This window comes from Nostocoides veronense, assembly GCF_039531185.1.
In the GTDB taxonomy this organism is placed as follows: domain Bacteria; phylum Actinomycetota; class Actinomycetes; order Actinomycetales; family Dermatophilaceae; genus Nostocoides_A; species Nostocoides_A veronense.
In genome coordinates this window covers 113454-160654 of record NZ_BAAAPO010000021.1, presented here as the reverse complement: position 1 = coordinate 160654, position 47201 = coordinate 113454, and the positions used below count along the sequence as shown (strand labels likewise).

The 47201-nt window shown below is 68.6% G+C and carries 47 protein-coding genes and 2 pseudogenes (1 of these 49 only partly in view); 22 read left to right on the top strand and 27 right to left on the bottom strand.

Annotation, left to right across the window (positions count from 1 at the left end):
- Positions 1-60 precede the first annotated feature (60 nt).
- From ABD225_RS06650 to ABD225_RS06630, 5 genes are read right to left on the bottom strand one after another with little or no spacing between them, the layout of a single operon-like run.
- Positions 61-984, bottom strand: coding sequence for a DNA-3-methyladenine glycosylase family protein (locus tag ABD225_RS06650; protein WP_344082729.1), 924 nt, complete (start codon positions 982-984; stop codon positions 61-63).
- Complete coding sequence (locus ABD225_RS06645) at positions 981-1829, bottom strand: class I SAM-dependent methyltransferase (RefSeq protein WP_344082727.1); 849 nt, start codon at positions 1827-1829, stop codon at positions 981-983. The genes ABD225_RS06650 and ABD225_RS06645 overlap by 4 nt, the downstream gene beginning before the upstream one ends.
- Before the next feature lie 11 nt (positions 1830-1840).
- Positions 1841-2824, bottom strand: coding sequence for a lysylphosphatidylglycerol synthase domain-containing protein (locus ABD225_RS06640; protein ID WP_344082725.1), 984 nt, complete (start codon positions 2822-2824; stop codon positions 1841-1843).
- Positions 2821-4647, bottom strand: coding sequence for a glycosyltransferase (locus ABD225_RS06635; protein WP_344082723.1), 1827 nt, complete (start codon positions 4645-4647; stop codon positions 2821-2823). The genes ABD225_RS06640 and ABD225_RS06635 overlap by 4 nt, the downstream gene beginning before the upstream one ends.
- Positions 4644-5624: a glycosyltransferase family 2 protein gene (locus ABD225_RS06630; protein ID WP_344082721.1), complete on the bottom strand. Its 981-nt coding sequence runs from the start codon at positions 5622-5624 to the stop codon at positions 4644-4646. The genes ABD225_RS06635 and ABD225_RS06630 overlap by 4 nt, the downstream gene beginning before the upstream one ends.
- A 212-nt stretch (positions 5625-5836) precedes the next feature.
- Here ABD225_RS06630 and ABD225_RS18685 point away from each other — a divergent pair.
- Positions 5837-6130, top strand: a pseudogene (locus tag ABD225_RS18685) (cholesterol oxidase substrate-binding domain-containing protein); the annotation flags it as partial.
- A 90-nt stretch (positions 6131-6220) separates the two neighbouring features.
- Here the strand turns inward: ABD225_RS18685 and ABD225_RS06625 are convergent.
- Positions 6221-8368, bottom strand: a complete 2148-nt coding sequence (locus ABD225_RS06625) for a hypothetical protein (protein WP_344082719.1) — start codon at positions 8366-8368, stop codon at positions 6221-6223.
- Between the two features lie 50 nt (positions 8369-8418).
- On the opposite strand from ABD225_RS06625, the gene ABD225_RS06620 reads away from it, so the two are divergent.
- The gene (locus ABD225_RS06620; RefSeq protein ID WP_344082717.1) at positions 8419-9123 is read left to right on the top strand and encodes a TIGR03089 family protein; all 705 of its coding nucleotides are present in this window, start codon (positions 8419-8421) and stop codon (positions 9121-9123) included.
- Between the two features lie 9 nt (positions 9124-9132).
- Here the strand turns inward: ABD225_RS06620 and ABD225_RS06615 are convergent, their stop codons facing one another.
- On the bottom strand, positions 9133-10254 hold the full coding sequence (locus tag ABD225_RS06615; protein WP_344082715.1) for a peptidoglycan-binding domain-containing protein: 1122 nt from the start codon (positions 10252-10254) through the stop codon (positions 9133-9135).
- Positions 10255-10587: 333 nt separating this feature from the next.
- Between ABD225_RS06615 and ABD225_RS06610 the strand changes: the two genes are divergently transcribed.
- Positions 10588-11385, top strand: a complete 798-nt coding sequence (locus ABD225_RS06610) for a CoA transferase subunit A (protein WP_344082713.1) — start codon at positions 10588-10590, stop codon at positions 11383-11385.
- A gap of 3 nt (positions 11386-11388) precedes the next feature.
- Positions 11389-12027, top strand: coding sequence for a CoA transferase subunit B (locus ABD225_RS06605; RefSeq protein WP_344082711.1), 639 nt, complete (start codon positions 11389-11391; stop codon positions 12025-12027).
- A gap of 51 nt (positions 12028-12078) precedes the next feature.
- On the opposite strand, the gene ABD225_RS06600 is transcribed toward ABD225_RS06605, so the two are convergent.
- Together ABD225_RS06600 and ABD225_RS06595 are read right to left on the bottom strand one after the other, a co-directional pair.
- Entirely contained in the window at positions 12079-14361 is a 2283-nt protein-coding gene (locus ABD225_RS06600; RefSeq protein ID WP_344082709.1) for a SpoIID/LytB domain-containing protein, read from the bottom strand.
- A complete protein-coding gene (locus tag ABD225_RS06595) occupies positions 14358-15389 on the bottom strand; it encodes a glycosyltransferase family 2 protein (protein ID WP_344082707.1) in 1032 nt (343 codons plus the stop codon). The genes ABD225_RS06600 and ABD225_RS06595 overlap by 4 nt, the downstream gene beginning before the upstream one ends.
- A gap of 50 nt (positions 15390-15439) precedes the next feature.
- On the opposite strand from ABD225_RS06595, the gene ABD225_RS06590 reads away from it, so the two are divergent.
- Positions 15440-16813, top strand: coding sequence for an LCP family protein (locus tag ABD225_RS06590; protein ID WP_344082705.1), 1374 nt, complete (start codon positions 15440-15442; stop codon positions 16811-16813).
- Between the two features lie 142 nt (positions 16814-16955).
- Here ABD225_RS06590 and ABD225_RS06585 read toward each other — a convergent pair whose 3' ends face one another.
- On the bottom strand, positions 16956-18116 hold the full coding sequence (locus tag ABD225_RS06585; RefSeq protein WP_344082703.1) for an acyl-CoA dehydrogenase family protein: 1161 nt from the start codon (positions 18114-18116) through the stop codon (positions 16956-16958).
- A gap of 323 nt (positions 18117-18439) precedes the next feature.
- Between ABD225_RS06585 and ABD225_RS06580 the strand changes: the two genes are divergently transcribed.
- Entirely contained in the window at positions 18440-18619 is a 180-nt protein-coding gene (locus ABD225_RS06580; protein WP_344082701.1) for a hypothetical protein, read from the top strand.
- Between the two features lie 15 nt (positions 18620-18634).
- Here the strand turns inward: ABD225_RS06580 and ABD225_RS06575 are convergent, their stop codons facing one another.
- Complete coding sequence (locus ABD225_RS06575; protein ID WP_344082699.1) at positions 18635-19705, bottom strand: LLM class F420-dependent oxidoreductase; 1071 nt, start codon at positions 19703-19705, stop codon at positions 18635-18637.
- 82 nt (positions 19706-19787) lie between these two features.
- Here ABD225_RS06575 and ABD225_RS06570 point away from each other — a divergent pair, with 82 nt between their 5' ends.
- Complete coding sequence (locus ABD225_RS06570) at positions 19788-20969, top strand: nucleotide sugar dehydrogenase (RefSeq protein WP_344082697.1); 1182 nt, start codon at positions 19788-19790, stop codon at positions 20967-20969.
- 90 nt (positions 20970-21059) lie between these two features.
- On the opposite strand, the gene ABD225_RS06565 is transcribed toward ABD225_RS06570, so the two are convergent.
- Both ABD225_RS06565 and ABD225_RS06560 read right to left on the bottom strand, forming a co-directional pair.
- Positions 21060-21524 carry a VOC family protein gene (locus ABD225_RS06565; protein WP_344082695.1) on the bottom strand — a complete coding sequence of 155 codons (465 nt, stop codon included), beginning with the start codon at positions 21522-21524 and terminating at the stop codon, positions 21060-21062.
- A 63-nt stretch (positions 21525-21587) separates the two neighbouring features.
- Positions 21588-21977 (bottom strand): helix-turn-helix transcriptional regulator, encoded by a 390-nt coding sequence (locus tag ABD225_RS06560; RefSeq protein ID WP_344082693.1) that lies wholly within the window; start codon positions 21975-21977, stop codon positions 21588-21590.
- Positions 21978-22049: 72 nt separating this feature from the next.
- On the opposite strand from ABD225_RS06560, the gene ABD225_RS06555 reads away from it, so the two are divergent.
- Positions 22050-22493, top strand: a complete 444-nt coding sequence (locus ABD225_RS06555; RefSeq protein ID WP_344082783.1) for a CoA-binding protein — start codon at positions 22050-22052, stop codon at positions 22491-22493.
- A 20-nt stretch (positions 22494-22513) separates the two neighbouring features.
- Here the strand turns inward: ABD225_RS06555 and purE are convergent, their stop codons facing one another.
- Complete coding sequence (gene purE, locus ABD225_RS06550) at positions 22514-23026, bottom strand: 5-(carboxyamino)imidazole ribonucleotide mutase (protein WP_344082691.1); 513 nt, start codon at positions 23024-23026, stop codon at positions 22514-22516.
- On the bottom strand, positions 23023-24183 hold the full coding sequence (locus ABD225_RS06545) for a 5-(carboxyamino)imidazole ribonucleotide synthase (protein ID WP_344082781.1): 1161 nt from the start codon (positions 24181-24183) through the stop codon (positions 23023-23025). The genes purE and ABD225_RS06545 overlap by 4 nt, the downstream gene beginning before the upstream one ends.
- A gap of 99 nt (positions 24184-24282) precedes the next feature.
- On the opposite strand from ABD225_RS06545, the gene ABD225_RS06540 reads away from it, so the two are divergent.
- Positions 24283-24774 carry a GtrA family protein gene (locus tag ABD225_RS06540; RefSeq protein WP_344082689.1) on the top strand — a complete coding sequence of 164 codons (492 nt, stop codon included), beginning with the start codon at positions 24283-24285 and terminating at the stop codon, positions 24772-24774.
- Here the strand turns inward: ABD225_RS06540 and ABD225_RS06535 are convergent.
- From ABD225_RS06535 to ABD225_RS06520, 4 genes are read right to left on the bottom strand one after another with little or no spacing between them, the layout of a single operon-like run.
- Positions 24702-25742, bottom strand: coding sequence for a sensor histidine kinase (locus ABD225_RS06535; RefSeq protein ID WP_344082687.1), 1041 nt, complete (start codon positions 25740-25742; stop codon positions 24702-24704). The genes ABD225_RS06540 and ABD225_RS06535 overlap by 73 nt on opposite strands.
- 1 nt (position 25743) lies before the next feature.
- Complete coding sequence (locus tag ABD225_RS06530) at positions 25744-26412, bottom strand: response regulator transcription factor (protein WP_344082685.1); 669 nt, start codon at positions 26410-26412, stop codon at positions 25744-25746.
- Positions 26409-27461, bottom strand: coding sequence for an adenylate/guanylate cyclase domain-containing protein (locus ABD225_RS06525; RefSeq protein WP_344082683.1), 1053 nt, complete (start codon positions 27459-27461; stop codon positions 26409-26411). Before ABD225_RS06525 ends, ABD225_RS06530 begins: the two co-directional genes overlap by 4 nt.
- A 28-nt stretch (positions 27462-27489) precedes the next feature.
- Complete coding sequence (locus tag ABD225_RS06520; RefSeq protein ID WP_344082681.1) at positions 27490-28266, bottom strand: biotin--[acetyl-CoA-carboxylase] ligase; 777 nt, start codon at positions 28264-28266, stop codon at positions 27490-27492.
- 24 nt (positions 28267-28290) lie between these two features.
- Here ABD225_RS06520 and ABD225_RS06515 point away from each other — a divergent pair, with 24 nt between their 5' ends.
- The gene (locus tag ABD225_RS06515) at positions 28291-29895 is read left to right on the top strand and encodes an acyl-CoA carboxylase subunit beta (protein WP_344082679.1); all 1605 of its coding nucleotides are present in this window, start codon (positions 28291-28293) and stop codon (positions 29893-29895) included.
- Complete coding sequence (locus tag ABD225_RS06510) at positions 29895-30122, top strand: acyl-CoA carboxylase epsilon subunit (protein ID WP_344082678.1); 228 nt, start codon at positions 29895-29897, stop codon at positions 30120-30122. Before ABD225_RS06515 ends, ABD225_RS06510 begins: the two co-directional genes overlap by 1 nt.
- Before the next feature lie 4 nt (positions 30123-30126).
- On the opposite strand, the gene ABD225_RS06505 is transcribed toward ABD225_RS06510, so the two are convergent.
- Both ABD225_RS06505 and ABD225_RS06500 read right to left on the bottom strand, forming a co-directional pair.
- Entirely contained in the window at positions 30127-30774 is a 648-nt protein-coding gene (locus ABD225_RS06505; RefSeq protein ID WP_344082676.1) for an MOSC domain-containing protein, read from the bottom strand.
- A gap of 26 nt (positions 30775-30800) precedes the next feature.
- The gene (locus tag ABD225_RS06500) at positions 30801-31259 is read right to left on the bottom strand and encodes a hypothetical protein (protein WP_344082675.1); all 459 of its coding nucleotides are present in this window, start codon (positions 31257-31259) and stop codon (positions 30801-30803) included.
- Positions 31260-31323: 64 nt separating this feature from the next.
- Between ABD225_RS06500 and ABD225_RS06495 the strand changes: the two genes are divergently transcribed.
- On the top strand, positions 31324-32997 hold the full coding sequence (locus ABD225_RS06495; RefSeq protein ID WP_344082673.1) for a DUF885 domain-containing protein: 1674 nt from the start codon (positions 31324-31326) through the stop codon (positions 32995-32997).
- A gap of 153 nt (positions 32998-33150) precedes the next feature.
- On the opposite strand, the gene ABD225_RS06490 is transcribed toward ABD225_RS06495, so the two are convergent.
- On the bottom strand, positions 33151-34371 hold the full coding sequence (locus tag ABD225_RS06490; protein ID WP_344082671.1) for a lipase family protein: 1221 nt from the start codon (positions 34369-34371) through the stop codon (positions 33151-33153).
- 88 nt (positions 34372-34459) lie between these two features.
- On the opposite strand from ABD225_RS06490, the gene ABD225_RS06485 reads away from it, so the two are divergent.
- The 4 genes and pseudogenes from ABD225_RS06485 to ABD225_RS06470 all read left to right on the top strand — a co-directional run bounded on the left by ABD225_RS06485 (position 34460) and on the right by ABD225_RS06470 (position 37037).
- A complete protein-coding gene (locus ABD225_RS06485) occupies positions 34460-35041 on the top strand; it encodes a cation:proton antiporter domain-containing protein (RefSeq protein ID WP_344082779.1) in 582 nt (193 codons plus the stop codon).
- Positions 34933-35649, top strand: a pseudogene (locus ABD225_RS06480) (cation:proton antiporter domain-containing protein); the annotation flags it as partial. The gene ABD225_RS06485 and the pseudogene ABD225_RS06480, both read left to right, overlap by 109 nt.
- 297 nt (positions 35650-35946) lie before the next feature.
- Positions 35947-36381: a ubiquitin carboxyl-terminal hydrolase 14 gene (locus ABD225_RS06475; protein ID WP_344082777.1), complete on the top strand. Its 435-nt coding sequence runs from the start codon at positions 35947-35949 to the stop codon at positions 36379-36381.
- Positions 36382-36416: 35 nt separating this feature from the next.
- Positions 36417-37037: a Maf family protein gene (locus ABD225_RS06470; RefSeq protein ID WP_344082669.1), complete on the top strand. Its 621-nt coding sequence runs from the start codon at positions 36417-36419 to the stop codon at positions 37035-37037.
- Between the two features lie 105 nt (positions 37038-37142).
- On the opposite strand, the gene ABD225_RS06465 is transcribed toward ABD225_RS06470, so the two are convergent.
- Together ABD225_RS06465 and ABD225_RS06460 are read right to left on the bottom strand one after the other, a co-directional pair.
- Positions 37143-38678, bottom strand: a complete 1536-nt coding sequence (locus ABD225_RS06465; protein ID WP_344082667.1) for an acyl-CoA carboxylase subunit beta — start codon at positions 38676-38678, stop codon at positions 37143-37145.
- On the bottom strand, positions 38675-39859 hold the full coding sequence (locus ABD225_RS06460) for an acyl-CoA dehydrogenase family protein (RefSeq protein ID WP_344082665.1): 1185 nt from the start codon (positions 39857-39859) through the stop codon (positions 38675-38677). Before ABD225_RS06460 ends, ABD225_RS06465 begins: the two co-directional genes overlap by 4 nt.
- A gap of 74 nt (positions 39860-39933) precedes the next feature.
- Here ABD225_RS06460 and ABD225_RS06455 point away from each other — a divergent pair, with 74 nt between their 5' ends.
- Positions 39934-40329 carry a MerR family transcriptional regulator gene (locus tag ABD225_RS06455; RefSeq protein WP_344082663.1) on the top strand — a complete coding sequence of 132 codons (396 nt, stop codon included), beginning with the start codon at positions 39934-39936 and terminating at the stop codon, positions 40327-40329.
- A gap of 85 nt (positions 40330-40414) precedes the next feature.
- On the opposite strand, the gene ABD225_RS06450 is transcribed toward ABD225_RS06455, so the two are convergent.
- Positions 40415-41803: a mycothione reductase gene (locus ABD225_RS06450; protein ID WP_344082661.1), complete on the bottom strand. Its 1389-nt coding sequence runs from the start codon at positions 41801-41803 to the stop codon at positions 40415-40417.
- 85 nt (positions 41804-41888) lie between these two features.
- On the opposite strand from ABD225_RS06450, the gene ABD225_RS06445 reads away from it, so the two are divergent.
- The 4 genes from ABD225_RS06445 (at position 41889) to ABD225_RS06430 (ending at position 46030) form a co-directional block, all read left to right on the top strand.
- Positions 41889-42155 (top strand): hypothetical protein, encoded by a 267-nt coding sequence (locus ABD225_RS06445; RefSeq protein WP_344082659.1) that lies wholly within the window; start codon positions 41889-41891, stop codon positions 42153-42155.
- 95 nt (positions 42156-42250) lie between these two features.
- A complete protein-coding gene (locus tag ABD225_RS06440; protein WP_425564353.1) occupies positions 42251-43648 on the top strand; it encodes a glucose-6-phosphate dehydrogenase in 1398 nt (465 codons plus the stop codon).
- Positions 43645-44502: an AAA family ATPase gene (locus ABD225_RS06435; protein WP_344082655.1), complete on the top strand. Its 858-nt coding sequence runs from the start codon at positions 43645-43647 to the stop codon at positions 44500-44502. Before ABD225_RS06440 ends, ABD225_RS06435 begins: the two co-directional genes overlap by 4 nt.
- Positions 44503-44527: 25 nt before the next feature.
- Positions 44528-46030, top strand: coding sequence for a VWA domain-containing protein (locus ABD225_RS06430; protein WP_344082653.1), 1503 nt, complete (start codon positions 44528-44530; stop codon positions 46028-46030).
- Positions 46031-46055: 25 nt separating this feature from the next.
- Here ABD225_RS06430 and ABD225_RS06425 read toward each other — a convergent pair whose 3' ends face one another.
- Together ABD225_RS06425 and ABD225_RS06420 are read right to left on the bottom strand one after the other, a co-directional pair.
- The gene (locus ABD225_RS06425) at positions 46056-46208 is read right to left on the bottom strand and encodes a hypothetical protein (protein WP_344082651.1); all 153 of its coding nucleotides are present in this window, start codon (positions 46206-46208) and stop codon (positions 46056-46058) included.
- On the bottom strand, positions 46201-47049 hold the full coding sequence (locus tag ABD225_RS06420; RefSeq protein WP_344082649.1) for an aldo/keto reductase: 849 nt from the start codon (positions 47047-47049) through the stop codon (positions 46201-46203). Before ABD225_RS06420 ends, ABD225_RS06425 begins: the two co-directional genes overlap by 8 nt.
- Positions 47050-47166: 117 nt before the next feature.
- Here ABD225_RS06420 and ABD225_RS06415 point away from each other — a divergent pair, with 117 nt between their 5' ends.
- Positions 47167-47201, top strand: partial view of an acetyl/propionyl/methylcrotonyl-CoA carboxylase subunit alpha gene (locus ABD225_RS06415; protein WP_344082647.1) — the 5' end (the start) only. 1732 nt of this gene lie beyond the right edge of the window; the window shows 35 of its 1767 coding nt (coding positions 1-35); the start codon lies at positions 47167-47169; the stop codon falls past the right edge of the window.

The following is a 47201-nucleotide window of genomic DNA, read 5'->3' as shown; positions in this document are numbered from 1 at the left end:
ATCCGGTGTCGCCGCCGGCGTGTTTCCCGAACTCGACCTCTGAGGTGCGGGCTGAAATGCTCAGAAGGAGCGGGTCGGCAGGTGCGTGGGGAGGGTGAAGCGTGGGCCGCGGCGGGGTCGGCCAGGGCCGCCGCCGAGCGCGAGCAGCGCCTGGACGCGGAAGCGGTGGCCGACATATGGCTCCAGCAGCTCCTCCAGGCCGTCGTCGTCGATGTCGTGCCCGAGCAATTGCCAGCCGATTTCCTTGGCTACGTGATAGTCCCCGAAGCTCGGGCTGTCGGGATCGCCCAGCGCGCGCTGCCCGACCTCCGCCATCGTCCACCGGCCGACACCGGGGATCGCCTGGAGGCGGGCGCGAGCGGCCGGCAGCGGCATACGAGCGCACTCCTCGAGCCGTCCGGCGCGTTGCACGCAGCGCATCACGGTGTCGGCGCGTTGCGAGGTGACGCCCGCGCGCAGGAACTCCCAGGACGGGATGGCCGCCCATTGCGCCGCCGTGGGCGCCAGTCGCAGCCCGGGGTTCGGGCCGGGTGCGGAGGCACCAAAGCGCCACACCAAGGTGCGATAGGCCGCGAAGGCCTCCTTGCCCGTGACCTTCTGCTCGATCACCGCGGGCACGAGCGAATCGATGACGAGGCGCGAGCGCGGCACCCGCCAGCCGGGATTGGCCGCCCACGCCGCCGCGACTTGGGGATGGTGGGCGACGAACCCGGACCAGTCATCGGAGGCGCCGAGCAGGTCCGGGAGTCCGTCGAGGAGCCAGTCGCCGCCGCTCCCCCACGCCCTCGCGATGACCGCACCGTCGGCGGCCGACGAGCACACCACCATCGTGCCGGGCCCCTCAGGAGTATGCCGACCCAGCCAGATCCCCGCCTCGTCGCGCCGAAAGGTCGGGTCGCCCCCGCCGTGCCGATAGCAGCCGAGGATCGCCCCGACGGCGAGCGGATGCCCGGGCCGATAGGTCCGGGTTGCCTCGCTGGTCACCGCCGCCGGAAGCTCAAAAGAATAAAGGTGTAGTCGAGGTCGACCCGGTCCCAGTGGCACGGACGCTCGGGATGACGCAGCACCTCATCGGTCAACTCGCCCACCAGATCTAGCCCGACCGCGTCGGCATCGGCGACCAGGGCACGGATCTCTCGCGGGCTGAAAATGTGCACGGGCACGCCATATGCCGTCTTGCCCGCCGTGTCCGGTGGCTCGTGGTCGTAGTCGGTAGAGATCACGAGGATGCCACCGGGGCGCAGGATGCGCGCGCACTCGGCCAAGAAGGGCTGCAGGGGGACTCCGTGCTCGATGACCGACATGCACGTCACGGCGTCCAGGTGTCCATCGGGTAGCCCCGTCGCCGTGACATCGCCATACCGGAAGAGCACGCCATCTCGGCGCACCGGCGCATCGAACTCCAGGTTGATCCCGATGAGGGAGTCAGCGGCATCGCCGAGACCATAAAGCCGCAGCCAGGGCAGGATCGGCGAGTAACGCGCGCTGCCAGCATCCATGACCCGCTCCGGCAAACCGCCCTCACGGCCCGCGAGCGAGAGCACCGCCCCGAGCGCCCCGAGCGCATCCCAGTTCTTGACCTTGTCGCGGTGCAAAGGCAGCCGCAGCGCTCGAGCCTCCCGCATGGCGGCCTGGGCCTCGGCGCGGGACTGCAGCACGCCGGTCGGTGCGACTGCGCGCGGCAGCGGACGCGACACGCCCCGTCGCGCCTCGAGCCGGCGCTGCCCGGCGACGCGCGCCCACAGAGCATGCTCGGCAGCACGCTTGGCCAAGGCCAGCGCCCGCCCCCCGGGCGGGGCGGCGACCTGAGGTTGCGCGGAGGAGGTCATGAGACGCAAGCCTACGGCGCGCTCGGCGACGGCAGGAGGTGGTGCGCACGCGCCCAGAGCCAGCCGGCCCCCGCCCAGACGACATCGGCGACGACCGTGACGAACCGCGTCAGGACCACCACTGCGGTCGCCGCGCTCGCCGGCATCACTGTCACAAGCAGCAGGATGAGAACGCCCTCACGCACTCCGACACCGGCGGGAAGCAGCACGCTCGCCATCCCGGCCGCTGCCGCCAGGCAGAAGCCGCTGACGCAGATCAGCGCCAGCTCCCCCGCGCCCTTGCCTGGGTTGGCGAAGTCCGCGGCGAACGCCCAGGCAATCGCGCCGGTCGCCGCCCACGCGGTCAAGGTCCACAGTCCGGCGGCAAGGATCGCCCGCCCACCGAGTTGGTGCTCCAAGGGCTCGCGGCGCAGCAGGCGCAGACCCAGGGCCACGCCCCGATTGAGCAGCGGCGGATAAAGCGCCAGCAGCAAGAGCACCCCAGCGACGCCGGCGAGCGCCACGGTCAAGCCCGCGCCACGGCGCAGCAGGACCGGCACCGCTGGCAGACCGATGAGCACGCCAGTCACCAGCGCCAGCACCATTGCCACGAGCCCCACCACACCCGTACGTCGACGGGGTATGCCGAGCCGCGCGGCCATTTCCGCCTGGGCGACCACACTCCATACGGATCCGGGGAGGTATTTGCCGAGTTGGCCGACGAGGAAGACGCCGCTTGCGGGCGCGAGATGCAGCGGCGAACCGAGGTCCGCGAGCAGCGCCCGCCACCCGAGCGCGGTCAGCAGCGGCGCCGCGAGTCCGGCGAGGCTGGCGAGCACCCAGGCCGTGGGCGATACTTCGGTCAGGTGGGTGGAGACCTGCGACCAATTTTTCGCCAGCGCCGCCGCGACGAAGACCAAAACGAGCGCAGCCAAGACGATCCGGGCGATGGCGAAGGCGCTGCGCCGAGTGGGCGCCGCAGCCGACACCGCGCAGCTGTCGTCGGGCTCGCTCACCGTCGGCGCCAGGTCAGCCGGGCCAGGCCGTATGCCGCGTCCGGGTCCCGGGCGCCGCGCGCGGCCCGTCGCATCCGGGCCGTCAGTTCCCCGTCGAGGTCCCCCACGAGCCGCAAGCCAGCATTGTCGGCATGGGCCAGGACACCGCGCACGTCGGCCGGGCCGAGAGTGCCCTTGGCACTTGCCGGGCCGAGCGCGATGGTGGTGATGAGCAGCCCGCCGGGCTTGAGCGCCCAGGTCGCCTGGCCGAACAGATCGCCGAGTTCGGCGGCATCGCAGTCGCGCGGATGCAGCCGGGTCAGCACATCAATTGACCCGGGGTCGACATCGAGTTCCTCATCGGCATCGATCTCGACGGGCGCGAAACCAATCGCCGTCGCCCAGGTCGCGAAGGGTGAGCGTGGCCCGGACCGATCGACGATTATCGCGCTGCGGTGGCCGTCATCCTTGACGCGCAGCACCGCGGCCAGCCCACCGAGGGCCGCCCAGCCACTCTCGCGATCGCCTCGCCGGGGCAGCCCGAGGTCGCGCACCACATCGCGCGCGTCCTGCGCCTGCGAGGTGATGCCGAGGATGTCGGTGGGCGTGACCCATTCCGGAAGGTCGGCCGCGCTCAGGTCGAGCCGGGGACGCAAGCCAGCCAACATGCCCCGTGCCCGATCACGCAGCGTCACCGACGAGCGCTCCTTCGGCGGCAGGTCCATCGCGGCCAGGGTCTCGATCGCCGCGAGGTAGTTGGCCCACGGCCCACTCAAGTCCGGCTCCTCGACACCGGCGCGCAGCCGAGCGAGCTGATCCGGGTCAGCCAGCGCGCGCAAGGCGGCCACGAGCGCCTCGTGGTCACGCGGCGGCACCAAACTTCCGTCGACGCCATCGCGGATATCGCCGGGGAAACTCCCGACCGCCGTCGCCAAGACCGGCAGGCCGTGCTTGTGCGCCAGCAGCGCATTCTGCGAGGCCGTGGCCGTGCGATAGGTCAGCGCCAGGACATCGTGATCGGCCAGCAGGGTGGCGAGTTCCTCGGCCGGGACGTAGCCGGGCCGGATCGTGACGCGGCCAGCCACCCCGGGCGCTCGCGCCGCCGCCGCAACCTGCTCCCCCGCCTCACCCCACGCCTCCCCGGCGACGGTCAGCGTCGGCCCGGGCACCTCGGCCAGCGCCGCGATCAAGTCGGTGATGCCCTTGTATGGCCGCACCAAGCCGAGGGCGAGGAGGCGGGCCGGACCGGCATACGCATCCCGGTGCACGGGATCGCCGCCGGGCAGGTGCGGGGGCAGGGCCGCCTGCCGCACCAGGCCCGCTCCCAGCGAGCGCGCGAGCGAGGCCTGCTGGGGGGTATGCACGAGCACCGCGTCAGCGGCCGCGAACAGCCGACGCACCAGCGCCTCGTCGCCGGGCTTGGGCTCGTGCGGCAGCACATTGTGGGCGAGAACGACGACTTTGGGCCGACGCTCGTCGCGTGGCAGGGCGGCGATCATCGCGAGATTGGCGGGGATGATCTGCGGCACGACGTGCACGAGGATCAGTAGGTCCTGTCCGGCCACCGAGCGCCCGACGCGCAGCCACGAATCGGGCCGGTTCCAGGCCAGCGGCCGCCGGGTGCCGGGGAAGGGCGGCGTTTCGGGCCGCGCCGGATCGACCTGCTGCTCGCCTGGATACAGCAGGGAGGGGTACATCCGGGTCCACGAGATCAGGTCGACGCGATGGCCGGTGGCGGTCAGTTGGTGCGCGAGCTCAGTCGTATGCACGGCGACCCCGCCCTTGAAGGGGTGCGCCGGGCCGACGATCGCCACGGCGAGCGCGGCGGGGTCCCCGGGCGTCATACCCCGTCTCGGGATCGCACGACCAGGTCGGCCAGCAGGGCCACCGCCCCAATCAACAGCCCGCTGACCAGCAACAACAGAGTGTTCGCCGGGAAGTAGAAGGGGTGGCGAACCATATCGACGATGCCCTTGACGAAGCCGATGCCGACCAGCCACAGAGCGAGCGGCATGAGCACCTTCAGCGGATCGAAGTACATCACCATGCGCAGCACCTGGAGGATGTAGCGGTAGGCGTCGTTGACGAAGTGAAACTTGCTCGTGCCGGCGCGCTTGGCATAGGACGTCGGGACGTACAGGATGTCGTGCTGGTTGGACAAGAAGGCGATGGTGATCGTCGTGACGCACGAGAAGCCGGCCGGCAACAGTCGCAGATAGGGCAGCGCGACGCTGCGCCGGAAGGCCCGCAGCCCCGAGTTCAGGTCCGGGATTTTCTGGTTGGTCAGGCGCTCGGCGACTTTGCGGATCAACCACTTGGCGGGCACCCGGGCCCACTTGTGGGTGCCCTCTTCCGTCGTGCGGGCACCGACGACCTGGTCGTATGACGGGTCGTCCAGCAGGTAGCGCACGAGCTCGGGGATGCGCTCGTTCTCGTAGGTCATGTCGGCGTCGGTCCAGACGACGATCTCGCCAGATGCCTGCTGGGTGCCGATCCGGCGCGCGGTGCCGGAGCCGCCATTGCGGCGGAAGGGCAGCAGCCGGATGTTCGGGTAGTCCCGCTGGGCCGCTTTCAGGACTTCGAGCGTGTTGTCGGTCGAGGCATCGTCGATGCACAGCAGTTCGTAGGTGAGGGCGCTCCCGAGCATCGCCTCCGTGATGCGCTCGATCTCGAGCAGGACGTGTTCGCCCTCGTTGTAACAGGGCAGCACGATGGTGACGAGCGGCTTGGCCGGGGCGTCGGGGACGGGTGCCGGGTCGGGCTGGCCGGCCGGAAGGGCGACGGTTGCGCTGGGCGAGGGCGGGGCGACGAGCTCGGTCATTGTGCTCTCGAGGGTACCTGGCGCAGCCCGCCCCACCTATCCACGCGGCGCCCGTGGCGGAGGTCGGTTGCCGAGCCGATCTGGCCAACTGGGCGGCCGCGGCCGGCTGGCGGCTGCGGGCCAGCGGCTACTCCCACAACTGGAGCCCCCTGGCCATCGATCCGGTCCGCAGCGACCCGGCGCGAGTCCTCCTGGTGGACCTGCGCGCGGGGATGTCGTCGGTCCAGGTCGACGCCGCGTCCCGGCAGGTGAGCGCTGGCGCGGCCGCGACCGCGCCGGTGCCCGGGCGCCCGGAACTCGACACGGTCGTCTGGCTCTCGATCCTCACCAAGCCGGGCACGCCCGGGGCCCGGACCTTCTTCGACGAAACCGAGCAGTGGTTCTTCGGCAACTACTCCGCCTATGCCGTCCCGCGGGTGGAGTGGTCGAAGGGCTGGGCGTATACCGGATCGGGCCCGTACACCGATGCCGCGATGCTCGGCTCGACCCTGCCCAGCGCGTATGGGTCGGGTTTCGCCCAGCCCGCGCGACGCTCAATGCCCTCGACCCGCGCCGGATCTATTCGTCACCGTTGCTGGACCACTTGCGGCCGTAGGTCACTCCCCCGCCGGTCTCGGGTATGCCGCGAGCCACACGTCCAGGGTCAGTGGCACCAGGGTGTCGGGTCGCCGGACCAGGAGCCGGTCATCCTCCTGCACCGTGACGGCCGACGCCTGCGGTGGGTTCGTGATGCCGAGCGCCGTGATGGCGGCCGGAGAGTCAGCGGCGAGGAGGACCAGGCGAGCGCCGGACTCTTTCGCCACCCCGGTGGCGATGGCATCCAGTGCGGAGCGCAGGGCCACGGGATCGCCCCGCAAGCCGCCGGTCGTGGACAGCGCGGGGTGCCCGCACATACCTCGCACAACTTGCGGCCATTCGTTGGCAGCCCGCGAGTCAATCGCGATCACGACATCGCCCGGCGAGAGCGCATGACAGACGGCCCCCGTCGCGGACAACGAGCCGCGCTCGACCCGCTCGGACCGGTGCGGCCAGGTGGCAAGGGTCGCCGGCACGACCAAGGCCCCGACGCACATCAGCGCCGCGATCCGGCCGAGGGCCGTGGGTGTGCCACCTTGTCGAGCCTCGGCCAAGCCCGCTTGCTGGCGGGCAGCATCTTCGGTCCGCGTCACCGCACGGAAGCCGCGCGCCCACAATCGGGCCGCCGCGACGACGACGAGCACTGCCACGAAAGGCAGCGCGATGATCAGCCGCCGATCCGCCCATGGATGATCCGGAGTGATCCCCGGACGCCACAGCGTCAGCGCGGTCGAGCCGGCCGCCACGACAAAGGGGCCGGTCCACGCGGGCAGCGCGTCCCCGCTCGTCCATCGCCGTCCAAGATGCGCAAGCCCAAGCCCCAACGCGAACAGCGCGACCACCAGGGCGACCGGCCCGACATACCAGGACAGCCACGCGACGGACTGCTCGGCATACGTCCGGCCACCATCTATCGGCAGGCCTTGGCGCTGCTGCAGACCGGCCACCACCCGCGACCCAGGATCCGCGGGATCCTGGCGCACCGTCATGAAGAGCGGACGTGCCGCGAGCGACAAGCCGACGAGCAGGGTCCCGAGCCCCAAAACTCCAGGCAGCAGCCGCCCCAGACCGCCCGGCATCCGCATACCCCGCCGGTGGGCAACGACGAGAGCCAGCGCGAGCAGGCCAAAGAGCACGCCGAGCGCCCCCAACGGGATCAGGCTCGGGCCGATCTGGCCCACATACTGATTAGACAGAGCCAGCGCCGCCCCGAAGGACAGCACCACCCCAAGGCCGGTGCCGAGCAGCAGCGGGCGCGGCCAGGCCCGACCCTGCATGATCCCGAGCGCGGCCACCGGCAGCAGCAGGATGGCCTCGCGCAGCCCATCGATCCGGACCAGGCAGGTCGCGCCAATCAACAGGCCGGCGAGCAAGCCCGCCCGGCGATCCTCAAAGCGCGCCGCCAGCAGCCACGCCAGGAAGCCGGCTCCGAGGGTCAGCAGCGCCAGGGGCTCGGAATAGGTCGCCCGGGAGGTATGCAGCACCGGGAAGATCAGCGCGCAACTGCCCGCCGCCGCCGGACCCCACCACCCGCCCGCCATGAGGGAGACGAGCAGCCCGATCGCGAGGATGCCGAGGGCGGCGAACCAGGGCGGCATCACCAGGGCCCCGCCGACCCCCTCGATCCAGTGGCCCAGTGAATAGAGCGCCGCCGGACCGATGACGAATTGCGGTTGGATCGCTGGCGCAGCGCTCGAACCCACCTCGAAGAAGGCCGGGCTGGCCAATGTCACCCCGGGAATCTCAAGGATGGAAGGACCGCCGATGCTCACCGCGGGAACCGACACCAGGCGATGCCCTGTCTCGGCGAGGGCGATGGCCGCCTGCAGATTGCTGCCGGCATCCCGGCGCGGCAGCACCTGAGAACTATGCGTCGACGCAGCCCACCAGCCGGCCGCCAGCCCGACCCCGACGAGTGCCAGCGACGGTCCCCTCGCCATCCGCCCGGCGGGCACCCGCGCGACGACGACGCCGATCCCGACACCTGCCAACACCACCAGCGGCCAGACGAGCGTTGGACGCCACCACCCCAGGCCACCTAGCGGCACGGCCAGCAGCGCAACCGCCAGGACCCACAGCCCCGCGCCGATGACACCGCGCTGCAACCAGGCTCCAAGGCCGGTGCCGCGGTCGATGCCGTCAGCCGGCTGCTCGATCCTTGCGTTCACGAGCACCAAACCTAATCGGGAGGTCCGACAGCCCCCGTAAGGTGACCGGCATGCGTGTCGATGACCTCCTGCCCGCCCTCCTGCGCAGCGACCAGGCCCGCCCGCGGATCACCTGCTACGACGATGTCACCGGCGAGCGCATCGAGCTCTCGGGCAAGGTCTTGGCCAATTGGGTCGCCAAGGCGGCCAACCTGCTCATTGAGGAGTATGACGCCGGCCCCGGGACCGTCATACGGCTGGACCTGCCCCCGCACTGGCGGACGGCATACTGGCTGCTCGCGGCCCTCGCGGTCGGGGCTACTGTCGACCAAACGACGGGCGCACCAGACGTCCTCGTGACGACGGATCCGAACACCGGCCCAGCGCCCGCGACGATCGTCGTCACCCTCGCCGCCCTGGCTCGATCCGCGAGCACCCCGCTCCTGCCGGGCGCGATCGATGAAGCCAAGGAACTGGCCGGCTATGGCGATCGCTTCGAGCCCTGGGAGCGCGCGGACGACGACGCTGCAGCCCTGATCACCGATCCAGGCCCCACCGGCGCACCCGACCAGCTCACCTACGCCGGCCTCCCAGACGCCCCCGGCGACCTCCCGGGCGGGACGCGCGTGCATACGACCGACACCGCCCCCGGAGACTTCCTGCACCTGCTCCTGTCGGCCTATGCCGCGGACGGTTCCCTGGTCCTCAGCCGCAACGCGGACCCGCAGAAGCTTCCGGATCGCCTCGCGGCTGAAGGAGTCACCGAACAGCGATAGGCGCGCGAGTCAGCGTCCGGCGCTGGCCGCCACCGCGATCGCGTCTACCTCGGCCGAGAACTGCGCGAACCGCATCCGCGAGCGCAACTCCTCATCCAGAGCCGCCCAGGTCAGGTCGCGGATGACGCCGGTCTGGGCGAGGCGGTATTTGCCCTGAACTCGCTTGACCGCCGTTTCGGTCCCAGAGCCGAAGACGCCATCCTGCGTCAGCCGCAGCGCGCGCTGGGCGTCCTTGACCGCCTGACCGCTCATGCCTTTGCGCAGCACAGTCGTCGAGCGGTACTTGATCAGCGGATATTGCAACCGTTCCATCTGGTTCCACACACCCCGGTTGACTCGGCCCGTGACGTCGAGCTTCCACTTCTTCTGGAAGGCCAGGACCGCATTGCGCGTGATCGGGCCGAACTCCCCGTCGGCGCCCACCCCGAGATTCTGCTGGGCGAGCACGACCGCGTCGCCGGCCGAGCCGAGCTTGAGCAGCGTGTCTTTGTATTGCGTGAACTCGGTCTCCACGCTGACCAGCGGACCATTGCTCGTCCCGCATTTGGTGGTGCTCGTCGCCGTCAGCGCCTTGCCGGTCCACCAACTCGTGCGCTTGCACGCACCATCCCAGCCGAAGCTGAAGTGGATGTGGTCGGTATGCGGTACGGCGCCGGTGTAGGTCGTCCACGTCTCGGGATTGCGATAGGACTTCCAGGACTTGCCATTCCAGATGATGTACATCAGCCCGAGCCGGCGGGCGTTCGCCCCGTAGACGCCGTTGACCGGCATCGTCAGCCATTTCGTGACGGCGTCAGCAATCTCCTTGTCGGCGGGGTCGTATGCCGACAGCATCCAGTCCAGCGCGCGCCCGTCATAGTGTTCGGAGACATCGCCGAGGCAGGTCCGGACCGTGTGGTAGTCGGTGCGGTTGTAGTGGGTGGAGACCAGTTTCGCGAAGTCCGCGACCCCGGGCCGGGTCACAAGTTCGCAGAAGCTCTGTCCGACATACGGCTGCGACGCATCGACGGCACTCGGCAGGGTCACCGGCGGCTTCGGCGGCGCGGGCACGGTGGCCTCGGCGGCCGTGGGGATCGCGACAGCTGCCGCCGCGAGCGCGGCGAGGACGAGGGAGGGACGGGGGTGGGTCATGCGTGAACTCCTGCGGTGCGGCCGGGCCGGGGCTCCGGGACGTATGCCGTGTGGGCGGGCACCCGTGTCGGTGCCGACCGCGCTACCGGGCGCCTCATTTGTCCCACGAGTCACAGCACCTGTGCAAGCACCCCGGCGCGTCGCCGCCGGTGTCGCGCCCGGTGTCTGGCGCGGTGTGGCGCCGGTGGGTCACCGCAACTCAGCACAGGTTGGTCGAATCTGCACACCGTGCAAGCTCTGCGGATTTGACTACCTTCTGTTAGCCGAAGTTGCACGAGGGGGCCCGCGGGCACACGCGCCGAGGCACGCGGGCGGGGGTCCTATGGTGGACGCATGGACAAAGTCGTCTCCTCAGCCGCCGAAGCGGTGGCCGACATCCGCAGCGGCGCCACCCTGGCCGTCGGCGGGTTCGGGCTCTGCGGCATTCCCTCGGTCCTCATCGCCGCCCTGCACGACGCGGGTGTCGATGGCCTGACCGCCGTCTCCAATAACTGCGGGGTCGACGACTGGGGCCTCGGGGTCCTGTTGCGCGACAAGCGAATTGCCACGATGGTGGGGTCTTATGTCGGGGAGAACAAGGAGTTCGAGCGCCAGTTCCTCTCGGGAGAACTTGAGGTCCGTTTGACCCCCCAGGGCACCCTGGCCGAGAAGCTGCGCGCCGGCGGCGCGGGCATCCCGGCCTTCTATACCGCCACCGGCGTCGGCACCCAGATCGCCGATGGCGGCCTGCCCTGGAGGTATGCCGACGACGGCTCGGTCGCGCTCGCCTCGCCGCCGAAAGAGACCAAGCAGTTCACCGTCGGCGGCGTCGAGCGCACCTTCGTCCTTGAGGAGTCGATCGTCACCGACTACGCGCTGGTGCGGGCCTGGAAGGGCGACCGGCACGGCAACCTGATCTTCCGGGCCTCAGCACGCAACTTCAATCCGCTGGCGGCCATGGCGGGCCGCGTCACCATCGCCGAGGTCGAAGAACTCTACGAACCGGGCGAACTCGATCCCAACCAGATCCACCTGCCCGGCATCTATGTTCAACGGGTCGTGCCCCTGAGCGCCGAGCAGGCCGCCACCAAGCGCATCGAGCGCCGCACCACCCGTCCCCGACCGCAGACCGACACACCCCAGGAGGCGTGAGTCATGGCCCTGACCCGTGAGCAGATGGCGGCCCGCGCCGCGGCGGAACTGGGGGATGGCGACTACGTCAACCTCGGCATCGGCCTGCCGACCCTGGTCCCCAACTATGTCGCCGACGACATCGAGATCGTCTTGCAGTCCGAGAACGGCATCCTCGGCGTCGGCGCCTATCCGATCGAGGGCGAAGAGGACGCTGACCTGATCAACGCCGGCAAGGAGACCGTCACGCTGCGCAAAGGTGCCAGCATCTTCGACTCAGCAACCAGTTTCGGGATGATCCGCGGCGGCAAGGTCGATGCCGCGATCCTCGGCGCCATGCAGGTCTCGACTGTCGGCGATATCGCCAACTGGATGATCCCCGGCAAGATGGTCAAGGGCATGGGCGGCGCGATGGACCTGGTCCATGGCGCCAAGAAGGTCATCGTCCTCATGGAGCATGTCGCCAAGGACGGCAGCCACAAGATCGTCGACGAATGCACCCTCCCGTTGACCGGTCAGCGCGTCGTCCAGCGCATCATCACCGACCTGTGCGTCATGGACGTAACCGACGCCGGGCTGGTCTTGCGCGAACTCGCCCCCGGCGTCACGCAGGAGCAGGTCCGCGCCGCCACCGGCCCGGACTTCACCACCGACCTCGCCTGAGCGGGAGCGGGCTGGCGCCAGAACGTCCCCGCCCGCCGGCCCCCCAGCGCCTCAGGACTCCAGGACGGCAGTCCAGGTGGCGTCGTTGATGTGCGCCGGGCCGCCGATGCCGGTCACGGTGCCGATCCACCCGAGGCTTTGCAGATAGGCCGCCGAGTTCCCAGGCAACCGGTCGGTGTCGATGAGCAAGGTCGGGCGAGCGAAGGCCGCGCCCAGCACGCCATCCTGCAGCATCGCGTTGTCACCCGATGCCACGACCAGCCGCGTCCCGGGGATCCGCGGAACGAAGTAGGCGGACACGGCGACGGACACGCCATACCGATCGGCGCCAGAAAGCCGGACGGTCGTGATCTTGCGTGCCTGAAGCTGCGACACGACGGCGCCGGACACCGATGCGGACCCGCCGACAACCTGCGCGGTCTTCGGCTTGGCCGCCTGCAGGAAGCCCGCTGCCGGAGCACTCAGCGACGCCGGCGCCGTGAAGAGGATCGCCGAGCCCGTGCCCGCCGCCGGGCCACCGACGGTGATGGCGTCCGGAAGCGCATTGCCCCCCACGACGATGACATTCCTCACCGGCTTGAGCTGGTGGAGGCGGGTCGCGATATTGGCCGAGACCTCGAAGCGGTCCGCGCCGGCGATGCGCACCACCGTCATGCCGCGGGCCTTGAGCTGGTCGACGACCCGCTCGCTGATCGTGGCCTCCCCGCCGATCACGTATGCCGTCTTCAGGGCCGAAACGCGCCGATTGAGTTCGCCGACGGTGGGCAGGGGTATGGCGTACTGATCGGTCAGCAGGACCGGCGCCCCGAGCGCCTTGGCCAGCGGGGGGACGGCCACCGCGTCGGCGAGTTTGTTCGGATCTGCGCTGGTCAGGACCACCGTCGACGCGGTAGCGGGCACTGAGCGCGCGATGCTCACCGCCAAGCTCGCTTGATCAGGGGCGCTCAGGCGTTCGCCGCGGTGCCGGACCCACGGCGAGTTCAGCCCGAGCCGGCCAGCGAACAGCGCGCCGGGAGTCAGCGTCGCGGCGCCCGCGCGGTCATAAGCCTTGACGGTGCCCAGCGCGTGGCTGGGCGCGCGGGTCGCGAGGTTCAGCCGGGCCACCTCGCGGCTGCCGGTGGCCGCCTGAAGGTCCGCCGCGGAGACTGTCTTGGACCAGAAGAGGTAGGGATTGCCCGGCTTGCTGGACCACGGGTCGGCCTTCGCCACGAGATAGGGCAGCGCCGTCCCCCACGCATCCGCCGAGGCTTGGGTGTAGCCACCATTGCTTGCAGAGTAGTAGGCGCGCACAACCGCCCCGGCATACCTCGGCACGACCCCGGCCGTCGCGGTTCCGCCGGCGCGCACAGCGTTCTTCCACGCCGTCCAGTACGGCAGGTTGCCCGTCGCGGGATAGCCATAAAAGACCTGGTCATAGGTGCTGTCATAGACATGGCATGAGCAGTCCGGCCGCAAGCCGTCCTTGACCTTGGAGAGGGCGTATGCCCGCGCCGCCGCCGCCTGCGCCTGCAGAGCCGCTGACGGCCACCCCCAGGGCATCTCCGCGATCCGGTCGAGGTACTCATCGTGCAGACGCACCCGGAGCCCCACCTCCAAGGTCCCCGTGTTGTCGCGTGAGGGGACGATCGTGAGGATGCCCACGTCATAGCGCCCGCCGCCGACATTGGCGAGTGTCTTGCCATCCGCAAAGCGCATTGTGACCTGGCTGCTGCTCAGGCTAGCGCCGCCCGTGCACGACGGGCACGAGACAGTCACGCCCGCCGACGTGCGGCTCAACGTCACCGTATTGCCCGCGACGCCTTTGATCGTCTTCCCGCCGGCGCTGAGGCTGAACGCGCCGCCACCGCTGGCCAGCGCACTCGTTGTGACGACGGAGGAGGAGACATCCGATTGCAGATTGACCACCAGCGTCATGGCATCGGCAGCAGGGCTCACGGTCGTGCCCGAGTAGTAGAACTTCAAGATCTGCGCCGCGCTCCACCCGGCCTGCGCCTGGGCGAGAGCGCCGTACTGGCTCATCCCGACCCCGTGCCCCGCGCCCGCACCCTGCAGCGTCCACGTCGCCGGCACTCCCGCGCTCAGCGCGGCACCACGAGCGCCCCCCGCCTCCGGAGTATGCGGACCGCTTGGGTCCTGGTCCATCGTCCCGCTTTCGAGACCCACCCCCCAGCCGCCCGCGCGCAGGGCCGCCGCATCACTGATGACCCGCGCCGTGTCCGCCCCTGGCGCCGAGGCGGCGGCCGCGGCGGCCGTGGCGTTGGCCGTGGGAGTCGTTATACCCAGGCAGGCCACCGCCAGGCCCAGGGCAAGGTGGCGGGTACGGCGCGCGGTCATAGGGATCCTCCCGTTCGCGGGTCGGCCATCCGACCCTCGGCGAGGGAGGGGGGCGAGGTGAGGTAGCCCAGACCCCACGACCAGTGCATGACGGCGAGTGCCGCCGGAGTCAGGGCACGAACCGCTGGCGGTTCGCCCTTGCCGGCCAAGATCCCTCCCAGGGTGACGGCCCCGGCATAGGCCGCCGGAATCATCAAGGCCGGACGCCACACTAACCCCAACAACCCCATCGCGGTAGTCCCGAGAACCATCGCCGGCGGCGCGAGATAGCGCAGGTTGATCGAGCCCTCGTGATGGCGCGCAATGACATGCCGCCACCGGCCGTACTGGAAGTATTGCCTGGCCAGCGCCTTGGGCGTGCTCCGGGGCCGGTAGGTCACGACCAGGTCGGGCGTGAACCAGATCCGCCCGCCGCGAGCGCGGATGCGGTGGTTCATCTCCCAGTCCTGGGCGCGCGCATAGTGCTCATCGAAGCCGCCGACCGCCTGGAGCATCTCGCGCCGGAAGACTCCGAGATAGACCGTTTCGGCCTCCCCCGCGGCCCCCCCGACGTGGAAGGCGGCATTGCCGACACCGATCTTGCTGCGCATGGCGGTCGCGACGGCGCGCTCGAACGCGGTCCGACCCGTCGCCAGCATGACGCCGCCGACATTGTCGGCGTCCTGCTCTTGCAGAACCCGGACGGCCGTGCGCAGATAGTCGACGGGAATCTCCGCGTGCCCGTCGACCCGCGCAATGATTTCGCCGCGCGAGGCACCGATCGCGGCATTCAAGCCGTTTGGGGTCCGGCCTGTCGGGTTCGGGACCAGCCGCACCCGTTCGTCCGCCGCGGCGAGGCCTGCTGCGACCTCGTCGGTCCGATCGCTGGATGGCCCCAGGGCGAGCACAATCTCGAACTCCCCCGGATAGTCCTGAGCCCCGATCATCGCCACGGCATCGGCGAGATGTCGCTCCTCATTCAGCACCGGCACGATGACCGAGACAAAGGGCCACGAGGGTGCGGACGCGGTCGAGTCATCTGCTGGCACGCCCCAAGTATCACCGCCGCCCTCGGATTCGGCGTCTACCCTTGCTCCCCATGACCACTCCTCCGGGCGGGCGCGACACCTCGGGTGACGCCCAGGCGATCCCTCAGCGCCGCCGCCCCCGCCCGGCGCAGAACCCGCGTCCGGGAGCCTCGCCCGCCGAGCCCACCCGCGTCATACCCTCGCGCACCAGCGACCCGTTCCACGGCTGGCATGAGGAGCATGAGGTCCACGAGCGCGAGCAGTGGACGCGTCCGATCAGCACTTCCGACCAGCGTCCGCAGGCGTATGCCGATCGCACCGCCCCCCTCCCCGTCGCCGAACCGGCCCCGCGCCGGGTCTCCCCCGCCCCGCGCCCGCAGCGCGTCGCCGCCGACCCCTATGCCGAGGATCCGTATGCCGCCCCCGCCGGCCCTCCGCCTCGTGGCCCGCGTATGCCCCCAGCCCCGCGGCCCGGGCGACGGCGCCACCCCGTGCGCCGGGCGGTCTCGCTCCTCGTGCTGGTTGCCTTGATGTGGACGATCGGCACGGCCTGGGCGCTTCGCTCGACCTGGTCTGCCGTCGGGCGGGTCGCCTCGACTCCAGCGGGCGGGCATATCGCCGACACGGCGGGGAGCAACTACCTCATGGTGGGCTCCGACGGGCGCACCGACCTGAGCCCGGCAGAGCGCAAGCGGCTCGGCACCGGCTGGGCGGAGGGTGCGCGCACCGACTCGATCATGTTGCTGCACACGGGCACTGGCGAGCCGACGCTGCTCTCGATTCCCCGCGACTCCTATGTCGAGATCCCGGGGCACGGCATGAACAAGATCAACGCCGCCTTCGCGATCGGCGGGCCGCCGCTGCTCTCGGCGACGGTCGAGAAGGCGACGGGCCTGCGAATCGACGGCTATGTCGAGATCGGCTTCGGCGGCTTCGCCAAGGTCGTCGATTCGGTCGGCGGGGTGCGCATGTGCCTACCCAACGCGATCAATGACGAGAAGGCCCACATCAACCTGCCGGCCGGCTGCCAGGTGCTCGATGGCAAGAATGCGCTCGGCTATGTGCGGATGCGTTATTCAGACCCGGAGGGCGATCTCGGTCGGGTGAAGCGCCAGCGCGCCTTCCTCGGCGCGCTCATGGGCAAGCTCGCGACGCCGACCAATGTCCTGTTGCCCTGGAAGTTGCACTCCGTCGGCACCTCCGGCGCCTCGGCGGTGACCGTTGGCAAGGATGACGGCCTGATGTCCACGGCTGGCGCCTTCCGCGGCCTGCGCGCCGTGGCCGGCGGCTCGGGCTACTCGGTGACGGTCCCGATCTCCAATCCCGGCCTGCAAACTCCGGCCGGCGAGGCCGTCGAGTGGGACGCCACCAAGTCCGCCGCCCTCTTCGCCGCCCTCCGCGACGGCCACGACCTGCCCGCCGACCTCCTCCCCGCGACCAAGTGAGTGCCCGCCTGGGATTCCTAACCTCTGCTAGCACGGGTTAGTCGACTGTGGACACGTTGCAACCTGTGCACAGTCGACTAACTCGTGCTAGCAGAGGTTGCACACCCCCGACCCGGCCTAACCCTGAGGTGGAGGTTCAGGCTCAGCGCAGGAGCTGGCGGGCCATGACGACGCGCTGGATCTGGTTGGTGCCTTCATAGATCTGGGTGATCTTGGCGTCGCGCATCATCCGCTCAGCCGGGAAGTCCTTGACATAGCCCGCGCCGCCCAGCAGTTGCACGGCATCGGTCGTGACCTGCATCGCCACATCGGAGGCATAGCACTTGGCCGCCGCGCCAAAGAAGCTCAAATCGCCTTCGTGGCGCTCGGACTTCGCCGCCGCGACATACACCAACTGCCGGGCCGCCTCGAGGTGCATGGCCATATCGGCGAGCATGAACTGCACGCCCTGGAACTGCGCGATCGCCTGCCCGAACTGCTTGCGCTCCTTGACATATGCCGTGGCGAGGTCGAGCGCCCCCTGCGCGATCCCAACGGCCTGGGCGCCGATCGTCACACGCGTGTGGTCCAGGGTCCGCAGCGCAATCTTCAAACCCTCGCCGCGCGCTCCGACCATCCGGTCTTCGGGGATGACGCAGTTCTCGAAGATCAACTCGCGCGTCGGCGAGCCCTTGATCCCGAGTTTGCGCTCCGGCTCACCAAAAGTGAACCCGGCATCCGACTTCTCCACGACAAAGGCCGTCACATTGCCGCCTCGCGGGCCGTCGGGGTCGGTGACCGCCATGACCGTATAGAACTGCGAGACACCGGCATTGGTGATCCACGCCTTCTGCCCGTTGAGGGTGAAGGTGCCATCGCCATTGTCGGTCGCGCGACATTTCATCGACGCCGTGTCGGAGCCCGCCTCCCGCTCCGACAGGCCATAGGAGAAGGTGGACTCCCCGGCCGCGAGCGGGGTCAGATAGCGCTTCTTCACCGCCTCGCCGCCGCCGAGGATGATCGGCATACTCCCGAGCTTGTTCACCGCGGGGATCAGCGAGGCCGAGGCGCAGCCGCGCGCGACCTCCTCGATGACGATGCAGGTCGCGAGCGCGTCGGCGCCCACGCCGCCATACTCCTCCGGCACGTGCGGGGCGAAGAAGTCGCTCGCCACGAGAGCGTCGTGCGCCTCCTGCGGGTAGCGCGCCTCCTCATCCACGGCGGCGGCGTATGGCGTGATGCGGGCCGCCGTGATCTCGCGCACCGCCTCCCGGATGGCCTCGTGGTCCTCGGACAGGCGGTAGGTGTCGAAGTCGGAATTCACCGTCCCAGCCTAGGCCGCAGGCGCGGCAGTCCACGCAGGGAGGTGACCGCCACCACGCAGGCGGCGACAAGCCGCGTGGACCTGTACGGATTCCCCGGCGAGGACTACCGCCGAGAGCGGGAGGCCGGTCTGAGTCGCCCAGCCAAGGAGGACGGCGGACATGCGTCTGCGCGAAGCACTCGTCATCACCATCTGTGCCGCACTGAGTGCGATCGGCGTCGCCTCCGCCGGCGCCGGACCGAACCCCGCCAGCAGTCCGGGAATCGACGCCGGCCCCGACGACGGTGATCTCCTCGAGCGGCGTCAGCGCCTCGAGCCAACAGGTGGACTACCCGACGGCTCCGACGGGCGACACCTTCGTCATGCCGGGCTGGCGCCGCTCGCTCTCGACCACGGGCGCCGGCCGATTGGGCTGGGTCGACCTCGGATCGGCGAGCGTGGCCGTCCGCGGCGGTCTGAGCACCCTCGCCTGGCACACCGAGGACTGCACCTTCTTGTGCTGAGCGCCCCGCCCGGGATCAGCCGCGGCCGGGCAGATGCCAACGGTGGCCGTGATGCGCCTCGCGAGGTGTGTCGAGCAGGGCGGGGATGACCTCGCGCTCGAAGAGCTCGATGCCGGACAGGTCGTAGGCCGCTTCGGCGAAGTAGGTGATCGCATAGGTCATGCCGAGCCCCTCGAGTTCCTGCAGTCGCTCGACGATCTGCTCGGGGGTGCCGACCGCCGGCTGGGTGCGGGCGCTCGCGACCTGCTCCTCGACCTTGGCCGGGGCGACGCCCGCGCGGGTGAGCTGGTCGGCATACCACCGCAGCCGGTCCTCGACCTCGCGCTCGTCCCGCCCGATCACGACGTTGTAGTTGGAGCTGCGCACGATGGATCCGAAGTCGCGGCCGACCTCGGTGCAGTGGTCGCGCAGGATCGCCGACTTCGCGGCGAAGCCCTCAGGGGAGCCGTCGAAGTTGGTGTAGTCGGCGTACTCGGCCGCAATCCGCAGCGTCACCTTCTCGCCGCCGCCGGCGATCCACATGGGTATGCCGTTGCTCGCCGACCCGGGGGCCGAGGTCCCTTGCAGGGGTCGGGGATGGCACAGGGCACCGTCGACCTGGTAGTGCTCGCCGTCGAGGGTGGCGCTGCCGGTGGTCCACAGCCGCCGGAAGATGTCGACGCCCTCGCGGAGGCGAGCCAGCCGCTCCCCCGCCCGCGGAAAGCCGAAACCGTATGCGCGCCACTCGTGTTCATACCACCCGGCACCGATGCCCATCTCGAGCCGGCCCTCGGACACGATGTCGACGGTGGCGGCGACCTTGGCCAGGTAGGCAGGGTTGCGATAGCTCATGCACGTGCACATCTGCCCCAGCCGGACCCGGCCGGTGACGGCGGCGAACGCCGACATCAGCGTCCACGCCTCGTGCGTCGCCTCCTCGCTCGGCATCGGCACGGTGTGGAAGTGGTCGTAGACCCAGATCGACTCCCACTCGGGGTTGGCGTCCGCCCGCCGCGCGAGCCCGGCCATCACCCCCCAATGCTGCGAGGGGTCGATGCCGACCAGGTCGAGACGCCAGCCTTGCGGGACGAAAATGCCGAATCTCATGGCACGAACCTACTTCCCCATCGGCGGCCGCACCGCCCGGGCGCACCGTCCCACCCCAGCCGCGGACATAGACTCAGCCCTCGTGTCCACCAGCGCACCCGCCACCATCGCCGTCGTCGGCACGTCATATGTCGGCCTCTCCCTCGCGATGTTGCTGGCGCGCCACAATCCGGTGCGCGCCCATGACATCGATGCCCACAAGATCGGGATGCTCCGCGAGGGCCGCAGCCCCATCTCCGATCCCGATATCGAACGCTTCCTGCGCGATGAGAAGCTCGACATCGCCTACACCACCTCCCCCGAGGAGGCGTATGCCGGCGCCGAGTTCGTCATCATCGCCACCCCGACCAACTACGACGAGGTGACGAACTACTTCGACACCCGCTCCGTCGAGTCGGTGATCCGTGATGTGGCCCGGATCAACCCGGACGCCGTCATGGTCATCAAGTCGACCATCCCTGTCGGCTTCACGAACTCCGTGCGCGCGCGCCTCGGCACCGAGAATGTCCTCTTCTCGCCGGAGTTCCTGCGCGAGGGCCGGGCCCTGCACGACAACCTGCATCCGAGCCGGATCGTCGTCGGCGAGGTGAGCGAGCGCGGCCAGCGCTTCGCCGACCTGCTGCGCGACGCGTGCGAAGACCCCGGCGTGCCGGTCCTGTTGACCGGCAGCACCGAGGCCGAGGCGATCAAGCTCTTCGCCAACACCTATCTCGCGATGCGTGTGGCCTATTTCAACGAACTCGACACCTTCGCCTCGACGCACGGCCTGGACTCCCGGCAGATCATCGACGGCGTCGGCCTCGATCCGCGGATCGGGACGCACTACAACAACCCGAGCTTTGGTTATGGCGGGTACTGCCTGCCTAAGGACACCAAGCAATTGCTCGCGAACTATCGCGATGTCCCGCAGACGCTGATCAGCGCGATCGTCGAGGCCAACACCACGCGCAAGGACTTCGTCGCGATGGATATCGTCGCGCGTCGCCCGCGCGTCGTCGGGATCTACCGGCTCATCATGAAGGCCGGCTCCGACAACTTCCGCTCCTCCTCGGTGCAGGGGATCATGAAGCGGATCAAGGCCAAGGGCATCGAGGTCGTCGTCTACGAGCCGGAGTATGCCGAGGACCACTTCTATGGTTCACGCGTGGTCTCCCTTGAGGAGTTGAAGGAGATCTCCGACCTCATCGTCGCCAATCGGCATACCGATGATCTGGCCGATGTGGCCGACAAGGTCTATACCCGCGACCTCTTCGGCAGCGACTGAGCCGCGAGTCCCTGCCCCGCCGGGTGGGTCAGGAGCGGGCAGGGGTATGCCGTCCCAGCCGGGCGGCCAGCCCGGACGGCACATCGTGGGTCAGGCCTGCTGAGCCAGTGGCTGGTTGAAGCGCACCATATTGCCGACCGGGTCGCGGAAGGCGCAGTCGCGCACGCCATAGAACTGATCCTGCGGCTCCTGCAGCACCTCCGCGCCGGAGGCGACGACATGCTCAAAGAGTGCATCGACATTGTCGACCCGCAGGATCAGCGCCGAGAGCAGGCCCTTGGCGAGCAGATCGTGCAGCGCGTCGGCATCGGAAGAGCTCATCGGCATACCCCCGCCGGTGTAGTTGTGCAGGACGATCTCCAGCTCCGGCTGGCTCGGCGGGGTCAGGGTGACCCAACGGAAGTCGCCATTGGTGACATCGGTGGCCGTGGTGCAGCCGAGGACGTCGCGGTAAAAGGCGAGGGAGGCGTCGGTGTCATTGGTGAAGACGAAGACGTTGACGATGGCCAGGCTGGCCGTTGCGGGATGGGGCGTGGTGGGTGCTGTGGTGTTCATGTCTCGACCGTATGGCGCCCGCCCACCCCCGCGCTTCTTCGATCCTGATCGATGCGGGCGCCGTCAGCGCCGGGGCCGGGTGACCTGTTTGGCGATGCAGCCCGGCACGCCGCGCAACTCCTCATGCGGCCGGGCGCGGTAGGCGCTCGGGGTCTCACCAACCAACTCCGTGAAGCGCGAACTGAACGATCCGAGCGAGGTGCAGCCAACCGCCATACACACCTGCGTCACGGACATCGATCCATTGCGCAGCAGCGACATGGCGCGCTCGACCCGGCGAGTCATCAACCAGTAGTAGGGCGTTTCGCCGAAGGCCTCTTTGAAGGATCGCTGGAAGTGGCCCACCGACATCAGCGCTTCGCGGGCCAGCAGTGGGACATCCAGCGGTTCGGCATAGTCGCGGTCGATCCGGTCGCGGGCCTGCCGCAGCCGGATCAGGTCATCGCGTTCCACGCGGCTCAGTCTGCCGCAGCGGCCGCTCCTGCGCCCCCGCGCGGCTGCTCGTGTCACACTGGCCAGGTGGCAATGACGCACCAGAACGATCCCGATCTGATTCGTGACCTGCTCGTCGATCCGGGCATTTGGGTGATCGTCGGCCTGTCCGACAATCGCAACCGTGATGCGTGGAAGATCAGCCGCTATCTGAAGATGGAACAGGGCAAGGGGATCATCCCCGTGCACCCCTCGGCGGCCACCGTCCACGGTGAAAAGGGCTATGCCTCCCTGTCCGATATCCCGGATGGCACCGACGTCAAGGTTGTCGACTGCTTCGTCAACTCCGATCTCGTCGGGGCCGTCGTCGATGAGGCCATCGCCAACAAACACCGACTACAGATCGACGCCATCTGGATGCAGCGTGGCGTCGCGGATGTCGCTGCCGCCGAGCGCGCCCGCAAGGCCGGTCTCGGCGTCGTCATGGACACCTGCCCCAAGATCGAGTACCCCAAGCTGCGCCCCCACAGCATCTGACGGCGCAGCGCGTCGCACCCTTAGGCCTCGCGGACTCGCTCGCGTAGCGCCGCGCCCTTGTCGTATGCCGTCTGCCGCAGCTGGGTCTGGAAGCTCGCCATCGCGTCCCGCAGGCGCTCGGCCTCGGCGCCCTCGCCGCTGGCCAGGATGCGGGCCGCGAGCAGGCCGGCATTGCGAGCGCCGCCGATCGAGACCGTCGCCACCGGCACGCCGGCGGGCATTTGGACGATCGAGAGCAGCGAGTCCATGCCATCGAGGTATGTCAGCGGCACGGGCACCCCGATGACCGGCAGGGTCGTCACGGAGGCGAGCATGCCCGGCAGGTGGGCCGCTCCCCCGGCCCCGGCGATGATCACGCGCAGCCCGCGGCCGGCGGCGGCACGGCCATACGCGATCATGTCCTCCGGCATCCGATGCGCGGACACAACATCGGCTTCGTAGCCAATCCCGAACTCCTGCAAGGCAATCGCAGCCGCCTCTAGCACCGGCCAATCACTGTCACTGCCCATGACGACGCCGACGACCGGTTTCATTCGGTGATCACTCCCTGGAGATAGTCGGCCGCATGCCGAGCCCGCTCGTGCGCCTCGGCATAGGTCGACGCGCAGATATTGACGTGCCCAATCTTGCGGCCGGGACGCACGCCCTTGCCATAGAGGTGGACTTTCAGGCCAGGATCGCGGGCCATCAGGTGCCGGTATGCCGGATAAAGCTCGGCATAGTCCCCCCCGAGAACATTCGCCATGACGGTCACCGCGGAGCGGGCTCGCGGATCACCAAGCGGCAGGTCGAGCACAGCGCGCAGGTGCTGCTCGAACTGGCCCGTCACCGACCCGTCCATGCTCCAGTGCCCGCTGTTGTGCGGACGCATCGCCAACTCGTTGACGACGAAGCCATCAGCGGTCTGGAAAATCTCGACAGCCAGCACCCCCGTGACCCCCAACTCCCCGGCGATCCGCAGACCCGCTGCGGTCGCCTCCGCGGCCAGGCCCGGGTCGAGATGAGCCGCAGGCGCGTGCACCTCGACGCAGATCCCGTCCTCCTGAACGGTCTCGACCACCGGCCACGCGGCGGCTTGCCCGGACGGTGAGCGGGCAACGAGCACGGCCAGTTCGCGCTCGAAGTCGACCCGCTCTTCGAGCAGCACCGGGCCGCGCGCGAGCCAGTCCGCCACCTCGTGCACCGAACGCGCGAGCAAGACGCCCTTGCCGTCATACCCCCCGACGGGGACCTTGGCGATGAGCGGCCAGCCGACCTCGGCGCCGAAGTCTTCGACCTGTGCTACGGAGGTCGCGGCCCGCCAGCGCGGACACGGAATGCCCATGTCGGACAAGCGTTCTCGCATAGAGAGCTTGTTCTGGGCGTATGCCAGCGCGGCCGGGCTGGGGTGCATCGGCACCCCCAACTCTTCGAGGGCAGCCAGCACCGGAGCAGGCACGTGTTCGTGGTCGAAGGTGATGACATCACAGTGCTGAGCGAACGCCACGACGGTCGCCGGATCGGTGTAATCCCCGACCGGTGCGGACCGGAAAACCTGCGCGGCGGCACCATCGGCTTCCTCGGCGAGGACGGTCACGGTGATGCCCAATTCGGCGGCCGGGCCGGCGCACATCCGCGCCAATTGGCCGCCACCGATGATGCCGACGACCGGGAATCCACCCGGCGCACGAAGGGGTACTGGTGCGCTCAGGTCCACCCCGGGAGGATAGCCGTCGCAGCCTCCACGCCACGACCGGCGCCGAGCTGAGAATGGACTGCCGCGCCCCGTTGACTCAGTTAGGGTTTTCCGGTGACCCCGCCGCATACGAGCCTCCTCGGATGGGCTCGCGGCACGCTCAGTTCGCTGTGGCGCGAAGTCGTGAAGTTCGGCATCATCGGGGCGCTCGCCTTCGTCGTCGATGTCGGCGTAATGAATCTGCTGCGTCACACGATCTTGGACGACAAGCCGACGACCGCGAAGATCATCTCCGCCTCCCTCGCCACTGTCTTTTCGTGGATCGGAAACCGGCAGTGGACCTTCCGGCACCGGCGCAATCGCGCAGCCGCCCATGAGTTCTCGCTCTTCGTCATCACCAATCTCGTCGCACTCGTCATCGGTGTGGCCGCCATCGCGTTCTCGCACTATGGCCTGCAGTTCACGAGCCTGTTCGCCGACAATGTCGCCAATATCGTCGGGATCGGCCTCGGAACCCTCTTCCGGTTCTGGGCCTATCGCAAGTTCGTCTTCGCCAAGGAACTCGACGAGGCGTCGGACAAGAAGAGCGCAAAGACCGCGGGCTGAGCCCGCAACAACTCCAGCCGACCGAAGTTCTTCTCCGCCAGATCCCGCGCCAACGCCAAGCCCAGCCCGGAGCCGGTGGAAGATACCGAACGCTCGAAGATGTGCCGCGCCAGCCCTGGGGGCACGCCGTCGCCGTCATCGCTCACTTCCAAGACGACGGTCGGGCCGCTATGCCGCACAAGCACCGAGACGGTCCCTCGCCCGTGCGCGAGCGCATTCTCGATGAGCGTGGAGACGATCTGCGACAGGGCCGAGCGCACGATGAAGACTTCGAGATCCCGCTCGCCGTGGATGCGCATCGAGCGTCGCGCGGCCGCAAAAGCGGGCTGCCACTCCCGCTGCAGCGCCGCGAGCACCGAGTCCACCGAAACAGCACCCGCCTCCGCCGGACGCCGCTTGGCTCGGTTCATCAGATCGTCGACAACGCCGGTCAAACGCGCTACCTGGTCGATGGCCACCCCGGCCTCGGCGCGCGCCACCTCAGGGTCGGCGGTCGCCTCGATCTCTTCCAGGCGCAGCAGGAGCGCCGCCAGCGGCGTGCGCAACTGGTGACTCGCGTCGGCGGCAAAATCCCGCTCGGCCGCAAGGGCTTTCGCCATGTCCTGGGAGTTGGCAGCCAGCACCTCGCTGACCCGGTCAACCTCGGGTATGCCGGTCGCCAGCGGCGCGACGCTCGCGTCGCCCGCGCCGAGCCGCTCCGCCTGCACGGCGAGCGCCGAGAGCGGGGCTCCCAGGTGACGCGCTTGCCGACGCGCGACGACGAGACTCATCGTGAGGCCGACCAGGGCGACCGTGAGGCAGGCGCTGAACGCGATGAGAAAGAAGGCCGGAATCCCGACGCGATTGATGATCCGCTCATCGGGACTACGTGTCGCGGCAAAGGTCAGCATGCCGAGCAAGGGCACGAATGTCGCGAGGAGACCCGCCCCCACGACGAGCATCGTCGACCGCAGGAACAGTCGGTGCATCTCAGTCGTCCAGGTCGAGACGGAACCCGACACCGCGCACGGTGGCGATCATCTTTCCCGCGTCCGCGGACTCATCGAGCTTGCGGCGCAGCACCGAGATGTGGACATCGAGGGTCTTGGTCGAGCCGTACCACTCGGTGTCCCAGATTTCGTGCATCAATTGTTCGCGCGAGACGACCTTCCCACGCTCGCGGTACAGCACGCCGAGCAGGGCATATTCCTTGCCGGTCAAGGCCAGTTCCTGGCCGCGCAAGAAAACCCGGCGAGACTCCTGGTCGATGAGCAGCGAGGACGTGACCTCCGGCTCCATCAGGCCGCGCCGCAGCAAGGCCCGGGCGCGCGCGAGCAGTTCGGCCAGCCGGAAGGGCTTGCGCACATAGTCATCGGCCCCGGCGTCCAGCCCGACAACCGTGTCAACTTCGTCGGTGCGCGCGGTCAAGATCAGCACCGGGACGGCGGACCCAGCGGCCCGGAGCCGGCGGCATACATCGAGCCCGTCCATCGTCGGCAGACCCAGGTCGAGCACCACGAGGTCGACGCCTTGGAGTGCGACTTCCAGCGCCTCCTGCCCGTCGCCGCGGACCTCGACGTCATAGCCCTCCCGGCGCAGCGCGCGCGCCAAGGGATCGGCGATCGCCTCGTCGTCCTCGGCGAGCAGAACCCGGGTCATGGCGTCATCGTATGCGGGCCCGAACCCGCCGACCCGCGATCCCCGGCGCTGCGGCGCACCTCCGACGGCGTGACCGGGCCGATCCCGCGAAGTTGCCTGCGGCGTGTCGAGCGCAGGCTGAAGCCCGAATGCTGGGCGAGCCGCGTCGAGAGGGCTTCGTCGGCGAGCACGCGTCCCTCGCCCGCCACCGCTGTCAGCCGCGAGGCACGGTTGACCGTGGTCCCGAAAACATCGCCCAGCCGGCTCAGGACGGGGCCGAAGGCCAACCCGACTCGCACCTGCGGCAGCATCTCCTCCTCGGCCATGGCATCGATCAGGTCGAGCGCGGTGGCTGTCCCGGCCAAGGCATCCCGGTTGACGAAGAGCGCCTCATCCCCGACGGTCTTGATGACCCGGCCGCCATGGGCGGTCACGACATCGGAGGCCAGTCGCTCGAAGCGTTGGACCATGATGGCCAGATCGCGTTCGGACGCCCGCCGCACGATCGAGGTGAAGTTCACGAGATCGGCGAACCCCACCAGCCGCAATTGGCCGGCCTCGGCCTCCTGCGGATCGGCATCGCTGACCATCCTGGTCAGTGCGCCGAAGAGGTGGCGGCGCCAGGCATACGTCATCAGCGGCTCAAAGACATCGGCAGCCGCTGTGAGTTGCCGCGCCACCTCCATCGCCGTTTCCAGGTCAACGCCAGCATCGAGGGTGGAGGAGGGATCGGCGAGCGTTTCGGCAACGAGCTGCGTCTGCCAGACGGTGAGCCGATCGGCCGTGCGAGCAACCGCGCGAGTCATGCCGAGGAGCAGCTGCTCATCAAGCCGTCCGGCCTCGATCAGGTCCAAAATCTGACGCAACGCATCCAGATCTGCCTGCGCGAAGGACCCCGAATCCGGTTGCGAGACCGGGAATCCCAGAGCGTGCCAGAAGTTCGTGACCATGGGGAGGGACAGATCGGCGCGGCGCGACATTTCCTGACGGCCGGTGGCGATGTGGTCGCCGAGCAATCGCACCCGGATGTCCTCCAGGAACGCTTGGACGTCCGCTTCCTCGTGCGTCAACGCCTTCTCCCACGTGCCGGTCGAAGGCCTACTCTGCCACGCGCACGTGATGCACGTCACCTGCGGTGACGTGCTCCGGCCGCCCGCTGGCATCGCGCACCACCAGCCGCCCGTCGTCGTCGACGGCCTCAACCTCGACCCGGCGGGCGCGCCCGGTGCCGTCGGACAGTTCCACTCTCGCCCCGATCGTCGTGCAGGCCCGGCGGTATGCCGCCCGCTCCCCCGCCGCGTCGGCTCCCCCCGCGTGCTGGGCGTTGAGGACGGCGCTGAGCGCACCGGCATACGCGATGACCAGGTCGGTGCGGTCCGGCGCCGCGCCGGGGCCGAGCTCAAGGGCCAGCGAGGTGGCGGTCGGGACCGGCAGCTCATCTCGGCTGTGCAGCACGTTCAGGCCGGCCCCGATGACGATCCCGGCTGGCGTCAGTTCGCAGAGAATCCCCGCGAGCTTCGCGCCGGATTGAGCCAGCAGATCGTTCGGCCACTTGATCGCCGTGTCCAGACCCGTGACGGCTCGCACCGCCTGGTGCAGGGCCAGTCCCGTCAGCAGCGGCACCCACCCGAGGGCGCCCGGCGGAGTCGGGACCAGCACGGACATCGCCAGCCCGGCGCGGGGCGCCTCGCTCCACCGGCGCCCGAGCCGGCCCTTCCCACCCACCTGATGCTCGGCGAGGACCAGGGCCCACGGCATACCCAGGCGGGCGGCTTCGGTGTTCGTCGAGGCGAGTTGTTCGTGCAGGTGGACCTGCGTGACGGAACTCTCCTTCACACCGGCCCGGATGCGGTCGAGATCGAGTGGGGGACGCACGGGCACAAGGCTAGGCTCGGATCTATGACCGCCGATGCCATGCCGCAGGAGATCGACCTCCACACGACCGCGGGCAAACTGGCCGATTTGAAGCGCCGCGTCGCCGAGGTCGCCAATGCCGGTTCTGCCCGCGCGGTGGAAAAGCAGCACGCCAAGGGCAAGATGACCGCCCGTGAACGGATCGAGATGCTCCTCGACGAGGGCACCTTCATCGAGATGGACAAGTACGCCCGGCACCGCAGCAATGCCTTTGGCCAGGAGAAGCACCGGCCGTATGGCGATGGCGTCGTCACCGGCTATGGCCAGGTCGATGGGCGCACGGTGGCCGTCTTCGCGCAGGACTTCACGGTCTTTGGCGGATCGCTCGGCGAGGTCTTCGGCGAAAAGATCGTCAAGGTCATGGACTTCGCGATGAAGATCGGCTGCCCCGTCGTCGGCCTCAACGACTCCGGCGGGGCCCGCATCCAAGAGGGTGTGGTCTCGCTCGGGCTGTATGGCGAGATCTTCCTGCGCAATGTCCACGCCTCCGGGGTGATCCCGCAGATCTCGTTGATCATGGGCCCCTGCGCTGGCGGCGCGGTCTATTCACCGGCCATCACCGACTTCACCGTCATGGTCGACCAGACCTCGCACATGTTCATCACCGGCCCGGACGTCATCAAGACCGTCACCGGCGAAGAGGTCGGCTTCGAAGAGCTCGGCGGCGCGCGGACCCACAACACCAAGTCGGGCAATGCGCACTATCTCGGGGCGGACGAGGCCGACGCCATCGAGTACGTCAAGGCGCTGCTGTCCTATTTGCCGTCGAACAATCTGGACGAGCCGCCCTCCTACGACATCGAGAACGATCTGAGCGTCACCGATCTCGACCTCGAACTCGACACGATCATCCCCGACTCAGCCAATCAGCCCTATGACATGAAGACCGTCATCGAGCACCTGGTCGACGATGGCGAATTCCTTGAGGTGCAAGCGCTTTTCGCGCCGAACATCCTCATTGGGTATGCCCGGATCGACGGCCGCAGTGTCGGTATCGTCGCCAACCAGCCGATGCAATTCGCCGGCACCTTGGATATCGATGCCTCCGAGAAGGCCGCGCGCTTCGTCCGGACCTGCGATGCCTTCAACATCCCGATCCTCACCCTTGTCGACGTGCCCGGCTTCCTGCCCGGCACCTCGCAGGAGTGGAATGGCATCATCCGCCGCGGCGCGAAGCTGATCTATGCGTATGCCGAGGCGACCGTCCCCAAGGTCACCGTCATCACCCGCAAGGCCTATGGCGGGGCGTATGACGTCATGGGCTCGAAGCACCTCGGCGCCGACATCAACCTGTCCTGGCCGACCGGTCAGATCGCGGTCATGGGCGCGCAGGGTGCGGTGAACATCCTCTACCGCAAGGAGCTTGGCGCCGCCCAGGAGGCCGGAGAGGATGTCACGGCGCTGCGGGCGCAGTTCGTGACGGACTATGAGGACACGCTGGCGAATCCGTATATCGCCGCCGAACGCGGCTATATCGACACCGTCATCTCACCGTCCAACACCCGGATGAATGTCAGCCGGGCGCTGCGGGCGCTGCGCAACAAGCGCGAGAGCCTGCCGCCGAAGAAGCACGGAAATATCCCGCTGTGATGTCGTCGCCTGACTCAGCAGCAGCCGCGCCCGTGCTGCGGATCGTGCGCGGCAATCCGAGCGCCGAGGAGATTGCCGCGCTCGTCGCGGTCCTCAGCGCCGCCGGAGGGGAGGTCGAGGGCGGGACCACTCCGCATACCCCCGGCTGGGTGGACCATGCCGCCGCGGTGCACGCACCCACCCACAACGGCCCCGGCGGCTGGCGCACCTCCGTCCGCCGCGCCTGACGCCCTAGCTCCGCGCGAGCATCTCGGCCAGTTCTTCGCGCAGCAGCGCCGAGCCGGCGCCGAGGTCGAGGATGCGGCGAGCTTCATCGCGGTCGCCCATCCACGCCCGGAAGGTCATCGGCACGGTGATTCCGTGATCTGGCACATCACGCACGGTGATCGCGTCACCCCGGCTGATCGTGCCTGGCGCCACCACCGCGAAATAGGCCCCGGTGCGGCCGCGCTCGGCGAAGCGTTTGACCCAGCGCGGCTGTTGCATATGGGTCGAGAAGGTGCTGCACGGGATGCGCGGACCGGTGACAGCCAGGATCGCCGACCCCACCTGCCAGGTCGACCCGATGATCGCGGCATCGACATCGATCCCGGTGGTCGTGAGGTTCTCCCCGAAGTGCCCGTTAGGCAGCTCGAGCCCCAATTCCGTTGCCCACCAGTCAAGTTCCTCCCGCGCCACGGCATACACAGCCTGGTCGTCGCCGCCATGATGACGGCCGTTGCCGATGAAATCACCGGCCACGCCGCTCGGACCCTTGCGCCGCCCTGGCGCGGCGACGTCGAGGGCGTCCACGGGCAACTTCTGGATTCCCGTCGGGGTGGCCTTGCTGCCATTGGGTCTCGGGGAGCCGACATTGGTCGACAGAATCGCGGCGGGCATGGGCCAACGGTATGTCGGTTCGCTCGTCACCGATGTCCCTTCGCCCGCGAGTGGCGGGCGCGCCACAGCACCAGGCCCTGGGTGTGCGCGGACAGCCGCAGGCAGGCGACCGCAACGGGCAACTCAATGAGCACGGCCATCGCCACCGCGAGCCACCGATCGCTCGGTCCCGACGTGACCACATCGAACCAGGCGTCCACGATCAACATCGTCGCTGTCGCGGCAGCAAGAGCCGGCAGCCACCGGTTGGCGCGGAAGGCGGCCCACGCACCTGCCGCCAGCAGCAGGATCAGGCCCACATCGAAGCCACCCCACGCCAAGTCGTAGTTCACGGCGACGGCGTGTTCCGGCAACTCCCACGCCAGGTAGGCCGTCCACGGAATGAGGACGGCGGCCCCCGCACCGAGAACCCAGCCCGCGCGCCGCACCCGGCGGGCCGTCAGCGCCGCGTCGGCGGGCGACTCGGGCTGGCCGGGCGCTGGCATACCGAGAAGGGTAGGCGAGGAATCCCTGCGGTGCGGCCGCACTTCTCGGGTAACGTCGCACACCGTGACCGACCGCCTCCCGACCTCTGTCGACGCCATCGCCGAGGAGCACTTCGCCGCCGAAGTCGCCCTCTCCCCCATCACCGCCACCCACCTGGGGATCCCCGGGTATGACGACCGGCTCGACGACTTCTCACCGGCGGGCTATGCCGCCGCGTCCGCGCTTCGCCAGCAGACCTTGGCCCGGCTTGCCGAGGCCGAGCCAGCGGACGATATCGACAAGGTCACCATCGCCGCGATGCAGGAGCGGTTGGGGCTGGCCGAGGAGATCTACGCGGCCGGGCTGGAGGACAGCGCGGTCAATGTCATCGCGTCGCCGCTGCAGAGCATCCGCGGCGTCTTCGATCTCATGCCGACCAATACGGATCAGGAGTGGGCGACCTTCGGTCGCCGGCTCGCCGCTGTGGGCTCCGCGCTCGATCAGTGGGCGCAGTCCCTGGCTGGGGCGCGCGATCGCGGCCAGGTCGCACCGAAGCGCCAGGTCGAAGCGTGCGCCCAGCAGTGCGCGGACTTCGCGGCCGAGGGTGGCTACTTCGCCGGCCTGCGGCAGAACGCCGCTGCGGCGACGATGAGCGAGTCGGTACGCGACGAGGTCCTCGCGGGGATCGATGCCGCGTCCGCCGCCTATGCCGCCTTTGGTCCCCGCCTCACCGATTTGCTCGGTGCCCACGCCCCCGAGGCCGATGCCTGTGGGGCACAGGCCTATTCGCTGTATTCACGCTATTTCCTCGGCAGCACGGTGGATCTCGCGGAGACCTATGCGTGGGGTCAGGAGGAGGTTGCCCGGATCGAGGCCGAGCGCGCGGCGATCGCTGAGTCTCTCCGCCCAGGCGCGGGTTTGGACGAGGTTCTCGCGGCCTTGGACGCCGATCCGGCATACCAATTGCACGGCACCGAGGCACTGCAGGCATGGATGCAGGCAAAGGCCGACGAGGCGATCGACGCGCTCGCGGATGTGCATTTCGACATCCCGGGGCCGGTGCGGACGATCGAGGGCTGCATCGCGCCGACCCAACTCGGCGGGATCTATTACACCGGCCCGAGCGACGACTTCTCCCGCCCGGGTCGGATGTGGTGGTCGGTGCCCAAGGGCGACACCGAGTTCACCACGTGGCGCGAGCTGACGACGGTCTATCACGAGGGCGTGCCGGGGCATCACCTCCAGGTGGCGCAGACGGTCTACCGCAAGGACTTGCTCAATAGTTGGCGCCGCTTGGCCGCGTGGACCTCCGGTCATGGCGAGGGGTGGGCGTTGTATGCGGAGCGGCTGATGGCCGAGTTGGGCTTCATGGACGACCCGGGCAACCGGCTTGGCCTGCTCGACGGTCAGTCGCTGCGCGCGGCGCGCGTGGTCATCGACATCGGCGTGCACTGCGGCTTCGAGGCGCCGGCCGAGGTCGGTGGTGGTGCGTGGGATTACGACAAGGCGTGGCGCTATCTGACGGCGCATTCGCGGATGACCGAATCGGTGCTGCGATTTGAATTGGATCGCTATCTGGGCTGGCCGGGCCAGGCGCCGTCCTACAAGATCGGCGAGCGGCTCTGGCTGGACCTGCGCGCGGAGTCCGAGCGTCGCGCCGGCGAGGATTTCGATCTCAAGGACTTCCACCGCCGCGCCCTCGACATCGGCAGCGTCGGCCTCGACACCCTTCGCGCCGCCGTCCTCGGCACCCTGTAAGGCTTGCGATAGGGCGCTAACCAAGCCACGTAGGGCGCGTCTCCTAAGTGGTGCTAGCACCAGGTAGGTGACTGTGAACACGTTGCTCCGTATACACAGTCACCCAACTAGTGCTGGGACGTTTCCCGGCGCGAGCGCAGCTCGCTCAATGCTTTACAGGGTCCAACAGTTTGACCACTGAGGCAGGCCGGCGAACCGGGCTTCGAAGAAGGAGTACATCTCGGCGGAGTTGTTGAGCATGCCGCCGATGTGGGCGGGGGTGGCGTTGGGCGAGAAGTACACATTGGCGCCCTTGGTGCACCAGCTCTTGGCCATCGTCTTGCCGACGGTGAAGGGGATGACGTCGTCGAGGACGGAGTGCGTGACAAGGACCGGCATGGCGGGCTTGAGGTTGCCGATCTTCTGCTCGGCAACGATGGCGGCGAAGGGTGCCTTGCCCAGCATCTGCGCGAAGGTCGAGCCGTCGGCGGACAGGGTGCTGGACTTGACGAAGGAGTGGTTGAACAGGTCGGTCACGCACTCTCCTTCGACCTCGTCCATCACGCGTCGCCCGGTGGCGTTGAGGTATGGCGTGAGGTCGAGGTTGTAGCCGGCGGCAAGCCCGCGCACCCCATAGAGCGCGAATTCGGCATACAGCCCGCCGTCGAGATTGCTCGCCACGGCGCCGAGGTCGGCCGGAACGGCACCGGCGACGGCGCCCTTAACTTTCAGGTCGGGGGCGTATGACGCGGCGAGCTCGGCCGCTGACGCGGAAGCCCCGCCGCCTTGCGAATAGCCCATCAGGCCAACGGGATTCAGCGACGACAGGCCCGAGCCGCTGAGTCGCTGGGCGGCACGGACGGCGTCGAGGACGGCGCGTCCTTGCACGACCCGGTTCATGTAGGTGTGCACTCCGGCGGTGCCGAGCCCCTGATAGTCGGTGAGGGCGACGGCATACCCCCGCTCGATGAGGCCCTTGATGAAGAGTGATTCGTATTCCAGGCCTTCGGACTGCATGCGCGACGGGGCGCAGCGGTCGGCGAGGCCTTGGGTGCCCGCGGCATAGCCGATGATCGGGCGCTTGCCGACACCGATCCACGGCGTCTTGGGCACCAGGACGGTCCCGGACACGGCGATCTTGGCGCCGGTGCGATCGGTGGAGACATAGAGCACTCGGGTCGAGGTCATGACCAGATTGCTCAGGCCGGCCGGGTCGACGGCGAAGGTCATCAGCTCGCTGCGAAGCACATCGCCGGCAGCGCCGGCGACATACGCGGGGGCTTCGTAGAAGGCCGGGCGCGGCGGCTCAACGGCGGCGCCCGCAGCGGTGGCGGGCAGGACGGCCGCGCAGGCGGCGACAGCGGTCAGGGCAGCGGTCATACGGGTGCGGGACACGGGAAATCTCCTGGCTACCGGCGAGTAAGTTGAGAGAACGGTAGCGGAACTGCCGCACCGAGGCGGCGTCAATGGCGGCGTTCGGTGTGTGTCACCGCTCACCCCTGCGGCCCACACGGGCCAGAATCGACCCGTGGATCTCGCCCTGACCCTTGTCGCCATCGCCGCCACGGTCATCCTCATCGCCCGCCTCTGCGAACCGATCGGGGTGCCCGCGCCGCTGGCCTTGCTTGGCGTCGGGGTCGCGGCCTCCTATGTCCCGGGCCTGCCCGAGGTGTCGATGTCGCCCGAGGTGGTGCTTTTTGGGCTGCTCCCGCCACTGCTGTATGCCGCGGCGCTCAACACCTCGCTCATCGACCTTCGGCGCCTGCTGACGCCGATCCTCGGGCTCTCGGTGGGGCTGGTGCTCTTCACCGCGCTCGGCGTGGCGATCGTCGCAAGCTGGCTCTTGCCAATCAACTTCGCCGTTGCCTTCGCTCTCGGCGCGATCGCGCTCCCCCGGACGCGGTCGCGGCTACCGCCGTCGCCCGCAGCATCGGCCTGCCCCGCCGGACGACGACCGTCCTCGAAGGCGAGTCCTTGCTCAATGATGCGACGGCCCTGGTCTCGCTGCGCACGGCCGTCGCGGCGGCGGGTCTCGCCGTTGGTGCCGGACACGCGGGCGAGGTGACGACGATGAGCGTGGCGCTGGACTTCGGGCGGGCAGTCCTCGGCGGATTGGTCGTCGGCTGGCTGGTTTTCCTCGTCGTCGCCGCCGTCCGCCGCCACCTCACCGAGACCGCCGCGGACACCGCGCTCTCCTTTGCGGTCCCCTTCCTCGCCTATGTCCCCGCCGAGAAGATCCACGGCTCCGGCGTGCTGGCGGTCGTGACCGCGGGCCTGCTGCTGGCCCACAAGGCACCGGTCCTGCAGAGTGCGTCCTCGCGGCTCTCGGAGCGCATCAACTGGGCGAGCATCACCTTCCTGCTGGAGAATGCCGTCTTCTTGCTGATCGGCCTGCAGATGCAGTCGATCATCGCCCGGGTCGACGAGAGCGAGTTGACTCTCGCCCGCGGAGTCGGGGTGGGACTGGTGGTGCTGCTCGTATGCCTGGTGCTCCGGCCGGTCTGGATCTTCCCCTTCACCCTCCTGGCCTTCCGCCGCCAGGGTGGTCAGAGCGCCGAGGCCGCCAAAGTCGCTGCCGTCAGTTCCTGGGCAGGTATGCGCGGCGTGGTCACCCTCGCCGCCGCCCTCACCTTGCCGGAGGACACGCCCCTGCGGCCGGTTCTTGTCCTCATCGCCCTCATCGTCACGGTGGGAACTCTTCTGCTGCAGGGCTTTACGCTGCCAGCGTTGGCACGTTCACTCGACGTCCGGGGTCCCGATCCGCGTGAGGATGCCCTCGTCGCGGCGACCGTCGTCGCCTCGGCGGTCGGTGCGGGCCTGCGCTCGATCGAGGCCGATCCGAACGCCGACCCGAGCGCCCTCGCGGCGATCAAGGAGCAGTCGACGGCCCGGGTCAACCGGATCTGGGAGCAGCTCGGCGATGCCGGCAGCGAGACCCCAAGCGAGGCCTATCGGCGCCTGCGCCTACAGATGATCGGCGCCGAGCGAGCCCAGTTGTTGAAGATCCGCGCTGCCGGGGAGGTTGACCAGCATGTGCTCGGACAGGTCCTCAATGCCATGGACGCCGAGGAGGCGGCTCTGACCGTCAGCGCCCGGCGCAGCGAGCGGCTCCGGGAGACGCCTTTGCGCGCGCCCGACCAGATCGCGGCCGCCTGCGAGCACTTATCCGTCGAGCCGCGGTGCGTCGTCCCCGACAGCCCCGAGGGCTGCCACGAATGCCTGGAAACCGGAATGACCTGGGTGCACTTGCGGCTATGCACCGAGTGCGGCCAGGTCGGCTGCTGCGACTCCTCACCCGGCAAGCACGCGACCGCCCATTTCCACGCCTCCGGTCATCCGGTCATGCGCTCCCTGGAGCCCGGCGAAGCCTGGCGCTGGTGCTTCGTCGACGAAGCTCTCGGTTGACGGCCGACCCTCACTCGCGCCGTAGATTGGTCGCCATGCCCACTCCCCGATTCATCCTGGCGTCCGCCTCCCCCGCTCGCCGAATCCTGTTGCAGCAGGTCGGGATCGAGGCGGACGTGCAGCCAAGCACGGTGGACGAGGACGCGTTGCTTCGCGACCTGGCCACCCGGTATGGCGACCTGGAACCCGCCGATCTCGTCCTCGCCCTTGCCCGCGCGAAGGCCGAGGACGTCGCCCATAACACCGACGCCCTCGTGCTCGGCTGCGACTCGATGCTCGAACTCGATGGCGAGGTGCACGGCAAGCCGGCCGACGCGGCCGAGGCAACGCAGCGGTGGCGGCGGATGCGCGGGCGCTCGGGCACCCTGCATACGGGTCATTGGCTGATCGACGACCGCGACGACGGCAGCGGCGGACTCATCGGGGCGACCGCGTCCACCGTCGTGCATTTCGCCGATCTCACCGACGCCGAGATCGAGGCCTATGTCGCGACCGGCGAACCGCTGCGGGTCGCCGGCGCCTTCACCGTCGACGGTCTCGGCGGCGCCTTCGTCACCGGCATCGAGGGCGACCACCACAATGTCGTTGGCCTCTCCCTCCCCCTCCTGCGCGACCTCCTCGCCGACCTCGGCCTCCCCTGGTTCGCCCTCACCTGAGCCCCCTGTAGGTTTCCCGCCCGATGCCGGAAACCCTTCCTTTGTGCCGGAAAGCTTCTGGCACAAAGGGAGGGTTTCTCTCCCAAACATCGGGCGGCGTCTCGATCAGGTGGGGGGAATGTCGCGGCGTTTCGTCGCGAAGTGCCGGTCTCGGCCCGCCGCAAACGACAGTCGGGCAATCAGCTCGTCGCGCAGCAGACCGGGCTCGATGACCTGATCCAGCACCAGGTCAGCGGCCAGCCGTTCGATGTCGACATCTTCTTCGTATGCCGTGCGCCGCTCGGCGACGAAGGCCGCCCGCTCGTCGGGGTCGGTGATCTCGGCAATCTTGTTGGCGTACACCGCATTCACGGCGGCCTCCGGACCCATCACGGCGATCCGCGCGGTCGGCAAGGCAATCGTGGCATCCGGCGCAAAGCCGGGCCCGCCCATCGCATAGAGCCCCGCGCCATACGCCTTGCGCACGACGACACAGATCTGCGGCACGGTTGCCGACGCCACGGCGGACACCATCTTCGCCCCATGCCGGATGATGCCGCCGCGCTCCACCTCGGAGCCGATCATGAATCCCGGGACATCGGCGAGGTAGACGAGCGGGATCGAGTAGGCATCGCATAGCCAGATGAAGCGCGCCGCTTTGTCCGCGCTGTCGGTGAACAGCACGCCCCCCTTGACCGCGGAATTGTTCGCCAGGATGCCGACCGACTCACCATTCATCCGCCCGAAACCGACAACCAATTCGGCGGCAAAGAGCGGCTTGATCTCGAAGAAGGAGTCATCGTCCACGAGCCCGTCGATCACCTCATGGACATCGAAGGGCTGCGACTCCTTCTCCGGAATCGATTGCGGTGTCAGGGGATTCGCCGGCGCCTCCGGCTGATAGGTCGGCGGCGGCGCCTGCCAGTTGAGCGGCAGATAGGAGAAGTAGAGCTTCGCCAATTCGATCGCTTCGGTGTCGTCATGGGCCAGCAGGTCCCCGACTCCGGAGATGGTGCAGTGCATCCGCGCGCCGCCCATCTCCTCCAGCGTGACCTTCTCCCCCACGACCATCTCGGCCATCCGCGGCGACCCGAGATACATCGAGGCATTGCCCTCGACCATGATGATCAGATCGCAAAAGCTGGGGATGTATGCCCCGCCCGCCGCGCTGGGCCCGAAGAGGCAGCAGATCTGGGGCACCTTGCCCGAGAGCGCGACCTGGTTGTGGAAGATCCGGCCGGCGCCTCGTCGACCGGGGAACATCTCGACCTGGTCGGTGATGCGCGCACCCGCGCTGTCGACAAACCAGAAAACCGGAAGCTCTTCGCGCAGAGCCATTTCGGTCGCGCGCACGATCTTCTCGACAGTCCGCGCACCCCACGACCCGGCCTTGACGGTCGGATCGTTGGCGATGACGATGACCGGTCGCCCGTCGACGCGCCCGCGCCCGGTGACGACGCCATCGGCCGGCAGGTCTCCGGCCCGTGCATTGGCATAGCGCCCGTCTTCGACGAAGCTGCCCGCATCCAGCAGCAACGCGATGCGGTCACGGACATACAGCTTGTTCTGCTTCGCCAGTTTCGCCGCCGCGGCCTCACTCGGACGCTCGGAGGCGGCATATGACGCGCTCAGGCGGCCCCGCAGGTCGGCGACATCGCTCACGAGGACAACCCTAGGTTGCGGGCGATGACCATGCGCTGAACCTCGGAGGTTCCTTCCCCGATCTCCAGGATCTTCGCGTCCCGGTAGAAGCGGGCGACGGGGTACTCCTCCATGAAGCCATTGCCGCCGAAGATTTGCGTCGCCAGCCGGGTCGCCGTCACGGCCGCCTCGGAGGTGTAGAGCTTGGCGATCGCCGCCGCCTGCTTGACCTCGCCGACGCTGCGCTTGCCCAACTCCTGCTGGTCCTTCAGCCACGCGGCCTTGTAGGTCAGCAGCCGCGCCGTCTCCTCCATGACGGCCAGGTCGGCGACCTTGAACGACACGCCCTGGTTGACCCCGATCGGTCGCCCGAAGGCCGTGCGTGCCTGGGCGTATGCCGTGGCCTCCTCCCGCATCCGCACCAGCAGTCCGAGGGCGAGCGCGCTGATGGCGATGCGCCCATCGTCGAGGGTCTTAAGGAACTGCTTGAACCCCTGCCCACGGTCCCCGAGGAGGTTCTCCTGCGGCACGCGCACATCGGAAAAGGTCAGTCCGTGCGTGTCGGAGATATTCCACCCGAGCTTGTCGTATGCCGGGGCAACCTCGAATCCCGTTGTGCCGGAAGGAATCATGATGGCCGAGATCTCCGGCCGCCCATCCGCGCTCTCGCCGGTGCGCGCGGTCACGGTGACGACCGATGTGATCTCGGTGCCGGAGTTCGTGATGAAGGCCTTCGCCCCGTTGACCACCCAGCTATCGCCGTCGAGACTCGCCTTCGTCCGCGTTGCTCCGGCGTCGGAGCCGGCGTCCGGCTCGGTCAACCCGAAGGCTGCCAGCGCCCGGCCGGACACGAGATCCGGCAGCCAGCGCTCCTTCTGGGCTGGGCTGCCATACGTCAGGATCGGGTTGATTCCCAGACCCACACCGGCCGAGAGCGTGATGCCGATCGACTGGTCGATGCGGCCGAGTTCTTCGATGGCGACGCAGAGTGCCGTGAACGGCCCGCCCTCCGGGTCGACGCTACCGCCGAACTCCTCCGGCACCACGACGCCAAAGAGTCCGAGATCGCCCATCTTCGGCACGAGGTCGGTCGGGAAGTGGTGCGCGCGGTCCCACTCGGCGACGTGCGGCGCAACCTCGCGTTCGGCAAAGTCGCGCACCATCGCCCGAAAGTCCTCGTGATCTTGGCTCAGTTCGAACATGCGCGGCGACACTCCCCATTGCTGACTTCGTTAGTGCTTGACGTTTACGTTAACGTAAAGCAGGATTCTGGCCCATGGCAAGCCGGACGGTGCTCGAGCGCGAGCAGACGTGGACCATCGCGCAGATCGCCGAAGAGTTCGCGATCACCCATCGCGCGGTGCGCCATTACGAAGAGTTGGGCCTGATCTCCCCCGAGCGGCGCGGCACCGTCCGCGTCTATCACCGCCGCGATCGCACCCGCCTCGCCCTGATCCTGCGCGGCAAGCGCCTCGGCTTCCCCCTCGAGGAGATCCGGACGATCATCGATCTGTATGACGCCCCCCGCGGCCGCCGCAGCCAACTCGAGTATGTGCTGACCCAGATCGACGAGCGCCGCGCTGACCTCGAAGCCCGCCGCCGCGACCTCGACGAGGCCCTCGCTGAGCTAACGACCTTCGAGGCCCGCTGCCGCGCCGACCTCGCGCGCTGACCCGGGCCGGGTTCACGCCCGCGGGCCGCGATATAGCCAGGCCCCACGGCGAGAACCTGGCCCGTCTCGCAAACCGCCTGGCCCCTCAGGTCCCGGCGGCCTCGGCGACGCCGAGGAGGGCGTTCTCGATCAGCTCCATGGCGGCGGGGTGGATCCACATCTGGGTTGTCGCGACATCGCGCGCGCTCAGCCCGCGCGCGGTCGCGTCGATCAGCGGCTGGATGAGCGAGGACGCCTGCGGTGCCATGAGTTGGGCCCCGAGCACGACGCCGGTGCCCCGCTCGGCGACGACGGTGCAGACGGAGGTGGTGTCTTCCAGCGCCCAGCCGTATGCCGTGTCCCCCAGCTTCTGCGTGAAAGCCACCGCATCACAGCCCGCCGCGAGCACCTGCGGCAGGGTCTCACCCACGATCGCCAGCTGCGGATCGGAGAACACCGCGGACGGAATTGCCTTGGCGCGCAGCGGCTTCGGCGCGTCCGGGTGCAGCACGTTGTGGCGCACGGTCCGGGCCTGATCATTGGCCAGGTGCTTGAGCTGGTGCACGCTGGAGACATCGCCGAGCGCCCATACGCCCTCGGCGCTCGTGCGCCCGAACTCGTCGACGAGAACACGACCACTGTCCGAGTCCACCTCGACGCCGGCTAGATCGAGGCCGATGTCGCCGGTGTTCGGACGCCGCCCAACCGCCACGAGCAATTGGTCGGTCACCAAAGTTGTCCCATCCGCCAACCCCACATGTATGCCGTCGCCGCGCTCCGCCACGGAGGTCACCTCGGCGTTCAGGTGCAGCGCCCACCGCTCTCCCATCAACTCGGTGAAGCGCCGGCCGATGTCCTCGCCAACACCTTTCACGAGGTGCGGGCCCTTGGTCACCATCGTGATCTCGACACCCAAACCCCAGAACAATTGCGCCATCTCGGTGCCGATCACTCCGCCCCCAAGGACGAGCATCTGCTTCGGCAACTCCTCGATCCGCATGACGGTGTCAGAGGTGTGGAATGGCACGCCACTGTCGTGAATCACCTGGGGCACAACGGGACTCGCACCCTGCGCGAGCACGACCTGCGCGGCCGTCACCTCGACGTCGCCACCCGGCTCGGCCACCACCAGCCTTCGCGGACCGACGAAGCGGGCGGCACCGATATACGCATCAATGCCAGCGGAGCGGGCACCCTCTGGACCGGAGGCCGCGAACGTGTCGATGCGGTCGAAGATGCGATCGCGGATCTCGCGCCACCGCACCTGGTCCACACGTGCGTCCACACCGAGCCGGGACAACTCAGGCAGGCTGCCGGCGACCTCGGCCACGTGGAGGAACATCTTGGTCGGGATGCACCCGCGATTGAGACAGGTGCCGCCATACGGCCCGCAGTCGATGATTGCCGTGCGCAGGTGCGCCAGTTCTTCCGAAAGCACCGAGCGCCCCGATCCCGCCCCGAGCACCACCACGTCATAGTCCCGCTCTGTCGTCACGCTGCTCACAGTAGGCGCCTGGGTCGTCTTGCGAACTGCCGGACGGGGTCCTCGCGAAGTATCGGAGCTGGGTCCCACGCTCTGCGTGGGCGGTACGAGCGGTGGCCCCTACTGGAACTTCGAGCGCGAGCTCGCGCGCGCCGCTGAGTCCGCCGTGCCGAACCAACCCCACGGGGACATCCTCCGCACCGATATCGCGATCTACCCCAAGCGCACTGGGCTGCACGTCGCCATCCAGCAGGGAGCGGCATACGCCAGCGCCCTCGGCACTGTCGAGTTCGACATCCCCTGGGACCGCCTCATCGCCCCCAAGGCCGACATGAGCTTCATCCCCAACCAGTGGGGCCACTGACCCGAGCAGCAGGTATGCCCGACCGCTCACCCGAGCGGTCGGGCATACCCCTGCCCTTGGGGCCACAGCGCAGCGGAACGTGGGACGATCTGCCCATGGCTGCGTCGACCCCACCGACCACGACCCTGCTCATCCTCGGTGCGGGCGGTGACCTGACCCACCGGCTGTTGTTGCCGGGCATCGCGACCCTGCTGATGGCCGAGCGAGACCGCACCTTGCGCATTGTCGGCTCCGACCGCGTGGACATGACCGCCGCCGACTGGAGGGCGCGCATCAAGGAATCCTTCGCCACCGTCAAGGCGCCCGCCACGGTGACGCGCACGGGGAGCCGGGACACGGCATACATCAAGGCAGACATCCTCGACCCAAACTCGCTACAGGACCTGATTTCCTCCTGCGGCGACGGCCCGCTCGTCATCTTCTTCGCGCTCCCGCCGTCGGTGACGATGAAGTGCTGCGAGCTGCTCCAGAAGATCCACCTGCCTCATGAGACCCGGCTCGCCCTCGAGAAGCCCTTCGGCACCGACTTCGCGAGCGCCCGCAAGTTCAATGACTTGCTCGCCCGCGTGGTCCCCGAGGACTCGATCTACCGGATCGACCACTTCCTCGGCGTCAACACCGTCCTGAACCTGATCGGCCTGCGCTTCGCCAACCGGCTCTTCCAGCCGATGTGGAGCAATGAGCACATCGAGAAGGTGGAGGTGCTGTATGACGAGGCGCTCGCCTTGGAGGGCCGGGCGGGTTATTACGACACGGCCGGCGCGCTGCGCGACATGATCCAAAGCCACCTGATCCAGGTGCTCGCGCTCTTCGCCATGGAGTCGATCGCGACCCTGGATGCGCGGGAACTGCAGGACCAGAAAGCGCAAGTCATGCGCGCCATGCGCCTGTGGAATGGCGACCCGGTGACCGCCTCCCGGCGAGCCCGCTACACCAAGGGCACCTCCGATGGGCGACGCATCCCCGACTACATCAAAGAGCCGGGTGTCGACGCTAGCCGCTTGACGGAGACCCTGGCCGAGATCACCGTCGAGGTCGCGAATAACCGTTGGGCCGGAGTGCCTTTCACGATGCGCAGCGGCAAGGCGCTCGGCGAAGTTCGGAAGATGATCGTCGTCACCTTCAAGGATGTCGCGCACCTGCCGCACGGCTTCGCCGGCCCGTCCGGCTCGGACACCCTGGTCATCGGACTCAAGCCCGGAACCGTCTCCTTGACGCTGACGATGAACGCCGAAGGCGATCCGCTCGACCTGGAGCAGAAGACTCTCGAAGCAGTGCTCGCCCCGCCGCGTATGCAGGCCTATGGCGAGGTGCTTGGACAGATCCTCGACGGCTCGCAGCTGCTGACCGTGCGTGGCGATTCCGCCGAGGAGTGCTGGCGGATCGTCGAGCCGGTGCTGAAGGCATGGGCCGCGGACAAGGTGCCGATGGAGACCTATGCCGCTGGCTCTCGTGGCCCGCGGAACTGGGCCACAAGCCGGGAGCACGTGTGACGCAACGCTTTTCGACGGTCGATGAGGTTGCGACGCGCCTCGCCGCCGTCGGCTATCTTGCCTCCGATGCCATCGCGACGACGGTCTTCCTCGCGGACCGCCTCGGCAAGCCGCTGCTGATCGAGGGACCCGCCGGCGTCGGCAAGACCGAACTCGCCAAGGCCGTCACCGCCGCTGTTGGCGGGGAGCTCATTCGCCTGCAGTGCTATGAGGGCGTGGACGAGGCGCGCGCGCTCTACGAGTGGAATCACGCCAAGCAACTGCTCCGAATCACCGCGGAGCAGGGCCACGCCTGGGATGAGCTGCGCAGCGACATTTTCACCGATGAGTTCCTCCTTCCCCGGCCGCTGCTCAAGGCGATCCGGGCCGAAGGCGAAGCGGTGCTCCTTGTCGACGAACTGGACAAGGCAGACCAGGAGATCGAGGGCCTCCTGCTCGAGGTGCTCGGCGACTTCCAGGTCACCGTCCCCGAGCTCGGCACGATCCGCGCCACTCGGCCGCCCTTCGTCGTGGTCACGTCCAATGCCACGCGCGAGCTTTCCGAGGCGCTGCGTCGCCGCTGCCTGTTCCTCCACATCGACTACCCGATCCCCGAGTTGGAGCAGCGCATTGTCCTCCAGCACGTGCCCGAGATCACCGAGTCACTCGCGGAATCCGTTGTCCGGCTTGTGGATCGGCTGCGCAAGCTGAAGCTGCGCAAGTCGCCCTCGGTGGCCGAGACCATCGACTGGGCCCGCACGCTGGTGGCGCTTGGCGCCGACGACCTGGCCGCCGAGCAGGTGCGCGACAACCTCGGTGTTTTGTTGAAGCACCAGGACGACATCGAGCGCGCCCGGCACGCCCTCGACCTGTAATCCCCTCCCCCGACAGCCACCCACCGTGACGATCCCCGCCCACGAGACCACAGCCAACGCGACCGCAGCCGCCATCCCCCGCCGGTTGGTTGCGTTCGGCGCCGCGCTGCGGGGGCACGGCATACGCACCGGCACCTCCGACCTCATCGACGCGGCCGCCGCCGCCACGGCCCTGGGGTATGACGACCGGGAGCGTCTGCGCGCCGCCCTCGCCGCGACGCTGTTGCGCCGCAGCACCGAGCAGCGGGTCTTCGACGACCTTTTCGATGTCTACTTCCCTGCCGCCCTCGGTTCGAGATCCTCTGTGCCAGAAGATGATCCGCTGCCACCGCCGACCGACCCGGCTGGCCGGCGAGCCCTGGCCACCCGCCTGCGCGACGAGCTCGCGGCGGTGATCGCAACCCGGGATGCGCGCGACCTGGACCGCCTCGCGGCGCGGGTCGTGGCCACCCTGGGGCGCCTGCCCAACGACTCGACCCTCGGCACTTTCTCTGCCGCCCAAGCGCTTGACCTGCTTGCTCCGCAAACGGCCATCGCCGCCGCTTTGCAACGACTCCAGGACGCCGGCCTCGACGCACCCGGCGGCTCGGGCGATGGTTCTGGGGGCAGCGGAGGCGGCGGGCAGGGCGCGGGCGGTAGACCCGGAAGCGGCCTGTCCAGCCGGTTCACGCGGGACGAACTGCGGGACGAGGTGGCCGAATTCCGGCGACGCGTCGAGCGCGAGACCCGGCGGCGCAATGCCGAAGTCCGTGGTGCCGAACGGATTTCGCGCTATGCCGTGCGAGCCCCCATAGATCAGACCAGCTTCATCCTCGCCGGACCCGACGAGCTCGCCGAATTGCGCCGCGCCATCACGCCGCTGGCACGCAAACTCGCGACCCGCCTGGCCGCGAAGCGCCGCTCCGGTCGCGGTGCGCCGATCGACATCCGACGCACCCTGCGCCGCGCCATGGCGACCGGCGGGGTGCCCATGCGACCGGCATACCGCAAACGCCCACCGTCCCGGGTCGACCTGGTCCTGCTGTGCGATATGTCGAGCTCGGTCGCCGGCTTCTCGCGATTCACCATTCTGCTCATGCAAGCCTTGGCCGGGCAGTTCCGGCGGGTGCGGATCTTCGGCTTCGTCAATGTCGTCGACGAGCTGACGGACGTGATCGCCGATGCACCTCCCGGCGCCGAGATCAGCGGCACGTTTGATGACACCAGCCGAATGACCAAGTGGCACAACAATTCCGACTATGGCGCCGCGCTGGAATACTTTGTCGATAACCACCTCGATGCCGTCGGCCACCGGAGCATCGTGATGATTCTCGGCGACGCCCGCACCAACAACACCGACCCAGGACTAGACGCCCTCCACGCGATCAACGAGCGCGCCCGCTCAGTCTTCTTCCTCAACCCCGAGCCCGCGCGCCAGTGGTCGTCCGGCGATTCGGTCGCCCACCGTTATGCCGAGGTAGTCGACATGCACGAGTGCCGCAACCTCGCCCAACTACGCCACTTCGTCGCGCGCGTCCTGATCTCCTGACGCCAGCCCTGACACTCCAGCCGGCTCAGGTCAGCGCGAGGTAGATCAGCCAGGCAACGACGACAAAAGCAACAAAGGACGACGCCGCGATCGTCGCCGCGACATAGGGCGGATACTTTCGCCGATCCGCCCCACGACGCGAAGGCCGAGGCGGCGGGGGCGGCACCTGGTCAGTCATCGTCGCCGCTCCAGAACTGATCGGGGTCCGGGCCGGTCCGCATACCCCGGTCCAGGCTCTCAATGGCCGCCAGGTCGTCGCCGTCCAGCACCACATCGACGGAGCCGAAATTCTCCGCGATGCGAGAGGGCGTAACCGACTTGGGAATGACGACATTGCCGAGCGCGAGATGCCAGCCGAGGATCGCCTGCGCCGGCGTGACCTGGTGCTTGTCCGCGATGGTCGCGATGACCAGGTCCTCGAGGACATCCTTGCCGGACGCGAGCGGACTCCAGGCCTCGGTGACGATCCCACGCTCAGCATGGAAGGCGCGCAACTCGCGCTGCTGCAGATAGGGGTGCAACTCGATCTGGTTGATCGCCGGCCACTCCCCCGTCCGGTCATAGGCATCCTGCAGGTGCGAGGCATGGAAGTTCGACACCCCGACCGCTCGCACGCGCCCGGTGCCGCGCAACTCCAGCAGCGTCTCCCACGTCTCGGCATACTGCCGACGGCCCGGCGCGGCCCAGTGGATGAGGAAGAGGTCGAGATAGTCCAGCCCCAGCCGCGCCATCGACGCATCGAAAGCCGCCAGCGTCCGCTCACGCCCCTGGTCGTCATTCCACACCTTGGTGGTGACGAAGATGTCCTCCCGGGGTATGCCGCTCGACGCGATCGCCTCGCCCGTCCCGCTCTCGTTGTCATAGATGCGCGCGGTGTCGATGTGCCGGTAGCCCACCCGCAGCGCCTCGGCGACCGCGTCGCGAACCCCGTCTTCCGGCACCTGCCACACCCCGAAGCCCAACTGCGGGATAGGAACCGGGCCGGCAGGCGAACGCAGATCGATCGATGCATAAGTCATGGCCACCAGCCTAAGTCGGCTCGCACGAGATCGCTGGGGCCCAGCTATGACCGAGTTCACGCCTCAACCCGCGCTGGCGTGGTCGAGCCGTTCGAGCCGTTCGCTAGGCTCGGAAGTATGCCGATTACCAAGGTCCTTATCGCCAACCGGGG

Excerpts from the sequence above, each read along its gene's own strand:
- ABD225_RS06605 (WP_344082711.1), top strand. The coding sequence starts at position 11,389 with ATGGCCCTGACCCGTGAGCAGATGGCGGCCCGCGCCGCGGCGGAACTG.
- ABD225_RS06590 (WP_344082705.1), top strand. The coding sequence starts at position 15,440 with ATGACCACTCCTCCGGGCGGGCGCGACACCTCGGGTGACGCCCAGGCG.
- ABD225_RS06645 (WP_344082727.1), bottom strand. The coding sequence starts at position 1,829 with ATGACCTCCTCCGCGCAACCTCAGGTCGCCGCCCCGCCCGGGGGGCGG.
- ABD225_RS06510 (WP_344082678.1), top strand. The coding sequence starts at position 29,895 with ATGTCGTCGCCTGACTCAGCAGCAGCCGCGCCCGTGCTGCGGATCGTG.
- ABD225_RS06610 (WP_344082713.1), top strand. The coding sequence starts at position 10,588 with ATGGACAAAGTCGTCTCCTCAGCCGCCGAAGCGGTGGCCGACATCCGC.
- ABD225_RS06475 (WP_344082777.1), top strand. The coding sequence starts at position 35,947 with ATGATCGGCGCCGAGCGAGCCCAGTTGTTGAAGATCCGCGCTGCCGGG.
- ABD225_RS06555 (WP_344082783.1), top strand. The coding sequence starts at position 22,050 with ATGACGCACCAGAACGATCCCGATCTGATTCGTGACCTGCTCGTCGAT.
- ABD225_RS06615 (WP_344082715.1), bottom strand. The coding sequence starts at position 10,254 with ATGACCCACCCCCGTCCCTCCCTCGTCCTCGCCGCGCTCGCGGCGGCA.
- ABD225_RS06470 (WP_344082669.1), top strand. The coding sequence starts at position 36,417 with ATGCCCACTCCCCGATTCATCCTGGCGTCCGCCTCCCCCGCTCGCCGA.
- ABD225_RS06440 (WP_425564353.1), top strand. The coding sequence starts at position 42,251 with ATGGCTGCGTCGACCCCACCGACCACGACCCTGCTCATCCTCGGTGCG.
- ABD225_RS06460 (WP_344082665.1), bottom strand. The coding sequence starts at position 39,859 with ATGTTCGAACTGAGCCAAGATCACGAGGACTTTCGGGCGATGGTGCGC.
- ABD225_RS06535 (WP_344082687.1), bottom strand. The coding sequence starts at position 25,742 with ATGCACCGACTGTTCCTGCGGTCGACGATGCTCGTCGTGGGGGCGGGT.
- ABD225_RS06505 (WP_344082676.1), bottom strand. The coding sequence starts at position 30,774 with ATGCCCGCCGCGATTCTGTCGACCAATGTCGGCTCCCCGAGACCCAAT.
- ABD225_RS06515 (WP_344082679.1), top strand. The coding sequence starts at position 28,291 with ATGACCGCCGATGCCATGCCGCAGGAGATCGACCTCCACACGACCGCG.
- ABD225_RS06630 (WP_344082721.1), bottom strand. The coding sequence starts at position 5,624 with ATGACCGAGCTCGTCGCCCCGCCCTCGCCCAGCGCAACCGTCGCCCTT.
- ABD225_RS06420 (WP_344082649.1), bottom strand. The coding sequence starts at position 47,049 with ATGACTTATGCATCGATCGATCTGCGTTCGCCTGCCGGCCCGGTTCCT.
- ABD225_RS06635 (WP_344082723.1), bottom strand. The coding sequence starts at position 4,647 with ATGACGCCCGGGGACCCCGCCGCGCTCGCCGTGGCGATCGTCGGCCCG.
- ABD225_RS06455 (WP_344082663.1), top strand. The coding sequence starts at position 39,934 with ATGGCAAGCCGGACGGTGCTCGAGCGCGAGCAGACGTGGACCATCGCG.
- ABD225_RS06425 (WP_344082651.1), bottom strand. The coding sequence starts at position 46,208 with ATGACTGACCAGGTGCCGCCCCCGCCGCCTCGGCCTTCGCGTCGTGGG.
- ABD225_RS06530 (WP_344082685.1), bottom strand. The coding sequence starts at position 26,412 with ATGACCCGGGTTCTGCTCGCCGAGGACGACGAGGCGATCGCCGATCCC.
- ABD225_RS06500 (WP_344082675.1), bottom strand. The coding sequence starts at position 31,259 with ATGCCAGCGCCCGGCCAGCCCGAGTCGCCCGCCGACGCGGCGCTGACG.
- ABD225_RS06600 (WP_344082709.1), bottom strand. The coding sequence starts at position 14,361 with ATGACCGCGCGCCGTACCCGCCACCTTGCCCTGGGCCTGGCGGTGGCC.
- purE (WP_344082691.1), bottom strand. The coding sequence starts at position 23,026 with ATGAAACCGGTCGTCGGCGTCGTCATGGGCAGTGACAGTGATTGGCCG.
- ABD225_RS06620 (WP_344082717.1), top strand. The coding sequence starts at position 8,419 with ATGCGTGTCGATGACCTCCTGCCCGCCCTCCTGCGCAGCGACCAGGCC.
- ABD225_RS06565 (WP_344082695.1), bottom strand. The coding sequence starts at position 21,524 with ATGAACACCACAGCACCCACCACGCCCCATCCCGCAACGGCCAGCCTG.
- ABD225_RS06575 (WP_344082699.1), bottom strand. The coding sequence starts at position 19,705 with ATGAGATTCGGCATTTTCGTCCCGCAAGGCTGGCGTCTCGACCTGGTC.